The sequence below is a fragment of the Sporosarcina sp. P37 genome (assembly GCF_002109365.1).
In the GTDB taxonomy this organism is placed as follows: Bacteria; Bacillota; Bacilli; order Bacillales_A; family Planococcaceae; genus Sporosarcina.
The window spans coordinates 2,347,443-2,405,113 of sequence record NZ_CP015349.1 but is presented as its reverse complement, the minus strand read 5'-3'; the positions used below and the strand labels follow the sequence as shown (position 1 = coordinate 2,405,113).

Genomic DNA, 57,671 nt, shown 5'->3' with positions numbered 1-57,671 from the left:
ACCCTGCCATCCACCAGGTATATGATCGTTGGCATTTCATCCGGAATGCGAAGAAACAGGTCGACGTGCATCTTGCCACCCTTGTGCCTACTTCCATCACTTGGATGGAACCGGCTGCCGAGCAGACAGCCATCCCTTTGACCGCCCGGGAAAGGGCAGCATCCGAGAGACAGAAGAGGAAATGGTCGCTTATCCAGGAGATTCAAAAGCAGCACGCAGACGGCAAGAACATCTCCCGACTCTCCCGGGAGTACCAATTGGATCGTCGGACCATCCAGAAGTACCTGGATCTGCAAACTCCCCCTATGGATCGAAGGCCAAGGGCCAAGCCTATCGATGGCTATTCGGAGGAAGTGACACGGCTTGAGCAGGCAGGACATACGATTCGATTCATCCACCAAACCATACAAGGGAAGGGATATGAAGGGACCTATTCGGCGGTCCGCGCCTTGGTCGAATCAAGACGGAAAGAGCGGAAGTATGGAGCAGTTCGGACGGACTCCATCCCGCGAAGAAGATTCGCCGCTGTGATCTGGAAGCAGAAAAGGGAGCTCAATGCAGAGGATGCCATCATCCTACATCGCGGTCTCTCCCTGTATCCCTGCGTGGGTCCATTCTACGAATCCGTCCAGGCATTGCGCGCATCCATTACGGCAAGGGACTACCCCGGCTTCCTGGAATGGCTTGCCGCTCAGCTCTCTGACCGGGCTTCACCGTTCCTTCATTACGCGCGACGCCTGCGGAGTGACCTGCAAGCTGTCCGGAACGCCTTTACCCATTCCTACAGTAACGGTTTACTAGAGGGCCAGATCAACCGATTGAAAACAATCAAGCGGATTACCTATGGTCGAGCAAGTCTGAAGTTGTTGGAAAAAAGGGTGCTCTATCGACATAATGATATTCTAAAAAAATAATTATCACATTTAAAGCTACTGGCCATGCCTATTCCCCAAGTTCGCGTAAGAGCCATCAAATTCCACAACTAGTTTGTTGCCGTTAAGCTCGAATGCTTTACCAGAAACATAACCAGGTGCTGCAGCCCCTGACACGTAGAAACGGAAGTCTGCTGGATCAATAGTATTTTCTGCTAGAGTTTCAGAGAAAGTAAATGTTGCAGTGTCAAATCCATTTACGCCATCTGTATCAGTAACAATTACATCGCCAACTTGTACTGGCGCAACTGCATCAGTAATTGTCGCACTAACAGCTTTTTCTCCGCCCAATACTGTTGCAGAAGCTGCATCGACAGTAAGAGTTGCGTTAGCAAGAGCTGCTGTGTTTGTAGTTGGGTTAGACAACTTGAATGTTACTGTACCATCAGCATTCAAAGTTGGGGATTGTAGGTTATAGCCATTAACAGTTACGCCTGAAAGGATTGGAGATCCTACAGTTGTTGCTAGTCTGTTCAACTGTGCTTGTGTAACATCTTTGTTGAACTTAACTACAACTTCCTCAACTTTATCAGTGCCGTTAGTTTTCGCAGATGTGATAGTAAATGCGCTAACTTCTGGTGCAGCACCGTTACCTACAGCTTGTTTCTTGTTGCTGTTGTCAGTGTTCGCAAGAAGTAGTGTTCCTGCTACACCGGAAGTAACATTTTGTAATTGAAGACGATCGTCTAGGCTCAATGCATTTTCAATTTGGTCATATGTTGCTGCAGTGAACGCCGCACCATTATTAGCAAATTGTCCATCTGTACCAAGCTTAGTAGTCTCGCCTGCTTTACCATAGTGGTAAACTTTATAATCATTTGTTCCGTCAGCTTTGATTACGATACGGCCGTAGTTTGTTCCACCGTCGATGTTATCTTTAACTTCAAAACCAACTACAGTACCAGTGACTGGAACAGTAACTTTCTGTACATCAGCCAAGAAGTCTGCTTCCTCAACTTTGTAGTCATACGTATTATTGTCGTTACAAGTATCTCCGTTTGCCTTGTTTTTAACTGTAGATACTTGTGAGCTAACTTCTAGGCTACCAGATTTAGCAGGTACGCCAACATTCAATTTCGCGTCCTTCGTAACAGAAGTAACGTTAGTTGAATTGTAAGTGCGTGCTACACCGTGGATTGTTACAGTAGTTCCTGGCTCCATTGTTACTTCCTGGCCGTTTACAAACTCTGCAGTTTGTGTAGAACCGTTGTAAGTGATTGTCTTGTCATCATATGCAAGACCAGTTTCATCAACCAAGCTTGGGTTGATCTTCTGGATTACATCAGATGTATTCTTCACTGTGAATGTTGCGTAACGGATACCTGCAGTCTCAGAAACGTTACCGCTCTGGTTCAATAGTGAAGATGTCCATGTCATTGTGTCTCCAGTGATGAACGGACCAGCGAATGGTTTGTTCAACGCATACTCAGGAGCTACTACAACAGACTTAAGGAATGTAACTGTTGGTGCAACTGCGAATGGCTCGCCATCTTCCAATTTGTCATTTCCAACATTATCGACGTTACCCGCAGAGTTCAAATCGATCCATGCGATTGGAGTCGCTTTTGAGTTATCTACAGCTGACTTAACGTAGAACGTTGCTTCACCTTTATCGTTTGTTACTACTGAAACAACCTGATCAGCATTATAAACGCCGTCTTTTGTTGCAGCGATCTTAGCTGGTGTATTGTTTGTTAGAGAAGCATCGTGGTTTTGCTGGATGCCCACTTTAACTGTACCGCCTTTGTATGGCTGGCCGTTTTCAGTCAATACTTTCACAGTGTATTTAACTGGGTTTTGTGTACCGTGCTCATCGCTAAGCGCAGCAACGAAGTTTTCAGAACGGTCGAATGAAAGCGTGTATGGAGATTGAACGCCTTTGAATTCAACTGCTCCAGCTGTTGCATGAAGTTCTGTTTGCTCGAAACGGTTGTTTTTGTTTTCATCAACAAATACTACCGGAGTCGCTTTCGTGTTCTTACCTGTTACAGTAAATGTAGCTTCACCTTGAGAGTTTGTTTTGATTTGGAATGCTTCCTCACGGTTTGAACCAGCCTGGCTAGCTGAATCCTGGTAAGGAGTTACATAGCTTCCGTTGTTTTTACGCAAGCTTGCATTTGTGTCGTTTGTAATTGAACCGTCAATGTCATTCAAGTTTTCTTTGAATGTAACATTTAGATCCGCATTCGCAACTGGCTGGCCAGCGCCAGCGGACCCACTTACTTCTCAGAAATCGCAAAAGGCAAATATGAACCGCTTCATTTGTATACGTTGAATTGGACAGGAGATGTCCTGGACCGCGGCGGGTTGAATATTACGAATGGAAAAGTTACAGCAGACCCGTCAAAAGCCGATCTAGTGATCAATCAATACGGCAGTATCGGGGCAAATGCCATCATCGATATAGGGACTAACGCGAAGATGGATGCACCCATTAGTGCCGCCGACTATGCAGGGAAATGGCAGAACTCCCTCACTTTGAAGCTGACAACATATCTCATCAAGACGCATGATAATCAGTTCGCAAAGATACGGATCACCGATATACAGCCGACGAAGGTATTTTTCGATTATGTGATCGAAACGGAGTACATTCCGGAACCAGAGCCAAAGCCGGAGCCTAAACCTGAACCGAAACCGGAACCGGAACCAGATCCCTCAGAACAATGGAAGGTGTTAGCTCCCCAAACGGACGTAGTGCCGAATAAGACCTGGAAAGTAACTTTCACCAAGGCGTTTGATTTCTCCACTATGAATAATGAGAATGTGTATGTCGAATCGGGAACCGGCGAGAAAATAACGACTACCATCACTTCAGGCGAATCCGATAAGATCCTGTTGATCAAACCGCCAGCAGCAGGATATGAATATGGAAAGTCTTATACGATCTACGTCAAGAACACGGTGAAGGAAAAGCTTACCGGAAAACCCCTGAAAGAAAGCGTGAAGATGCGCTTCACCGTCCAGCAAGCACCGGTTACCAACCCAAGCTTGGAGGCTCCGAAAGAACTGACAGCAGTCGCTTCCGACAGTAAAGTGGCACTGGATTGGTATAGCCTATATCACACCGACTTCCTCGGCTATTACGTCTATGTAAGTGAAGGAAATGAGCAAAACTTCAAAAGATACAAAGATGAGCAAGGTATCGAACTCGTCACGGAAGATTCAGCACTTGAAATCACCGGCCTGAAAAATGATACAAACTATTACTTCCATGTGACGGCCCGGTATAAAGGAGGCGAATCTCTTCCTTCCGCGACCGTATCTGCCACGCCAACAGCAACAGCCCAAGTGGATTGGACGGGAACTTGGTCCGCAAAATACGGACCAATCCGATTTGTCCAATCGGGTAATACCGTTACCGGATCATACGCTTATGGCACGTTCAACGGCACCGTCGCCGGCAGAACATTATCGGGATGGTTCACTGAACCGGCCAATGATGGTGAGTTTAGATTCACGATGTCTAGCGACGGCAAGAGCTTTATCGGTTCTTATCGTAATTCTTTCCAGACCATCTAGGCTTCGTGGAATGGCAACCGAATCGATTAACATGCTATTTGTGAGGGTCTGCCCCAAAGCAAAAAGGAGTCTTCCACCTGGTTTTCCCTGGTGGAAGACTCCTTTTCTTTTGCACGCTTAGTTATACCTATATTTCACTTCCCGACCTTCGCCTTCACCACGATCAAATCCGCATCCTCGACAGCCTGCAGGCTATGATTCTCATAAGGCTCCATGGAAAGCACGACGCCATTCGTCAACTCTACGGTTTCCTCTTCAACCGTGAATGAAATCGTCCCCTTCCTGACAACGACCAATACATTACAATCGGCATGATGCGTCGGGATCTCTTCCCCTGCCTTCAATTGGATATTCATCACATCCATAGATTCACTGCCCAATAACTTGTCGACTTGTTTTGGATTACTTTCTTCTTTGAACTTTGTCTGCAATAATTTCATGATGCTTCCTCCTTTTGGTCCCATTTCATTACAAATCTCTTCAACGGGTGAATCACTGAATAATCGATCAGCAGAATGGTCAGTACACTGATGAGCGTCCAGGCAAATACGATGTCCGTATTGATATTGATGCGTGCCAATGAAATAGCCGACCCCATCCCGCTGCTTGTACCGAGCAGTTCTGCCATGATCGTGACACGGACGGCCCCGCCGGATGCCAGCGAGACCGCAGTGAAGAGCGGAATCGCAAGCCCTGGCAGGATGATATGCTTCAGCACCTCAAAAGGGGTCTTCCGGTAAATCGACGCCATTTCTAGAAGCTGTGTATCGATGCTGCGGCAACCGTTCGCCGTGTGCAGGTAGAATGTCGGGAAGGCCAGTATGGCAACGACGGAGATCGGGATGAGCGGGCTCGTGCCGAACCACACCATCGCGATCACAACTAGGATGATCGGCGGAATGCCGAGCAGAAAGGAAATAACCGGCTTCATCGCTTCATATCCTGTCTGGAATCTTCCGCCGATCAATCCGACTCCGACGCCCGCCAGCATGCCGATTGCAAATCCGCTGATCATCCTGGTCATCGACAGGAAGAACTGCTCCAACAATTCGCCGGTCACTGCGAGATGTACCATTGCTTTGAATGTTTCAAACGGCGACGGAATCAAAATACTTGGATACTGCGTCGACAGCACATACCATAGTGCCAGCAAAGCGAGACAACTGGCAACTTGGATGCTAAGACTCTTATTTTTGCTGATAGTAGAAGCCTTCATCAGGCAACTGTCCTCCGATGATGTCTGGCGACAAGGATGCGAGTTCCTCGAAGAAAAACTCCAGTTCTTCCTTTGCATCCTGCGCTGTCACGAATTCGATGTTCAATGACGGCAGCAAGTTCTCGATAAATTGCGGCTCAAGTCCATCCTGATACTGGGCGATCAAGTCACCCGCAGCTGCTGGCTCCTCTTTCAGAAACTTAATAGACTCCTGGATCTTCGCCTGCAATTCCTCCACCGTTTCAGGATGCTCCTCGATCAGCTGCTTGCTGACGATGATGCCGGCTTGCGGGATACGCGCAGGTTTTCCCGTTGCTTCCGCCCACTCATCCTGTAGACTCATCACTTTCTGCAGCATGACCCCTTCCTTCTTCGCTTTGTCTACAGCGAGGGATGCCGTATGTTCCGGCAGCACTGCGTATTGCGCCCTGCCTGCAGCTAACAGCTGTACGACTTCCTGTGGTGTCGAGACATACTCGATCTTGATATCTTTTTCCGTATCTAAACCGTTCTTAGCCAATAGATATTGGAATACGAGATCCGGCATATCTCCTTTGAACGGTACATGGATGGTCTGTCCCTTCAATTCTTCCCAGCTGACAGGCTCGCCTTCCGGTCCGACGACGTAGAGGATTCCCCATATCAACGTGTTGATCAGTTCTACTTCAACGCCTTTATTGTAGAGGTTTGCCCCCACATATGTAGGGACTGCCGATACATCGACCTGACCGCTGCTGATACGTGAACGCATTTCGTCAGGCGTCTTCCAAGTCAGATATTCCGTTTCCTCCACCGCATCCACCAGCAAGTCGTCGTGGACAATCTTGTATAACGGCGCAGCGATCGATACGCCGGCTGGTGCCTGGATCGACAGTTTTTCCAGCTTTTCAGATTTAGCGGGCTCCTCTCCCGGCGAATCCTTTCCGTCTTGCTTGTTACCCGCAGATGAATTGCACCCTGCCAGCAACAGTACGATACTTAGTATAAAAACCGTACATATAGTAAAGCCCCTAGTCTGAAACAATTTAACAGCCCCCGATTTTCTCCTAGATTTCATTGATTTTTTCTTGTTTATAGCCATCATATCTCCTGAAACGCGGCACTTCCAGATGCATTTCTGCTCCGCTTCCTTTTCCAGCGCAGTCCAGCAGGATGATCCGGTCGGCCATCGTGACTGCCTCCCAGTAATCGTGCGTCACATACAGCACGCCAGTCCGGAAGTCCTCGATAATCCTGATGACATCATTTTGCAGTCCCCTTTTGATCTGTGGGTCGAGTGCCGAAAAAGGCTCGTCCATCAAAATCAGTTCGGGATTCGCGGCTAGCGCCCTTGCGATCGATACCCGCTGCTTCATGCCGCCCGACAATTGCCTCGGAAACGAATTGCCCGCATGCGTTAGACCGACTTTCTTCAGGAAGGATTGCGCCATTTCGTCAGAAGGTTCCGCCATGCCGAAACGGATATTGGCGAGTGCCGTCTTCCATGGCAGCAGCCGCGGTTCTTGGAATACATAGCCGAGCCGACGTGTATTCATATCGACTTTACCTGCCGTAGCACTCGTTACGCCGGTAGCGATATTCAGCACCGTCGTCTTGCCGCAGCCGGAAGGGCCCAGGAATACCACCACTTCCCCTTGCCGCAATGTGAACGACAAGTTTTCCAGCACCGGCTGACCGCCGTACGATTTTGATACCCCATGGAATTCAACTAGCGTGTTCATCTGCTCACGCCTGCTTTTTTGCCACGACCGTAATATGTCCGTATAAGTCGGAATTCGCATCGAAGTTCCGGATCAACGAGAGGAAATAGTCTTCATCTTCTTTATTCTTTCTAGCCATCTCGATCATCCCGATCAAACCATCCCATCCCTCGTCTTCCACGAGACCTTTCAAGGAAAGCAGGTTCAACCTCCCGACTGCACAATCAACCGATGTGAACTGGGCTTCCTCAAATAACTGCCGCCAGCCTTCTTCCTTCATCGGCTGGGCATTCACTAGGATCAACTGTCGCAGATCCTGTAATTTCTCCCCTAGTTCCTGTCCCGGGAGTTCACGTGTGATCAATAGATCGTGCGTCGCGAGCAGACCGCCGGGCTTCAAGACGCGCCGGTACTCGGCAAGCGCTTTTTGCTTCAGTTCATGCGGCAGCATCGTCAACATCGCTTCATTGATGACCACGTCGAAACTTTCATCTTCAAACGGCAATGCGGTTGCGTTGCCGTGCTGGATGGAGATCAGCTCTTCCAGCCCTTCCTTTTTGATATTCTCTTGTGCTTTCCGGACACTTTCAGGATTGATGTCGACCCCCGTAATCCGGCAGCCGAATGTCTTTGCCAAGTGGATCGCCGTCGTCCCCATGTTCGGCGCCACTTCCAGGACACGAGTATCTTTCGTCAGACCGCATGCATGGATGATTCGGTCCGTCCCTTCCCTCCCGCCTGGTCTCAGCTTCGTCTTCCCGAGCTTCGCCAGGAACAGATGAGTAGGCAATCGCTTCGCTTCTGTATTCAATATGATCTCCCCTTCTCCACAATCAGTTGCTTTTCTAATTGATAACTATTATCATTTTAATTGATAATAGTTATCAGTAGCTGTGATGCAAATCACGTTTATCATTCTTTTTCAAGGAGTTGAGACAAATTGAATGCAGAAGAGCAAAAAGGTCTGCTATTGCAGTTTCCCGTTTTCGCCAAAATGACAACGGATGAATTCGATGAGATTTTTCCGTTCTTTCATTACATCAGGGCCAAGAAGAATACCTATCTATTCAAACAGCACGAACCGCTGGATGGTCTATATTTCCTCATCCACGGCAAGATCAAAATCTTCAAGACGAACAGCCAAGGCAAGGAACAGCTAGTCAATCTCTACTATGGAAAAGATATATTCCCTCACATCGGCCATTACTTCCATACAAAAACCTATCCAGCAAACGCCCTAACTCTCCAGGATGCCGATATTTTCGCCATATCTGCAGAACACATCGAACAGCTGCTGCTGAAGACACCGGCTTTGACGATGTACTTCCTGCAAGTGATGGGCGAGAAAGTAGTAGACCTGCAGAATCGATTGGAAGAGAAACTGCTCGGTACAACCGCCGAACAAGTCACCGGCCTGCTCATCCGCCTCGCTGACAGACACGGACACCCGGTCTCCGATCAAAAGATCCGCCTGAATGAAACATTCCAGAATACCGACTTGGCAAACATGATCGGCATCACGCGGGAAACCGTCAGCCGCACGATGACTGCACTGTACGCCGAAGAAGTCTTGACGAAGGATGAGAAGGGACGATTGATTATCGACATGCCTAGGATGAAGAAACTCACTGGCGGCGAATGATCGCGAAGTGGCATACTCTTAGAAGATAAATAGTTCTCAAACAAAAAAAGGACATAAAATAAACCGTGTATATTGTATTACATCGCCTTGCTAAATGTTACATATAGTACAGCGGGGAAGTGAGGTTTAAGTCAAAATGCATTGGATCAAACACTTTGTGGCTATTCTTCTTCGGGATTTTAGCCGTATATGCATGGTTTGGCCTGTTTCTCATCGTGCATGCTATGCTTTTCCTTGTCATTGGTAACTTGCTGCTGACGGTAGTGGTTATCGTTTTAGTGGTAGTTGCCGTGTTGTTCGCCCTTGCAATTATTTTGAGGGGGCTTTCACGGTTGTTCCGTCTTTGGAGATGCTGACATTGTGATTTAGGTGGAGGGCACAAAAAGAAGTGGGCAGGATAAATCAACCGGACTACTTCCTACAGAAGGAAGCAGTCCGGTTTTTATATATGTGTTTAGTAAAAAGGACCGGAACATTGGGGAAAAGAAGAAATATGCACTGTGTATTCACGATCCTCAGATGCACATTCATAAACTACAGCTACAGCTACACATCTTTACCTCAACACTTCAAGCAGATCGTAGTTTTTATATTTTCGATTCCGCTTCTCATTGGGATTTGTGTACAGCAATCCTTTTTCTGCTAATGTGTTCAATGCTGAACGGGCCGTGTTGGGATTCAGTCGGGTAAACTTTGCCGCCCCGGCAGCTGAGCAGTTCGGATTGAAGAAAGTATACATCCACACCTTTTTCTCCGAGTCTTTGCCGCACTTTTCCAACCCCGATATCGCCAGTGACTCTGCCCGTTCCAGTTTTAAAAGAAGCTTTTCCGCCATACGGTCGCAGGCTTTCAAGAAGAATAGTAACCAGCTTAACCAGTCCGGCTTATCGCCGCGTACGCCATTAAGCATGTCGTAGTATCTTGCACGCTCTCTCTCGAGTTCTTCACTCACAAAAAAAATCGGCTTTGCTATGATTTTCGATTGCAGTAAATATAAAACAATCAGGATTCTCCCTAACCTGCCGTTCCCATCTAGGAATGGATGAATCGATTCGAATTGTGCATGGACAATGGCTGTCTTCAGAAGCGGATTGCTTTGCTCATTCAACACTTCATCTTCAGGCGGTAAATGGTCCGTTTGCATCTCTTTCCCGTATGGATGCTGGTTCATATAAGTTTCCCAGTTCTGCATATATTGATCAATTTCATTCGCTGGAATCGGGATATACGAAGCATCCTCAATGCGGTTCGTGGGTCCGATGAAATTCTGGATTTTCCGAAACTGTCCGCTCGCTTCCTTTGTCCCTCGTCCACCTTCCATTAACGTCGAATGAAGCTTTTGAATCATTCGGGTAGTAATGGGATAACCGTTGCGGATGTAATCAATACCTTCCATTAATGCCTTTTGATAGTTCAGTACCTCAATGACTTCCCACCTTGGATGGGGATCATCCTGCTCTTCCATAATATCGGTGAACGTGACCTGAGTTCCTTCAATACGAGTAGATTGAACGGACTCTTGCTGTGCCAGGATACTGATTAGATTATCTCCGACCATTGAGCCGTTAAATCTTTCATCCAATCTGCTGATTTTGTTGCTGACTTCAGATAGTTTTTTGTAAATCGATAAAGCCTCTTCCACTTTCACACTCGGCGGAAGCAGTTGAAGTCCCTGGATAGCCATATAAAATCATTCTCCTTTGTTACAGTATACCCCCGCTAACGTAAAAAAGTCACTATTTCACGTTAACTTTTTGTATAACAAAAAATAAAAGAAGGAGAGTCATCCGATCAAATTCCCGATTGGATGACTCTCCTTATAGTAAACAACCGCTCACAGATCCCCATACAACTCCAGAAACTCCTCGCCCTTCTGCGAAATCGTACTACCTGCCCGTCCTTTCCGGACAATCAATAACCCCAGCCGATTCAACACTTCCATGCGCAAGCGCAGCTGCTGGTCAGTCAACGATGTATCTTTCTCTGCCAGCATCTCTTTCAGCGTCCGTCTGCCGAAGGACTTCTGCTGCTCTTTTCCTTCTTTGAATATGCGCAGCAGTTCTATGCTATCATCCAAGAATCCGTGATTTTCGATTTGGCCGATAATATAATCCACATCTAAATCCGATGCTGCTGCTTGATATTGGTTCCCTTTAAAAAAGAGCGGCAAGGATTCGATATCCACTACATTGTTGTTGAGACAAGCGCAATAGGAGACGACATTATATAACTCTCTCACATTGCCTGGCCAATCATAATTTGTGAAAGCATCTATTACATCCGAGGAAAAGACAAGCGATTCTTGTTTCAGATGTGTTTTGAAATTATTGATCAGTATCGGAATATCTTCTTTCCTCTCACGCAAAGGCGGTATTTGCACCCGATACGTGGAAATGTAGGAGTAGACATCCATGCGGATCTGTTCCCTTTTCACTAATTCAGACAAATTCGTCGCAGTGGACGTAATAATGCGCAAATCCGGCGTCTGGTTTTCAAACAGGCCTGCCAATCTTCCCTGCAGGCTATAAGGCAGCTGGTCGATATTCTTGATGAACAACGTGCCTCTTTCGATTTGTTCCAAACCTTCTTCAAACAGTTCCCTCCTGATCGATTCAGGCTCTTTATGGGAGCAGTTATATGTAAAAATCGGGAATGCGGAAAAAATCGACTCATTGTGGATCATCTCCGCCCACATTTGCTTACCCGTCCCCACTTCCCCGTCTATATGGATATAGTGGTTCGTTTTCGCCATCCGTCTCGCCAGTTCTTTCATTAAATTGACGGTTGCCGAATGTGTATCGAGTTCTTCGAATGTCCGACCGAAATTTTGATCATCCATGACCCCGTTGCGGATTTCCGGTTGACGTTCCGATAAATATACGAGCGCTTTAATATACAACTGCATCAGGAGCGAATCATTGATTGCCAGCTCAAATTTCCTGCTGATCGCAAGCAGCGTATCGATGGATATGACCCGCGGCCCGATATCCATCACAATCGGGAAGCCCTGTGGCACCAATTTCTGTTCGCCGGGCGTAACCACCAAATGAATATCTTCAGGAATCTTCTTATCTGTCAGAAACGGAAAATACTGATGCTGGGGCACGATTTGCCTCATGGACTCGACCGTCTGCAACGTGTCATCGTCGTTGTCATTGATCACCAATATATTCCGGTTGTCATCGAGTGCCAGAATCTCTTTCAGATTCACGATATTGATCATTCGTTCAGCAATGATGCACATGCAGGAAGCAGGCACAAATGGGCGGACCAACTCTTGGATGGCCGCCCCTGATAATAAAACCGTATCTGTAGGATGTATAGATGCTGAATGCAATTCCTTTAACGAAATAACCCGTATGTCGACCAACTCGTTAAATATATAAAGTAATTGTTTATGCATGTACGAAAGGTTTTCTTCTTGGATTCCAATTAATACTAATCTGTTCATCATACGTTCATTCACGTCCTGCCATCTAATTTCCTACATCCCAAACTCTCTTACAATATAGCATAATTCATGTTTCTATCCAATATGACCCTTTAATTCCTTGACTTGATCTACGGCTTTTTCAGTCTGTCTGACGGCTTCCAACAAGGAGTAGTTCATGCGGTTCACTCTTCTTTGCAGTTCGTTCTTCAGCAGGAAATATTCCGGTGTGTCGGGCTCACTATCAGCCAGCTCGTTCATCTTCTGCAGACTCGGGATCACGACTGGATTCACCGCCATATCATGATCGAAGATATCGCCCTTCACGTAATTCAACGGGACCAACGTATGTGACAGATCTTGGATAGCCGTATTGATCACTGACGCTTGTTCTTCACTAAGCGTCTCAGCTGTTGCTTTATATAAAGCTTCCACCGCAACTGATAACTTCTCCACGCGCTCCAATGACTGTGTTAAGGAAACGACATGTCCGGCCTTGCTTTCGTATTGCTGCAGGGCACCTTTTATCTCCTCGACCGCTTTCTGCTGGTTGATCGGGATGATGGTGTCCGTAGCAAACTTATACACTAAATCAACGTAGATCTCACAATCCCGTTTCAAGTTATCGGGGTCGATCTTATCCATCTTGTCCTCTGTACTGTGCCACCACCAGCCGTAGCCGCCGGAATTGCCTCCGCCGAACATCTCGCCGAATGCTTTGGCGGCAGGCGTAGTGCCTGGAGGTTGTTCGGATAATCCCATCAAAAGGGATGGCATGCCAGTGCCCCAGAATGACTGGTCTCCTGCGCGGCTGTAACGCGTCCCGACGAACTTCTGGCCAGCCACTTTCATGACTGAATCCTGGACAGCTTCTTTCGTTTCCTCCATGCAGTTTGCTTCCGTCAGGACAGTAGCGCCGATCGCACCGACCGAGTCGATGTTGATGTGCACCATCCCATTCTCATGCAGATCCTCCCAATGACGGTCCGCATAATACGTCGATGCGGCATATCTGCCATGCGAGTGGCCAGACCAAAAGGCAAACCGGACGGAACGCTTCAGTTCGTCGCGGTGTTTCGCCATGATCCTTGCCACTTCTACCATCGTCGCGTTGGCCGTCCCGTTGTCCATCGCGCCATAATGCCAAGAATCGATATGGCCGCTGAACAATACGAATTTATCGGTATCCGCCTTGAGTTCCGCTGTGAGATACGGAATTTTCTTCCATCCTGTATCCACTGTCGTCTTCAATTGAACCTGCTTATCGCCCTGTGACGCAGCGATGGCTTTCAGCTGCTCCCCGACGGTGTTCGTGACGGATGCTACGGGAAGTTTCGGCAAAAGCGACACCGTTTCCGTCGTAGGACTTCCCCAGACGGATGAAACGATCATTTCGTGAGTATAATCCGCATTGATGAAGATGGCTGCTTTTGCGCCATTCTTCTCCGCCCACTCAACGGATGGCCCTGTTGCCAGTCCATCCAAGAGCACGACCTTCGATTGGATATCTGCATCGGGATTCGCTTTCCTATCCACATACACCAATTCCCCGCTGCATCCATCCTCTCCAGTGGAACTTCCCATGGAGTGAGTGATGCAAGTGAACTCTTCAGTGCCGTGCGTCAATTCCGCATGGACAGGTAAACTGATGAAGGCATCGCAAAATTCAAGAACAGGCTCCAAACCGAATTCCTTCAACTTCTTCTCGACGTATTGGAACGCACGCAGTTCTTCTTCCGATCCGGACAACCGAACCTCTTTTGCGATATTTCTCGTATATTCCATTAGTAAATCGGCATCTACTTCTTGTAATAATTCAGGACGACTCAAAATCATCCACTCCTTCCTTGTTTACTTTCCTGCTTCCATCAACATGAGCGCCAGAAGAGCACTTCGTACCGGCATCTTCGAGATGATCAGATGCTCGTTCGCAGCGTGTGCCCCGTCCCCGACCGGACCCATTCCATCCAAGGTCGGCGCGAATCGGGAGGCAAAGCTGCCATCACTGCCGCCACCGCTCAACTGCTCTTTCAAATCGAAGTCCAAATACTCCGCAGCCAGATGCTTGGCCGTTTCAAATAACCGGCCTACCTCTTCCGTCTTCTCCATCACCGGGCGGTTGATATCGCCGGTCACTTCAACCTGAATACCTTCTTTGCTTGGCTGGATATTCTTGATCAAAGGAATGACCCGGTCGAACTCGGAATCCATTTCCACACGCAGATCCACTTCCGCAGACGCGCTGGCTGCCACGACGTTCGATGATGAACCACCATTGATGACGCCCACATTCACGGTCGTGCCCTTTGCCAAGTCCGTCAAGCTATGCAGATACAAGACGATTTTCGAAAGTTCCTCGATGGCGCTGATTCCTTTTTCCGGCTCGATCCCGGCATGGGCCGCCTTCCCTTTCACCGCTACGTCAAAGATCCCGACGCCTTTACGGGCAGTTTTATACATTCCTTCAAGGGCTCCGGAAGATTCCAGAACGAACACACAGCTGCTCTTCGCCGCTTCCTCCTCGATCAAGTGACGGGAGGAATCGCTGCCGATTTCCTCGTCCGAAACCAATAGGAAGACAATCTTCTTAGTCAATACCACTTCATATTTCTGCAAAGCATGAAGAGCGAAAATCCCTTGCACGAGGCCGCCCTTCATATCGAATGTCCCCGGTCCGTATGCTTCGTCCCCTACTACTTTGAACGGCATATTCGCAAGCGTTCCTTCAGGCCAGACGGTATCCATGTGGCCGAGCAGCAAAATCTGCTCGTCGCCTTCACCGATCTCGATCCGTACTTGATTTCCGAATTCCTCATTATGGATCGAATCCACTTTCGCTTGTACATATGGCTGAATCAATTCGACGACTTTCTCGCCGAATATGTCGACCAATCTCTTATTGTCTGACGGCGTCTCCATCTCGACCATCGTCTTCAACATATCCAGCATTTCATCCTGCTTGCCAAGTAAATATTCTGCAACTTTCTCCATACGTTTCACCTTCAATTCAAGTATTGCGTTGATTTATTTCATATCATCGAAAAACGGTCTAAGCGAATCTTCCGGCACTGGTTTCGTGAAGAAACTGATGATGATCAATAAAATAGTGGACACGAGAACACCCGGAATGACTTCATTCAAACCAAATGGCTTGTCCAGTAGGAACCAGATCAACACAGTGACGACCCCGCCACCCATCGACCACAGAGCGGCTGTCCCGGTGGCCCGTTTCCAATTCAGCCCGATAACGACGGATGCGAAGAAGAAGCTCGCGACCATGGATGCCTGTACCAACACGATGAACTGTACCATGTCGAACGGCTTCAAAGCGAAACCGAGCGGAATCAACGAAAGCACGACAATCGCAATCTTATGAATGAACATCTTCTGCTGATCCGTCGCCTGCCGGTTGATTGTACCGTAAATATCATGCGAAATCGCAGAAGCCGAAACGATCATGATGCCTGACACCGTGCTCATGATCGACGCCAGAATCGCTACCATGAACAAAGCACCTATTACAGGCGGCAGCAAATCGAGCGCCATGATGGATGATGCCGTATCGGGATTTCCAATTACCGGGTAAATCGTGCGGATACCCATCGCGACCAAACCGATACAAACTGCGATCACAGCCTGGAAGACGAATGAAAAACCGATTGCCAAGCGAACCGTCTTTTCATTCTTCAGCGTATACATACGCGCCAACTCGTATGGCGCAATGGCCATGGACAACCCGAATGCCAAACCGAACCCAAGCAAATCCTTGAAGCTCCAGTACCATCCAGTCAAATCAGGATTGAATTCCGTGATGAACTCCCCGACGTTAATGAAGCCGCCCGCCTGCATGTACAGGATCGGAAGGGCCACCAAGAAACATCCGCCCATGATGACGGCCTGGAAAAAGTCGCTATACGCCGTAGCTTTCATACCGCCCTTTAACGTATAGACCATCGTGATGCCGATCGTGATGACCGCACCCCAAACCATCGGCAAGCCAAATAAGGTGTTCATCAAGATTCCGCCCGCTACATACTGGGCGATCAAATACACACTATACGCCACAACGATCAGAACAGCGGAAACGATTTTCGCCGCCTTGCTGTTATAACGCTTTTCTATATAATCCGGTACCGTGACGCCATTGAACTTCTGGAACTTAGGCGCCACCCAAATGGCGGACACGATCCATCCCGCCCAAAGGCCCGGCCAATACCATAAATAACTGAAACCCGTTAAATAGAGGACACCGATCGTCCCGATGAACGTACCTGCACTCAACTGAGTAGCCGCTAAAGCTGCTCCCCCGATGACAGGTCCGATTGAGCGACCCGCAACCAAATGATCCTCACTCGTCTTATTGCCCCTGCCGGCTAAAAATCCGATCGTTAATGTGACTATAAAATACCCAGCAACTACATAGTAGAAAACACTGCTAATCTCGCCCATCTATTTCCCCCCATTTCTATACTTTTGCAACAACCAAAGAAAATATGCTGAAACGAAAACGATCGAGTAAATAACAATCCCCCAAAAACTAGTTCCCATCAGCGATCCCTCCCCTTTGACTTTCTAACTTCCACAGCGCCCCAGGAAACGAGAAGAATAAGCAAAGCGAATAGTGCGATAAACGAAACGATATTGTACGAATGGAAATAGATCGTCTTGTCAGCAAACACATAGGAAACTTTTGACGGTATATTCGTCATATGCTTCTCCGCTGTCTGCTGGCCGCCCTTCACGATATTAGGAAATGAATTCTTCTGTATCTCCATACCTTCCGGCGCCTCGAACTGAAGATGGACATTACGTTCGGCATCCACCGCAGCAATATCGGGAACGAACAACGGGATATCAAAATGCTGATCCGATCTCGGGACTGTATACTCGATCGTATAATCGGCAGTTCCCTGCTCGGTGCGCGGGAGTTCCAACATATACTTATCCAATAAATCCCCGTTTTCAATCGTCGGCTGTATGTCCTTCCCATCGGATGTGAACGATATATCAGACAACCCATTATCCGCCAACTTGGATAACGTATGGCCCACTTCGATATGATTCTCCTGAATATCACCCAGTTGGATTTGTTCTATGACCGTATAATGATCGTCATTTGTCACGATCTGAATCTCTGCTTTACTCAACACAGGAACGACTTCCTCAGCATGCGCCCGGTGATGGATAGGCATCATCATCAACAGGATAACCGCCGAGCATAGTAATCTTTTCATTGCTTTCCCCCTCATTCGAATTATTTGAAAAATAATAATTTAAATTATATTACGGGTTTTAAACAATTACAACCCATTTCAACCAATTAATTTTTGGAATTTTTATTATCAAGGCAACAGATGGATTCTCTTCCATGATGCCCAATAAGCGTCGGTAGATGCATGCGGCTGATATCGTTATTGACGTATGAAAGTAAAACGATCGAGTAGGAGGCTAATCATTAATTGATTAGCCGACCTCTCACACCACCGTACGTACCGTTCGGTATACGGCGGTTCAACCTTTTAAGTATCTTTGCTCATAAAGTTGGGGTATATCTTTCAGTCCCCACTTTATGAGTTTTTCGTTTGTTATTGCACGATGGAAGGTCATGGTTCTCGATACACGCCAATATCCCTTTCGGGAATTTGCCAGTCTCATGGCATCCTCATGATCGATGCCATATTTGCGAAGCATAGCGTACCTCGTACGAACTTTCTTCCATCGCTTCCAGATGATTTGTCGTAAACGATGGTTTAGCCAGTGTTGGATTTCTAGAATGAATGTTTTCATTCTGCTTACGCCATAGTAGTTAATCCACCCAACCGTCACTTGATTGATTTCCTTGACGATATCCACAAATGTTCCGGGGCGCTTTCGACTAGTCAGTTTTCGTAGTTTGTCTTTGAACCGTTGTTTTGCCGACCCACTGGGCCGGCAACCGACTTTCCCATGAGATTTTGGATATTGAAGCCGAGGAATGTAGCGGATGTGGCGCCGCAGATTTTACTTTTCTTCTGGTTGATGAGAAGTTATAAATCTTTTTCAATAAACTGCGTAACACTTTCCATCACACGTTCTCCGGCACGTTGGCTTTTGACATAAATGACGAAGTCATCCGCGTACCGAATAAAGCGATGTCCTCTTCTCTCCAATTCTCTATCTAGTTTATTAAGGTAGACATTTGCCAATATCGGTGATAATGGTCCGCCTTGCGGCGCTCCCTCTGTTGTTTCGATATAGATATCTTTGTCCAGAATACCAGACCGGAGAAATTTCCATATCAGTTTCAGTACCATTCTATCTGATATGAACTCCTCTAAGTACGCGTGTACCCTTTGGTGATGTATCGTATCGAAATAACTCTTGAGGTCACAATCAACAACTACTCGATAACCCTCTTCGTAGTAGTGTTCTGCCAATTTTATGGCTTGATGCGCACTCCTGCCTTTTCGGAATCCAAAACTATGTTCCGAGAATTTCGGATCAATAATTGGATTTATGACCTGTAAGATGGCCTGTTGTACGACTCTATCCAACACAGTCGGAATTCCTAAATATCTTTTCGATCCATCCGGCTTAGGTATGGCTACTCGTTTAACTGGCTGAGGTTTGTAGGTGCCATCTTTCAGCTTCATCTTTAATGGCTGAAAGTATTTCACCATATGTCCTTTTAATTGATCGACGGTAATCCCATCAACGCCAGGGGCCCCTTTATTGCTTTTCACTTTTGCATAGGCATTCCAAAGGTTATCATCTGTAATAACTTTATCGATTAAGTCGATACCATCTTGTTCTTTCATCTCCATGTTGACATCCCTTGCGCGCTCCTATCTACCCTTCGGTTTCCAACCTATCTCTCCATAGGCAGCCATCTTTTGGCATTGCCGTGATGTTTTCTGCGCTTCGGCGGTGATGTCTACACCTCCCTGTTTTCCAAGATTTAAGATTGTTCAGTCCTTCATTTCCGCTAGGAAACTACTATGACGTCTGCTGACTTCTCACGATAAATCTTGTTTCAACCGAGTTTCCTCGTCCGTGAGACCTACCCGGGTAAGTGCTACAACCTTCCTCCCATGTAACTGTTGTATCTACTGTATGGAATTCGGGCAGTATCGGACTTCGTTAGGTTTCGCAAACTCGTCCGTTCCAATTCAGCCTTATATACAATTTCTGTTCGTCAGTTCGGGATTTTGCCGTAGGCTTCCTTCAGATTCCATCTCACAATGGACACCCTTGCCCTTAGCTAACAGTTCCTACTGCCAAGCCTGTAGTGGACTTTCACCACCAAGTTATAGCACATGCCGGGCACACAAAAATAAACCGTCTTGCTTCTTAGAGAAGCAAGACGGTTTAAGCGTTAGCTTGGGGACTCTATAATAATCCTCCTATGCAAAACAGTAGCTAGATTCCTGATTGAAGATTTTGATGATCTTTCACTTTGTCACAGGTAACCCTGCATCATATAGCGGCCTACAGTTCTTCTATCTGTTTTCCCTGCTCTAAAGGTACTTTACATTCAAATTTAACTTGTAACCACCAATGCGGATGAGAACTCTCATTCATATTGACAACTTTAACAATAGGAGTTAAGCCATTTTCAATTAAAGAAAAAATAGCATTACTGTAAAAGGATGGAACGTATCCAAGGTGGTTGCCTCCCTTTGTGAAAACAGCTACCGCATGACGATCATATTTAGTTTTTGGTTCTGGTACTAAATGCAATTCACCATGTTCCTTAATCCATGAAGGCCACTCATTAGGCAAATGCCGATGACGCATGCCGTTTATAAAGAAGCTAGAACTCAACGTGCTGTTCTCATCTAATCTTAACGGCTGTTCAAATGAATACGTATCACTTGCTAATCGGCCTCGAGTGGCTTGAAGTATATCCATTTTACTCGCATTTTTTTCAAGCCTAAGTCAGACAGTATTTCATTGAAATCTTTTCGATCAATGGATGGAATACGCTGATCAAATGCCGGAAATAGTTTCCCGGAACGATACGTTTTAGTTGTGTCGGGAAATGCCGGATGAATCATATAGCCTTTCTTTAAAGCATCACCCAATTGCTTCTTACGACTTTTCGAGGTATAGATAAACTCATATACACCGTTGTAATGAGAAAGCGTGCCAATGTGATAGTAAGAACGGCTTTGTTCATCTTGCCAAACTACAAGCAATGTTTCAACGTTATTCATGATGATCCGCCTCCTTTTCAATCCACTCTAATATTTTCTTTCGTCTATACGGTATAATAAGCTCTCAAATCCATTTCACAATATATCACGTAAGCTGCCCGTGTTTTCTCAAATGAAGGAGGAAGACAACGAGGAATGGAGGAGGTATCTACATAGGAGGGTAGCTGATCCGGCTGTGTTTTGTAAAAAGGAAAGGAGCTGAAGGGATAGTCCGCCTGCTGGCTGACCATAGGTACGATGGTTTCAATAGGGCTTCGGTAAATGTAGCGGCTGACGGCGAGGAGCGCCTGCGGAGTGACTATTAATTTAGCAAAGTAGCGGCGCTGTTAGATCCGTCCGACGTGATGATAGCGTTTAACGTAGTAGTCGCTGTATCGCCGGTTGATCTGCTGCATAATCTTTGACAGGTCATCCTCCGAGCGGATGAGCAGGTGGAAGTGATTGGTCATGATACAGAATGCCGGGATGGTAAATCGATATATTTCAGCCGCGTGCGCGATACAGCGCATGAGGTGGTACATGTCCTCTTCAGCAGCAAAGATGTTCTGCCGATTGTTTCCTCTCATGACGACATGATAGTAGGCGTTCGGCTGCCAGTTCCGCTTACGTCGGGCCAAGGTGCTCACCTCCTTGCAGTACATTCGGCAGCTTGCGCCATTCGATCGCTTCTTGGATGGCCGAGTCAGTCATAGTTTCGCTGCCTTGCAGGTCGGCAATCGTCCGGGCAAGCCGGAGCAGCTTGACTTGTGTGCGGTTGCTCCATTTCTGCTCGAAGCAGACTATACCGATCCGTTGCAGCTGGACTTCAGAAAAGCCTGCTGTACGTTCCAGCTGTTGATAAGAAACTGTAGCGTTCAGTGAATGGCTTCCATAACGTTCATGCTGGAGACTGCGTACGCAACCGATACGGTGGCGAATTTCAGCAGACGTTTCGCTCGCTGCCTTTTCCTGCAAGCCGCTGCTCTTCAGTGACAGAACAAAATCAAGACGATCCAGGATGGGACCGGAAACTTTTAACTGATAGTCTGTCACCTGTCGCGGTGTGCAGGTACAATACCGTTCTCTGGAACCGTAATAGCCGCATGGACAGGGATTGGTGGCCGCGATCAAGGTGAAGGAAGATGGATAAGTAACCGTCTGTTTCACCCGGCTGATGGTCACTTCTCCCGACTCCATCGGCTGCCGAAGCATATCGAGTGTTTTCCTTGAGAACTCACCCAGTTCATCGAGGAACAACACTCCGCGGTGAGCCAGCGAAATCTCTCCCGGCTTTGGATACGTTCCGCCGCCGATCAATGAAATAGCAGACGCTAAATGATGCGGTTGGCGATAGGGCGGGCGCAGCGACATACCTTTCTTTTCCCGTGCGAGATGATACAGGCTGTAGACTTCCAATGCATCTTCTTTCCGCAGGTCAGGCATGATCGACGAAAAGGCGCTGGCCAGCAGACTTTTACCGCAACCCGGCGGACCGACGAGCAATGTATGATGCCCGCCCGCCGCTGAGATTTCAAGTGCGCGTTTTGCCTGCGATTGTCCTCGTACGGCCGAGAAGTCCGTTTGAAATACTTCTGCATCTTCTACGGCTGTAGAAATCACGGAAGTCAATATACCTTCGAACAGTAGGGAAGATTGCCCGCGCAAATGCTCGACCAGCGCTTCAACGGTCGGCAATGGAACAAGTTCGGCTTTTGCCGTGTCATGTAAGAAAGAGACATCGACCGGCGGCAGATAAATTCGTTTGAAGCCGAGCGACAGTGCCTGCTGCACAGCAGGCAGCATGCCATGGAACGGCAAGAGTTCACCGCTCAGCGAGAGGGAGGTAATGACACAGATTGAATCATCAATCGGAAGCGGCGAATCGGTCAGCTCCTGATAGGCAGCCAGCAGCATCGCTCCATCAAATCCTGTACCGCTTTTACGTAGATCCGCCGGCGATAAATGAATCGTCAGCTTCTTCATCGACAGATCAAAATCCAGCCGATGCAGGCAGCTAAGCACTCGCTCCTTTGACTCTTTTATACTCGCATCCGGCAATCCGATAATCACACATTGTTCTTTATCAATCCGCACATTCGCCTCTACCCGGATCCGTTCTCCTTTCATGCCCTGAAGCCCTACGCTCATCACAGCAGAAGACATGCTCACTCACCTTCTTTTCTACTATTTATATAGTTAAAGTATAAGCGCATGCAGGAAACTCGTCAAAACAGCAAAATTGAATTTTGCAGAAAAGAAAATGCATAGGTATCGCCTTTTGATTTTCAAAAATTCAATTTTGATGCGAAATTCGAGGGTAAAATTGAATTCTTGCTGTTTTACATAATGGGTATTTCAGTACATTTCCGACTGACCATTCCAAACTCCGTATTGTTCTCTATTCTTAAAAATAAGTGATTTGCCAAAATAAAAGGCCTTCATCTAACAATAATACGGCACACAACCAACACAAAAGCCCTCTAACCGATCATTCGATTAGAGAGCATCCCTATTCACACTCTAAATTATTTGAATTGTGTCTGAATTGTGTGGTGCACAGGCACCGGTCACTAGGTGTTAGAAGAATAGCAATGATTGCATAGCTTTGCTTCTTGTATCGGCGTCAAATAAGCTGCAAATAGAAAAGCCTCCTGACTGAATAATAGAGGCTGATTTAGTTAGTTGAATTGCGTCAGAATTGTGTGATGCACAGGCACTGGTTTTTGACTGGGTTGTTTGATGTATGGCGATATCCTATTTTCCATCGTGGAGGGGAACGTAGGATCCTTTTTTCTAAAATATTCCTGACATTTTCTTATCAATATGGTATAGTCTTATTAACGCATAACATTAGTTATAGGAGGAAATTCATGATGAAAATACTCAAAAAATTTTTTTTGGCTTCTGCATTGTTGATGCTTGTCTTTGTAAGCACAACTAAAACTGAAGCAGCAACGGATATACCAGATGGCGTCTTTTTCTCAAAAACCGGTGAATATTATAATCCACAACAATTAAACAGTCTATCTACACAAAAAATAGGGAAACTTTTTTCTGAGAATTCTTTATTAGAAATATATATTCATTATAAAGGTATTGGTGCAGCTTCCCTTGCACAATCAAATGCCTCTGATTTTATTACAGCAGCTAATAAAAATGGTAATAAAGATAATCCCGGAATTATAATTCCAAATAGAACTTACATTGATCCCAGTGGTAATAACGTTGAAGTGATTGACACTGGTGAACAGGTAACTAATTTCGAAGTTCTTAGTATTGATTAAGAACTATATACGACGCTAGATAATAATTATTTTATAGTAAGTAATTTAACAATAACTTTATGTATTATAAAAACATTTCACCCCCTTGTTTGTTAACGTCTAACAATCGAGGGGGTTTTTCAGGCTATTTTACACTATAAAATTTTCAAGTAAACTTGTTTGGTTTATTTCACTTTTTGATTGATGACACGACAGTACATTGGAAGTAGGTAATGACTTTTACGATGCTAGATTGGTATAATAAAGAGAAAGGAGTGTTTGAAGATGGATACTCTATCCTGGATTCCTCCTGATCCTTTTTTAGAATTGCTTCATGTCAATCTTGCTCCTGAAAAATTCATTTTAATTGCTCAAAGTACCCGATTATCCTCTTATTGCCCTTCTTGTGCTCGTTTGAATACTCGTTCTCATAGCCGCTTTGTCTAACCGCCGAAAAAATTGCTACAGCCATTCATATGCCGATGAGCCACGATGCCTTGTTATCGCTGATTTACCGGACAGAAATAGCGCCAGAGGTATCACCCTTTCCTAGGAATTGATGATTTTGCTTTTCGTAAAGGGCACACATAGGGGACGCTGATTTGCGATCATCAATAGGGTGTGCAAGTCGTTCTTTTACCAAATCGGTTTCCTGAAACCGTCACGGCTTGGCTGAGGAATTATCCGTCTACCCAGATTGTTAGCAGAGATGGCTTTCCAGCTATTCGAAATGCAACTACAGAAGCTGATTCTTCAATCAAGCAAGTATACGACCGCTGACACTTTATACGAGCTGCGAAAAAACAGGTAGATGCCTATCTGGGTATTCTCGTACCTGCTACAATCACCTAGACAGAATCAGCAGACGAGGGGCCGATGATTCATTTGACGAAGCAGGAAAGAATTGCAGCTGAAAGACAACAGAATAAATGACTGTTGATTCAAGAAGTACAAAAGCTTATCTGCAGGACAAGAATATTACAGAGCTCTCTAAGCAGTATCAATTAGATTGGCGTATCATCAAGAAATATATAGATTTAAAATCGCCACCCTTTAATCAGCGTATCATAGCTAAACCGATTGACCAGTATACGGACGAAGTGATCCGCTCGGAGCCTGCAGGTCAAACGGTCAAATCTATTTACCACTCTATTCATAAAAAGGGCCATCAGGGAACCTATTCATCCATTCGAACCTTAGCCCAAATAAAACGTAAAGAGCGAAAACATGATACTAAACCGACCACTTTACTGTCGAGAAGAAAATTGTCTGCGATTATTTGAAAAAAAGTGGAATTGAGTGATGTGGGAGTAAATCTCCTTCAGCGCTGTATGCCCATGTTTCCTGATATGAATACGTTCTATAATTCCATCCAAACATTCCGAAAACAAAAAGGCCAGTCCTTTAACCGATCACCATAAACTATTAAGTCGTATCTTATTGCTATCCAAATGTTTAACATCCAATACAGCTGCAGGATAGTCTTTCATGATCTCCAGTTCATCCTGTTCTTCTGCCGCACTTAGTTTGGCATCCAATTGATGAATTAGGCGGCTCAATGAAGCTAACCCTTTCCACTGTCTGCTTTGTATCAACTGCTCGACAACCATCTGTTTACGCTCTGTAGATAGACCTGCATAGCTGGGCAACGGGAGAGTTTCCAGTTGTTTCTGCAATGTCTTTGCATCTTCAATTTCAGCAAGACGGGCAACTTGGTCTTCTAGTGCAGAGACTGCTTTTTGGATGGAAGCCACTGACACATCCTCACCAAATTTCCTTAGTACTTTCTTAACTATGTGCTCTCTTCCTGCCTTGCCAAGATTGATAAAGTCATCTACAGCGTGCTCAATCGCGAATTCCATTACTCGTTCATTTGCGCTTAAAGAAGCAAATTCAGGTTCAGCAGGAATAGAGTCAGCTAAACGATCCAATGCCTTGAGCAATTCAGACTTTAATGGACACGTCTGAACGGGGTTTAACATCGTGCGTATGCGCTTAGCTTCCGTCGATGTTGAAACAGATGGCAGCGAACCTTTCACATCATAAAGACGCTTAAGCCAATCAATGCGAAGTCGTACCTCTTCTTTGGCTTCAACGTTGATGATTAAATCAGCAGAAGCCTGCTCAATCGCTTTCAATTCATCTTCGTGCAAGTCTGTACTCGTCTCCAACTGTGTTAATCGTTGGTTCAGATCTTGGTAAATCGGTGTTTCATCCTTGCCAGCTGTTACCGTATAATAAAATCCTTCCGACACTGCTAAATCTAATTCAGGTGTAGCAATACTGCCGGGAAGGACGGAATAATCAATCATGTTAGTCCCTCCTATGAACATACCTTACTTCTATTATAATAGATGACAGCTCAAATAAAAAGAAAGAACCAACCCGAAGGCCAGTCCTTTCTTGTGATCTACTCAAATGGTTGAGTGGATTATTATTTTACTTATCCAATTTACTCCACTGGTGGAGCTAGGATTGTAAATGTATACGTAATCGGATTTCCAGTAGGTTTTCCTGTAGTTTCTCCAGTTTGCTGTTTCGGCTGAATCGTAATTGTGTAAGTGCCTTCAGCTAACCCGTCCTTTGGTGAGAATGTAAGATTTACATCTCGTTTTTCACCTGCGTTAAAACCAACAGTAGCTACGCCGTTTGTATTGTTTTGACGTACGCCATAAAATACAGCATTGCTGCCTGATTCTTTCAACCTTGTCGCAAAGCTTGGATTTGCAGTTGATTTGCCCCAGTCAGCTGGCTGACGACCATCCGTTTTTGCTCCACCGCTAATATCGTCAGTTGTTCCGCCGTTTGTTTGAAGAGTAAGCTGAGAAAGTACATCATCAAACTTAGCATTCGACTGTTCCCCATCCTTCTTAACAGTGATATCTAAATATGCACCATTACCGAAGTAGTTGTAACCACCTGGAGAAGTATGAGCTGACTTCTCACCAGATCCGACTCCGTTGATTGAACCCCATTTGAATGAAGATTCATAACGATCTTGGTTCAAAGTTAGATCTCCACTTTTTGTTAGGTAAGCATCCTGGTTGCTTTCGTTTACAACAGGGTTGCTATTCGTTACTTCTTCTACTGTACCTGTACCAGTTAGTGTTACGGGTGCAGTTCCAGAGACTTCTGCTACGGTTGCGTTGTTAATTAATTTTACTTCACTATCTGCTTTGAAGTTTTGAATGCTAGCATTATTAGTGATAGTAGGAATATTAACGGTACCATCACCAGTTACAGTTACATCTCCAAGTGACCCTTCCAAAGTAACATTTCCTGCTGTAGCTACTTCAACAGCACCAATAGTGGCACCAGTTGCATTAACAAAACGAGTTCCATCTGCGTCAGTAATTTTTACCGCGCCAAGCGTACCTTTGTTTGTGAATGTGCCCGGAGCAACGTTAACAATTGTAGTTGTTCCTTGTACTGTAGCTCCATCATTTACGAAACTTGCATTCACTGTATCGATTGTTAGCGTTCCAGTAACAGTACCATTTGAAAGAGTAATCGTTCCGCTTTGAGTCGTGTTAAATTCAAGGTTACCTGTTAATGTATGGCCACCAAGATCAACGTTCACTACACGGTCTGCTGTTACATTTCCAGTAAAGTTAGCACCAAGTTTAATTGTCTTAATTGCAGTATTCTTAACAGCTGCATCAAACTGAGCTTTGTTCGTTACCACTTTCGTAGCTGAAGGTGGTGTTGGCAATGGTTTACCATTCCGTGTCTATCCTGCCAGGGATTTCGACCGGTCTACACCGTACGTGCGGCTTTCACCGCATACGGCGTGCTATCGATAGATTTACTACCGACTAGGTTCCTTCGCTCCTGCCAGTTTTCCCCTCTCCGTATGTTGCCATACAGATACAGACGGCTGGCGATCGACACTACTACGAACCCGCTGACTTCCCTGATGCCTCATTGGAATTACTCTTCCTATTCACCAAGGACCTCAAACGTTCCATACCTGTCATCCCTTGTTTTTATTACCGTAGGTCCCCACTATGCACCATCAGAAAATCCAATTTAATAGCCTGAATTGTATTGGATTCTACTCTGCCATTTCAAACAGAGAGATGAATGTACAGCCGAAGGTTCTTTGTAGAACATTCATTAGCTGATGTAGCGTTAGTCCATGGGTTCATCTGCTTAACCATAGTAACCTTTTAAGGAGCCCCGCATACGACTCTCACGTATTACGACTTCACCTGGCTTCATGCATAACGACGAGTAAGTCATATAGCATGCAGGAGGATTAGGCTCTATGTATATTAGGCTATTCCATAGGTCAGGGAATTCTCCCGACATTTGACAGTGTATAGTTAAAGAAAAGCCTCCTTACTAAAAACTTAATTCTAGTGAGGAGGCATCCTTCACTCATTTCATTCATATTTCGATGAATTTATAGAGTAACGTTTCGCAATTTTGTTATTCGGCTACTGCTGTGATTGCTTTGTCGATGTCTGCTTTGATGTTTGTAAGAGTAGAGTAAGCTACCTTATCTCCATCTTTGTCAGTTGGGAAGTTCGCAAGGAAAGCTTCTGCAACTGCTACTTTTTGTGAAGCAGAAAGATCATTGTACGCTTTGTAGTCAAGCGCTGACAATGCCGTGTTCATAGCATTGATAGTTGTAGCACCGTTCACATTTGTAAGCAATGTACCACGAGCTGTGTCTTGTGTAGTAATTTCAGAAGTAACGTCAGCGTTATCGGCATAACCGTTAGCTGGCTTTTCAGCTAATACTAATCCAGCTACTTCTAATTTAGCAGTAGAAGAAAGATTGATATAAGTTGTATTGCTAGTTGCAATCGCAAACTTAGTCAATGCTGTTTTAGCAGCTGTATCAGTAGTGGCAGCATTTAGAGCTACACGTGCGTTTGTAGCATTAACAACATCCTTAACTGCAGCTTCTTCACCTGCAACAGAATTAGTATCTGTGATTGCAGCGTCGAAGTCAGCCACGTCAGCAAGGTAAGCTAATGCATTAGCTTCTACAAGATTATCTAATTTTAATGATGGATTTTGAAGAAGTGCAAGCAAAGCAGCGCCAGTTGCATCAGAAGGAGTTTTAACTTCTAAATCAACTGCATCAAGTGCGTCTGTTGGGCTATTTACTCCATCAATAATTCCTTGAATTAATGCCGCTGTATTTTTATTAGTTGGTGTAGTTTCTGCTACCAATGCATCAATATAATCTTGCAAAGAAGCTTCTACAACTGTTGTGTTGTCAAATGCATCAGTGCCAAATGCTGCTCTGTCAGACAAAGTAGCTAAAAGTTCTTTAAGCTGAGCTGGAGTTGTTGCAGCTGTTACGTCTCTTACTGCTTCAGCAGCAGCCGTTTCTGCATCGTCGTTAGCATCGCCAATGATTGTTTGAATCTCGGCTGCTGTATCTTTATTAGCTGCTACAGCTGTTGTAATATCCGTTCTGTAGCGAGTCAACTCTTTAGAGTTTACAGTAGCAATATCAAAGTCATCAGATAGTTTGTCCAATGCGTTCAAAGCAGCAGATAGTTTAGCATTTGTATTAGCAACAGTTACATTAACTACAGCTTCATGTACAGCTAAACGGTCAAGAAGGTCTTTCTTAGTCGTTACACCTTCTGCGTCAGCTGGTACATACTTGTTTACAAGAGCTTTTGCGTCTGTGATGTCTGATTGAGAGAGAGTTCCTTCTGCAGCTGTTACTGCATTGCCTGCTTTAGTAAGATTTTGCGCATCTATTGCATTTTGAATCCCTTCAATAGTTGCTCCTGGAGTCTCACCAAAGTAGTAAGTTGAATCTAAAGCTAGTAGACCTACTGTAGTAGAGTCGTCATCTAAAGTAACATTCTCTGTAGAGTAATCTGTAATCCAGTCAGCATTTACATTTGAGAATGCAGGATCTTTAAGTGCATTTAACAACTGAAGAACGTTTGTAGCATCTGCTACCTTCTTAACTGTCGCAGCTTCCGCTTCAGCATCCATGTCAGCTTGATTTACTTCATCAATAATTGCTTGTACTTCAGCAACTGTAGTTTGAGTTCCATCAAGAAGAGTGTCATACTTTTCAATATTAGCTTCTACCGCACCAGTGAAGTACTTAGATTGTAGTGCAGTCCAAAGTTCTACAACATTAGTAGCTTCGTTTACTTTTACTACAGCGTCAACTGCTGCTGTATCGAAGTCTTTACCCTGAACTACAAAAGTACCTAGTGGAAGCTCTTCATAAGCTGTTACGAAATCGAACGTAGCTGATGTGTCGCCAACCTCTAGGTTAACAGGTGTTACTTCAACAGTTTTACCAGATGGATCTACAACAGTGATTGTAGCGCCTTCTTTAGCTTCTGTAAGAGCTGTGAATGATACAGTAACGCCAGTCTCGTCAATCGCACTTACTGATTCAACAGAAAGTTCTGGAGCAACTACATCACCAATAACTATATCGTTGCCATCTTTCCCTACATACGAACCTTCAGGAATGATTTTTTCTGGCTCATTTTTAAATCCATTTTCATTTGCAGCACTGATAAAGTCAGAAGCATTTGCTTGTGCTAATGTAGCAGTTCCTATTCCTTCTGTGTAAATGAATACCTGATCAGTAGAATTCTCATCAAAAAGCTTACCAATCTTTTGTGTTGATAAATCCCCTAGTTGCTCTACTGTGAAAAATTCATTTGTAGCAGAAAAGTATACGCCCTCTTTAACTGGAGTAGCTGCAGACGCTACACTGCTTATCGGTGCAATAATTGCTGAAGAAGCCAATGCTGCTATTAACAACTTTGAAGTGCTTTTTTTCATTATAGTTTTTCCCTCCATTGCTATATTTAAGGACATCTGAGATTCATATATATGAATCTCAGATGTTTAATCAATAACTGATAATCAGTTAATTAGTATTTAAACTCAATAGCCTTTGAAGCAAGTTCTTTACCAGTAGCATCATATGCTTTTAATGTAGCTTTAGCTGCTTTTGCAGAAGAAGTAATATATTCGAAGCTACGGTTTTCTTTATTATAAGTTACATTCAACTCATCTGTAGATGAACCTGATTCTGCAGTTAAGACGATTTTCACACTATTTACATCGCCAACAGTAGTAGCGATAGTACCTGCAATATTGTAGTCAGCCAAAACTGGTAGAGTAGCATTTACTTTTGCAGTTTGTGATGTAAGAACAAAGTCCTCAGCTGGAGTTGCTTCTTCTAGTTTAGCAATTTTAGCTTCAGCTGCTTCAAGAGCAGCTACTGTAGCAGGAGTTACTAAACCTTTTTGTGCTGTAGTCAATGCATCGTATGCAGCACGTGCAGCTTCCACGGCAGCTTTATCAGCAATTTTAAGGTCTCCAACGGCAGGAAGTGCAGTCACTTTTGCAGTTGCAGCATCAGCGGCAGCTTTATCAGCAGCGTTTGTTGTAGCTGTATCAGTAGGGCCTGCTTTAGTAGTATCTTGCTCAATGATATAGAACGAAGTTGTGCTTCCTTTTACTTCGCGAGTGACAGTAACTTCACCTTTTTTCAACTCTTTGATGAAGTCATCAGCAGTTGCGATTGGTGTATTACCAAGACCTTTGTATTCGTAAGTTACATCTTTTTCACCAGCATATTTAACTGCATCTTTTCCGCTGAAAGTAAGTTCTTTCTTTTCGGAGTTGAAAGATACAACATCGCCAGTGTAAAGATCAGATACCGCTCTTGTAGCTGTGAATGAAGCAGTAGCTTCTTTCGCAGTGAACGCATAATCCTTACCGTCTGTATCAACAGCAATTCCAGTAGCTACTACGCGTACTGAAGTGTTTTTATCCATAGTTGGTGCTACTTTAAGATCTGTATTGCCTGTTTCCTTAGTAACTGTATAGCTACGGTTAGGAGAAACGATTTGACCTTCAACTGTCACATCGTTAGCACCTGTATTAAATACAGTATAGGATGCCTTCTTAACAGAAGTGGATGCAACTTTTTTGTTTGATTGGTTAACTAGTTCTGCTTTAAACGTTGCAGTTTCGCTACCTTTGAATTCTTTTGTTTCTTTACCAGCAGCGTTGTAAACTTTCAATGCTGCGCCGTCTAGGTATGCAGCCTGGAAGTAAGAGATTTGACCAATTGCATATGGCTCGCCTTGATCAAAGTTACCTTCCACAGCGTTTGGATTGTTTACATCGATCCAAGCGATTGGAGTTGCATAGTCATTCACTTTATCAGAACCAATAACGAATGTCGCTTGACCTTTGCTGTCTGTTTTCACAGAGATTTTTTTAGCTTTGTCTCCAGTGAAGTACTGTTGTGTACCATCGTTGTTAACTTCAATGAATTTAGCATCTGTGTTAGTAGAGATTACACGGTCTAAGTCTTCATTGAATGCAACGTTAACGATTTCGTTCACTGCAATGTTGCCGTCTTTGTTTTTAACAGTCAACGTGTACTTACGGCCATTAGTTCCGCCAGTTGCTGCAACATCACCGTTGTCGCGAACCATTTCAAGAGTATACTCTGCTTGGTTAGCTGAGAACGTTACTTTTGAAGCTGTTGCTTGTAAATCAGATGCATCATATTTGTAATCATTAGTTGTTGGAGTATTGTTAGCAACAAATACTACAGGAGTTACTGATGTATTTTTACCGGAAACAGTGAATGTAGCTTCACCTTTTGAGTCTGTAGTGATTTGTGCAGCTTTAGTAACTGTACCGTTTGACAATTGAGCAACTTCAACGCCGTTAACTGTAGCGTCTTTCAATTGATCAGGTGTTACTTCGATGTTCTCTTTGAATGAAACATTCAAAGTTTGGTTTGCTACTGGCTTACCAGTTGTAGCATCCTTATGAGTTACTTTGTATGTTTTATTAGCGCCATTGCTGATTGTTGATCCAGCAGTTACGTCTTCTACTCCTAGGATTGTGTCAACGCCCCAGAATACATAACCGATGCTGCGTACTGTTGGCGCACCTGTTGGGTATGCTGTTACTTGATCTTGACCTGCGGAGTATTGAGTGTAAGAGAATGTCGCAATTCCATCTTCGTTAGTCATTACTTCGAAGACTTGGTCTTTGTTAGTTGTGCCGATAGTGTTAGCTTTCACGTTGAAAGTAACAGGGATACCAGCTTTTTTCACGCCAGTGTCAGCTGAAAGGATAACCTGTTGTCCAGTTTTACCTTGTACTGATTGGTTAGTGATTTTGATAGAAGTTGGAACTGTAGCTTCGATACCAGTGAATGTACCGATTGCTTTGCCGTCCAAGTTCACTGTGTACTTTTCTCCGCCCTTTTGAACAGCAGTTGTCAATACAACAGTTTTGTTATCAGTTTGCTTAACTGCTGCGTTAGAAACAGTTAAACCATCGATAGAGAATTTCAAAGAGTCAATGTTTTTCACTTCGTCTTTGAATGTTACTTCAACTGTAGTAGCATTGATGCCTTTAACAGTTGCAACTCCAGGAGCTACTACTCCGCCGCCAACTTTATCGAAGTCTACTAGAGTAGTCTTGTAAAGGAATGAAGCGAATTGTCCACGAGTTGTTGTGTTTTTAGGGTTGAATTCTGGTGCAGCTGGGTTTGTGATGTCGAAGAAGTCTAGAACGTCGATAGCAGGACGAGCTTCAGCTTTCGCTTTGCCTAGGTCTGTAACGTCTTTCTTGAAATCTTGATCTTTCACGTATGATACTAGGTCAACGTCATGTACGCGGTCGAATGCACGAACAAGAACGATTGCCATGTTTTCACGAGTGATATCGCTTGATGGGTCAAGTGAACCATCTGGTTTACCAACGAATACACCGTTGTCGTAAACTAGTGCAGACATTTTTAGAAGCTCATCGTTAGATGTAGTCTTCAAGTCTGAGAAGCGTGGCTTCGTTTTGTAGTCTTTAGGTACGTCATAACCTTCTGAGATCAACCATTTACCCATCAATTTTACTACGTCAGAACGTGTAAGTGTTTTGTTAGGTTTGAATGATCCGTCTTCGTAACCGGAGATAACACCTGCATCAGAAAGAGCGTTGATTGCCTCTTCGTGTGTGTTTCCCTTTGTGTCGTTAAAAGTTGCAGCGAATGCTACTGGTGCTACTGCAGATGCTACTAGTGCAGCTGATGCAGCCCCTACTACAAACTTGCGATATTTCGTTGGTTGGTTAGCCATTGAATAATTTCCTCCTCTAAGATATCTCTTTGTTTTTGCCAGTAACTACCTATGTATGAAAGTAGTAGGCATTACACATTAAAGTATAGATAAGAACATGCTGAAAGTCAATTGAATCTTGGAATATTTACTAGTCTAATAGCATAGAATGACAAAATATTTTTGCCGCATCTTCTATTGTATAGAAAGATTAATATAATACAAGTATTTTCCATACCGTTTAAAAAATAGAGTATTTTGTGCATGCAAGGAAATTTTGCAAACAAAAAGGCTAGAACAGATGGGAACTGTTCTAGCCTTTTTGTTTGCGGTCAACCAACCGTAACGCTTTGCACGAGCTGTGCTATATTCTAAGAGAAAATTATCCTTACACCTACGTATTCTATCACCTAGTTAGCTAGATTACAAGATAGTTCTGCTAGGGTCATTAGTAAAAGTTGTTATTTTCTGTTAGTGGGCTGAATCTACTTGTACTATCGGAGACAACCCCGACTCTACTTTGTCATTTCTTGCGGTACACTTCTACTAGAAACTTTGGTAGATTCATCTGTCTTTTTATGCGGCTTGGCTCAAGCAGCAATCGGTACAGCCATTCCGCTCCAGCTTTTTGAAACGCAGCCGGTGCTCTTTTAATATTTCCCGCCAATACGTCGAATGATCCGCCTACTCCCTGGAATAGAATCGGATGCAGCTCATTGCGGTGTTTTTCAATCCACTGTTCCTGCTTCGGTGAACCCATGGCAACGAACAGAATATCCGGCTGCGCCTCATTGATCGTATCAAGCACCACTTGTACATCTTTTTCATAACCATGCTGCACGCCTGCGATTTGGAGATTGGGATACAGTTCCTGCAATTTTGCAGCTGCCGCTTCAGCAACGCCAGGTTTAGCGCCGTAGAGGAAAATTCGTTTTCCTCTGACGGCTGCTTCCTGTACGACCCGGTCCATCATATCGATGCCGGTGACGCGCGAGCGAATTTGGCCCTTTTTCAGCTTGGATGCCAGAATAACGCCGATGCCATCCGGGATTTGAAATTCCGCCCGGTTGAGCAATGCTTTCAGTTCGGGATCTTCTTTTGCTTTCATCAGCTTTTCAGGATTGATGGCTACGATCAGTGATTTCTTTCCTTCTTCTATATTTGCGAAGACTTTTGGAATCAGTTCATCGTAGTTTTCCGTATTGACCGAAACGCCTAGTATCTCTTCTTTCATTTATAAAGCTGCCCCTCTTTTTTGCCGTCTCCAAGTTTGAAGAAGCGATATTCTTCCTGTTCCCATTTATCTGCGTTCAGTGCGTTTTTCGTATCAAGCAGAATCGGTCTCGGCTGTTTCGTCTGCACGTTTGCCGGATTCAGCTGTTTGAACTCGTCATGATCCGTTGTTAATAGAAGCAGATCCGCATCTGCCGTTGCTTCTTCTAGTGTTGCCACTTGAGTCGGGTGCTGCAGTTCTTTAATATGCGGATCAAAGGAGACAACTTCCAATCCGAGCTCTTGCAGGGATTCTGCTACTTTTGTAGCCGGGCTTTCTCGCATGTCGTCGACGTTGCCTTTGAACGCCAGTCCGAGAACCGCCACTTTGCCGTTTTCAATACCATATTCCTGCAACAGACGCTGTGCGCGTTTCGCTGTATACATCGGCATGCCGTCATTTGTCAGGCGGGATTTTTTGATAATGTCCGCTTTCTCCGGTGCGAGTTCCACTAAGAACCATGGATCGACGGCGATACAGTGACCGCCGACGCCAGGGCCTGGTGTATGGATATTAACGCGCGGATGGAAGTTTGCGAATTTAATGGCTTCCCAAATGTCCACATCAATGCCTTCTGCGATTTTCGCAAGTTCGTTGGCAAATGCGATGTTGACGTCGCGGTACGTGTTTTCCATCACTTTGACGAGTTCTGCTGTTGTTGCGTCCGTCAGATGGATCGTTCCTTGTACGAACGCCTGGTAGAGATCCTTTGTCATTTCTGCTGACTTCGCGTTGATGCCGCCTACGATGCGGTCGTTGTTAACGAGTTCTTCAAAGATTTTGCCGGGAATGACGCGCTCCGGTGAGTGAGAAACGAATAGCTCTTCTCCGATGATCAAGTCAGTTTTGCGCAGTTCAGGCAGCATGATGTTTTCTACTGTCTTTGGTGGGACAGTCGATTCCAGAATAACGAGTGCACCTTTTTTGACGTATGGCACGATCGATGCTGTGGCCGCACGGATGAACTCCAGGTTTGCTGTGTTGTCCGGGTTGATCGGTGACGGTACGGCGATGATGTAGACGTCTGCTTCCACCGGTGCCGTGGACGCTTGGAAGTGGCCTTCGTCTACTGCCTGCTCCAATCGTTCCTGGAGACCGTTTTCTTCTATATGTAGTTGTTTATTGTTGATGAGTTGTACGACGCGTTCGTTACGGTCGACGCCGTGTACTTGCAGGCCGCTGTTCGCGAACATGACGGCGGTTGGAAGGCCGATGTAACCAAGGCCTACTACGCATAATTTCTTTTTCATAGTGTATGATACCTTCGCTTTCTAATTTGGGTGCCGTCGCTGCCTGGTAAGGCTAGACGGTGGGTTGGGTATTGGATCTGCACTGCAGGCGGACGCTTTCCGCGGGCACGGCTTCAATCTCCTCGTCACTGCGTTCCTGCGGGGCTTTCAGCTCGTGCTGTTCCCGCAGGAGTCGCCGCCTCATATACGTCAACTTAAGGTGTATTTCTTCTTTTTATTCGTTCTGTGACCAGCTATTTCTTGATTGGAACGGTTTGGATTTGCTGGAATACGGGAATGTCTCTAGTAACCTTCACTTTACAGATTTGAAGGCACAGTAAATAACCCCCAGTATGTTCTTTTTTAAAAATAGTGTGCTTATGTTAGCCAGCTAATGGGTCCGGATCCCCTCACATTCTTCCGGCCATTGCTGGCTAATATGTGGAGTAGTTCATCCATCAGTTCCTTCCACTTAGGAGAAGCACGCGCCTGCACCAGTTTCCACACTCGTTCACTCACTTCCCGGATCGCAATCCGCTCACTCAGTATCAGTTGTTTCTCTCGCCAAAAGTAATGACGCACTTGATACGTAAGCAGCACACTCAATAAGAAAATAATTAACTCCGCATACAAATGACACATCCATCTCTCCAGTTTCATATTTCGATGAGGAGCGACCCCTAAGTCGGATTTCCATGACTTGAAGAGGAGCTCAATTTGCCACCTGTATCGATAGAGTGTACAGATTTCCGATGCCGGAATGTCTGTGGGCAGATTGGTCACATATAGAGACAGGCTAGACAAGTCCTTTACTTTTTGTTTAATGATTCCGGGCTTCGTCTGTTTGCGTCGTTTGATACGAAATTCCTGGCGCTTCTGTTCCTCGGCTGTCATCCGGTAGATCACTAAGCGGGCTGGCATCCGTTCATGTTTTCCTATATACACTCGCGGAAACTCTTTGCTTTCTCCCGGTTTCATGGTCTGTACTTCTTCTTCCAGATACAACCGGATATGCGCGTACTTTTTCATGAGTTCTCCGTTTTTATGATAACGCGGGTGTGACGAATTCACATAAAACATGGTGTCGGCACGTGCGCGTGATACATAGAATGCTTCTTTCTTTTCAATCTTCCTGAACAGATCACATTTGAAATAGCCTAGATCCTGAAGAAGCAGATCATCTTTCTGCACGCTCTCTAACCGGCTGAGCCCTGAAGGGGAATCTCCTGCTTTTCCAGGCTGGAGTTCCACATAATAGAACTTTCCTGTCAGATAATCAAATTCCAATTGGCATTTAACGCCACCCCCCGTGGTTCCGGGGAACATGGTGTGAAGTGCGTCAGGCAATTTAATGGAGCTGCCATCCAAAATTCTCATGCTTCTAAATGGATGAGTGGTAGCGATGGGAAGCTTAGAGAATGCCATCTGGAATTGGCTGTCAAATAACCGGAGAAAAATCTGTTCCAAAAACTGTACGGCATTTTTGTTGAACCGCTTATCCAGCGCCTGCTTGGATAGCGTCCGATTCCGTTTGGCCAGCTTCGCACACAGATGGGTTAACGAACAGCCCGCAACCGCCCCCGGCTGGTCAAACAGAAGATGAAGGAATGTATTCATATCCAGCTTGCGTTCCCGTTGAATAAACTTAGTCTCTCTAGCGATAGCGGTAAGTTCTTTTGGGTGACAGAAGAGTAAACAATCGACGCTGCTGATAAAAAGGATGTTTAGGCTTCATGAGGTATCCCTCCTTCTATTTGTCGTGGTAAGGATTTATACCAACAAATAAAGGAGATCAATCATAAATTACTAAATTTTTCTTAAGTTGACGTATATGGTCGCCGCCTTCCGTTCCGATCCTACTTATAGTGTAGTGGCAGATGGTGACTACCGTTTCGTTTTGTTGGGATTTTACGTTCAAGAGATTTGATTCCAACAAGTTTTAGTTCAAAGTAAAAGGATGAATTTCTTCATCCTTTTAGAAATTTAATTCAAGAAGAGCAAGCCAGTTGATCGTAAGTGGAAGGCGGCGACTCCCGATGGATCAGCCCGTCAGGCTAGACAACCAAAGGGAACTTGCGACCTGGTTGGCTCACCGCGGGCCCATGGGAAAGCGTCCGCCTGGAACGTCGATCAACGCTGCCATCCCGTTTACTCCATCTTCTCATTATACCAACATCTCTTCATTACAACCAGTTTATTTAGCTTGTGCCTGTACTGTATAAGGTGTGTACGTACCCTGGACTACTTTCAGCCCGTTGGCTCCTGTTATGCCCGGGTGGACGACGAGCATGTATTCTGCCCCGAGTGCCATTGGTCTGGCTGGCTGAATCGTCATAGTTTTGTCGTCGCTTGCTTTTTTCACCGTTTGTATAGAGACGCTGCCGAATTTAATAAGTTCCATCTTGTTGAAATCCTTTGCCGGTCCGAAGTTCATTTTTTGTGTGAATTCGACGTTGAAAACTTTGGACTGCGGTACGCCGGATGGTCCTTTGACTGGTTTATAACCTTTTGCGGCCAGGTCAGCTATGATGAGGCGTTTGTGCATGCCTGCCTGCTCCGTGCCCGGCTTCATTTTAATATTCGGTTCGACGCCTTTGTGCTGGACGGGTGTTCCCTTTGGCCCTGTGTAGTGACCTGTCGTCAGCTTCAGCGCGCCGCCGTTTTCTAATTCAAATAATGACTGGACGCTTCCTTTGCCTTTCGTTCTCTCCCCTACTATGTTCGCCGCCGTCTGATCTTTGAGGCTGACTGCAACGATTTCAGACGCCGATGCAGAATAGCGGTTGACGAGTACATACGTGTTTGCCGGGAATTTATTTTTCGCAGGGATGGCTTTCGCTGACTGTGTGCCCATGCGTGTCTGCAGTTTATAGGCTTCTTTCGTCTTCGGGAAGAATCCAAGCAATTGCTCCGCGCTTTCCACGTAGCCGCCGCCGTTAAAGCGCAAATCAAGAATCAGCTTCTCCGCTCCCTGATTTTTCAGGCGCGCCCAGTGCGTGTTGACGTCTTCCAGCAAATGCGCAGAGAACGTTTTGATTTTCATATAACCGACATTACCGTACATCATATTGGACTGCACATTATCTTGATTATACGGCGCGGCCACACTCGCAACTTGCGCAGGGGCTTTGGCGCTCGCGTATTGATTGAGATAGTCATTGTATTCCGCAGGTGACATATAGACCGAGTATTCGTCGAGCTCCCGGACAATTTCCGTGACGTTTCTCGCACTGTGAAGATTAGCGGGCTGTTCGCCGTAGTAATACAGTTCGACAATTTCTTTCACTTCGTCGAGCGTTGAAGCTTCAGTGGCAGGCGTCAGGCACAGCCAGGCCAAAACAGCCGCTGCTGCAAATAAAGTTTGTTTCATGGCGCTTCCTCCTTTATTTCGGTATAAGGATTGGTATGTATCTTTTCATTATACCCTTATACACAGACGATTAAGCGGACAGGATGCACTATTTTTTCGAATACAATGTGACCCAATAGATTTTACCGTCTTTATCCGGCGCGGTTCCTGCACCCATATGCGTAAATTTCGAACTTAACAGATTTTCCTTATGCGACGGAGATCCAAGCCATGCATTCGTGATTTCAAGCGCATCATCAAAGCCCGCCCCAATATTCTCCCCAAATGAAATCCATTTGTATTCGAATGTATCGAACATTTCCTGCACCGTGCCGTATGTCGGCGTCGTATGTGACAATTCCCCAAGCTTCGCCATGTCTTCTGCCCTCATGCTGGCCATCCGGTTTAGTGCCGGATCTGCCTGCAGGCCGGATATGTTGGCATCCTTTCGCTTGGCGTTGACTGCGATGATTGCCTGTGCCGCAAGTGACGGCTGTTCCGGTTCTGGCTTAGGCGGCTCTGGTTTTGGTTTTGGCGGCGTTGGTTTAGGCGGCTCCGGTTTCGGCTTCGGAGGAACAGGTTTAGGTGCCTCAGGTTTTGGCTTGATTAAGTTTTTATCCTGATCGACATACCCCACCTTCTTTTTATCATACGTGATCAGACCTTTTTTGCGATTGTTATCGAATTCTATCGTCCGGTACAAAAACGCCGCCAGCTGCCCGCGTGTGACAGGATCATTCATATTGAATTTTCCGCCCGGACGCGTCGTGGTGATGTTCAGTTCAGCGATTGTGATGATGTATTTGTAGTAGCCGCTGCTTTTATTGACGTCATCAAAGATAATAAAATCGTTGTCGTCGGTAATAATGTTGTAGCCAATGACCAGCAGCTTAGCCATCTGCCCCCGGGTTAATGGTTTATTCGGATTAAATTTCTTTTGATTGGCAAATAGACCGCGCTGTGTCAGTGCCCGGATATGATCATAGGACCCGTTATCCGGTGTGACGTCCGTAAAATCCATGCGATAGGCATGACTCGGCTCCGCACCGATGGCAAGCGCTATCATTTTCGCCGCCTGCGCGCGCGTAACAGGTTTATTCAGGCGATATGTATTGTCCGCATACCCTTTAATAATCTCGTTGGCCGCCAAATACATGACTGCATCGTAGGCATAATGCTTTTCAGGAACGTCCTTGAAATTGACAGGCTTCGCGGCCTCCACCGGCGCAGCAACAGAACCAGTTGCCGCCGACGCCGCGATTGCAATGGCAGTAGTACTTAAGAATAATTTCTTCTTGCGGGATAGATTCATATAAACGTCCTCCTTTTCCTATGAGTATACTGGATTACTATGATATTTTGATAGGGTCTTTGGCATATTTGATAGAGTTATTGGATTTTTTGTTGAATTGAGGTGAGGATAGATGATTTTTGGGAAATTTTGTTTAGGCAGATAGGCTGTGGGATTGAGCGGTTGGACGTGGGTTATGAGCGGTTGATGGGGCGGATAGAGCGGTGGAGCGAGGTTTATGAGCGGATGAAGAGTGACTATGAGCGGATAGGACGTTGCATAGAGCGCTTTGGCACGGGGTATGAGCGCTTACATGTCTTTTAGATGCGTGGAGCGTGGTGTATGAGCGGTAGAACTAGGTCTATGAGCGCTTGCTGGGGCGCATAGAGCGGTGGAACAAGGCCTATGAGCGCTTGACTAGTCTCATTGAGCGGTGGAACAAGGCCTATGAGCGCTTGAAGAGCAGCTATGAGCGGATAGGGCGCTGCATAGAGCGCTTCGACCTTGGGTATGAGCGCTTGCTGAGGCGCATAGAGCGGCGGAGCGTGGCGTATGAGCGCATGAGGAGCAATTATGCGAGGATAGCCTTTGGCATAGAGCAAATAAGGGAAGCTTTAAACAAAAATTTACCCCGTGTAAGCGAATATCGTGATAAAGAGACAAGCGCATGGGATGCCCGTGCGCTTGTTTGATTGTAATAGATTTAAAAAGACAAACCGTGAGGTTGGAGGAGTTTTGGGGAGAGGTGGTAGACGGCGTTGCGTTTTTTGCCGCAAAGTTCAGTAAAAGGGTTGGCCAGCATGCGCTTTGCTGCGTGGCGTGAGCCGATGTCGGTGAACTGGCGGAAGTTTTGATTGGTCAGTTGGGGACCGCTTATGCAGTACCATTCGGAAAGTGCATTGATGTGCGCCGCTTTATCATGATGACCGCACGCTCTGCAACGCCAGCTTTTTGACCGCCACTGCATCGTTAATTGCTGGCAGTGGGTGCACGTCACCCCCGCGGCTATGTCCTGTACGGCCAGCGAGTACTTCTCTATCAAAGGCAATGGGTCATATTCGCGGTGCGAACGTGTGATTTCATTTGCCAGGCGCTTGATTTGATCAGCTGTCAATAGAGTTTCTTTCATTTCGAGGGATCTGAGTCTGTTTGGAATTTCGTAAGAGAATGCGAGCCGGTGGGATGATGTTTTTTCGATGGCGAGTTCATTTTGGTAGGCAAAGACGATGTAGTCCATGAGGGGGATTTCGATGTTTCGTTCGCGCAGCCAATCCGTGAAGTAATGTTTTTTGCGTTCCATTTCTTCGATAGGACTTTTCAAAACGGTGCGTTCCCCGCTGCCAGATTCCCGAATGAATTGTGTGGGGTTTTGTTTGATTTACAGTCTGCCTGCGATGTTTTTGATTTCAAAGAGAATGATTGTGCTAGGTGTGATGATGACGGAGTCGATTTGAAAGTAGGCGTGCCCATGTTTCAGGAAGATATCGTGGAGAATTGCGTGCGGATAGGCTGGGATGAAATCTCGTAATTGATAATCAAATTCCCTCTCCCCTCCGAAGCCGGCTTTGCCGTTGTAGAGATCGTTGCGGACTTTTTCGTATTTTTCATGATTGATCGGCAGTCGTTTCAGCAATGCATCTTGGCCAATGATCAATTTCGGGATGCTGCGTGTTTTGTAGAGTATGATTTTTCCCTCCTTGTAGTGGATGTGTTCTGAGTTTATTGTAGCAAGCTGGAAGGTTATTGGGAAGTTTTAGGAGGGAATTCATTTTTGGGACGGATTTCGGGCGTGAAATTGGATTTTGCAGTTGATTTTAGGGGAGGAATTTGATTTTCAGGGGTTGTCGGGGTGGATTTTGTGGTGGTTTTATAGAAAATGCGTCTTTTGGCTTACTGCAGAGGGATGGCGATTGAGCGGTTGCCGAAGAGTTATGAGCGGATAGGCGGAGTGATTGAGCGCTCGCGGAGGGTCAATGAGCGCGTGGACACTGGGTATGAGCGCTTGACGGGATCTATGAGCGGTTAAGCAGCAAGTATGAGCGCTCCGGCGGAAAAGGCTGGATGGACCCACTGAAATACGGGGATTGAGCGGTTGCCGAAGAAGTATGAGCGGATAGGCCTAGTGATTGAGCGCTTGCGGAGGGTGAATGAGCGCGTGGACGGCAGCTATGATCGCACGACGGGATCTATGAGCGGTTAAGCAGCAAGTATGAGCGCTCGGGCGGGAAAGGTTGGCTGGACCCACTGAAATACGGGGATTGAGCGGTTGCCGAAGAAGTATGAGCGGATAGGCCGAGTGATTGAGCGCTTGCGGAGGGTGAATGAGCGCGTGGACGGCAGCTATGATCGCACGACGGGATCTATGAGCGGTTGAGAAGCAATTATGAGCGCTCCGGCGGGAGAAGTTAGCTGGACCCACTAAAATACGGGGATTGAGCGGTTACCAACGAGTTATGAGCGGATAGGCGGAGTGATTGATCGCTTGCGGGGAGCGAATGAGCGCGTAGACACTAGGTATGAGCGCTTGAGGGAATCTATGATCGGTTAAACAGCAAGTATGAGCGCACCGCTCCGCCCCCTCGCACCCGCTCGCCCACCGTCACACCGCCACCCCAATCCGCCAAAACAAAAAAACTGCCCGAGGGCAGTTTTTTATTGTTTGATCAGATAGCGGACGTAGGTTCTCCAAGGTGTGGTTTTCCATTGTTCCCATTCCGGCAGATAGAGCGGAAGCGGGTGGAAGATTTGTTGGTGTTCTAGGCTGCTGTCCAGATCTTCGTTATGCAATGCGACCATTCCCGGTTCGGCTCCGCTTGTTATGACGGATCGGTCGAGTGAGGTGAATGGTGCTGTGACGGTTGTTTGGATCGCCCGGCCGTTGTTGTCGAGTGTCCAAATTTTTGCGTCATCTTGGTATTTGTCTGTGAGCCAGTTTGTCTTGACGCTGACTGCCTGGTTCGCTTCATTTGTTTGAATGAAGGTGTTGACGTTCGTGCCGAATGGCAAGTCCATTTGCTCGTCGTATGGTGCGACGCGTACTTCGTAATAAGCCAATGGATTGTCTTTTTGCGTGTTGCCGAGTGATTTGTATGCTTCCAGCCACTCGTCTTCTTTTGCAGGCACTTTAGATACGGATACGACGACACCGTTGATAGTAGAGATGTCATTCGGGTAATCCGGTGCGATGCGCTCTTGGATTTCCGCGAGTTTCTTCTCCTGTTTCGTCAGCTCTGGTTCGCCTTCTCGTGTCTCACCGGTTTCGGGGTCCGTAATCGTTCCGTCCGGATTAGTGACCGTGCCGTCAGGGTTGCTTGTGCTTCCGTCAGGATATGTGACCGTTCCGTCTTCATTCGTGACTGTGCCGTCGGAATTTGTTGTTCCGTCAGTGTCGTTTGAATTCGGTGTGTCTTCATTACTCGGCGGTGTTCCCTGTGCAGGAGCAGTTGTATCTGGATTCTTATCGTTTGAACTGTCGATGCTAGTGTCCGGTGAAGATGCCGGTGCTTCCGGTTTATCTTGCGTGCCGTCCGGATTGCCGGATGTGCCGTCGAAGTTCTCTTCAGGGCTGGTTGTGCTGTCGTTTGATTTCACAGCTGGCGGTTCTGAACCGTCAATTTCTGTTTTCGGGTCATCGTACGGCACGCCGTCTGCAGATGCAGTCAGCGAAGCGACCGATTTGCCTTTTGCACTGCCGACACCGTCTTCGGTTTCTTCCGGTTCTTGATTCGGATCGACTTTCGGTGTAAATGGTGTATGAATCGATTCGTGCTGGATCGTTACCGGCGCGCCCGTTTCAATCGTCGGCCATTCATTGTCGAGAACGTAAGTGACAATCGTCTGGTCATTGCTGTAAATATCAATAGAAGGTGACTCGCTGTCGCGTTTGATCGCCACGACATAGCCGCTGACTGGGCTTGTCAGTGCGGATTCATTCGGCAGTTCTGCGAGTTGCGCTTCTACCGTGGCAGTTTTCTTCTGCACTTCCGCTAGGTCACGCTCGGCTTCCGCAATGGCCTGCGCAAACGTTCCGTCTCCCGTGACATCGATGCCGACGTTCAAGTTGACACGGACTTTCTTCTCGTCGTTCGTGTCATAGTAGTCACTGTCATTGCGTGAACCGCCCGATCTTGTCTGTTCATACTTCAAATTACTGATTGTTTGCGAGATGGATGATGACTGGTCCTGCAGCGCGCTCAGTTCTGAGTTTAATTTGCTGCGCTGCGAATCAATCTGATCCACTTTTAATGAAGCAAGCTCCGTTCCGAAATCTACCGCGTCCCCTTCCTGAACGAGCCAGGATTCAATTGTCTGGTCGTCTTTCAGGTAGATGGTGTGCAGATCTTTTGGCGAAATGAAGCCTTCTTTGTCGAGTTCTTTCTTATAATCATCCGCAGCCAGCCGTTCATATTCGCTGACGTACTGGGCTTTTGGAATGACACTTTTTTCAGCGAACACCAAATACGTGTTCAATGCAAGAAACGCTGTCACGAGGACCGTCACGATGAGATTTTGAATTTTCATCTGTTATAGTCCTCCAATCATTAACAGATTCAGCAGTTTTTCGACTGGCACGAAGCCAACTGCCGCTGTAATTAAGGCAAAGACCACCTGCAGAGCGATCAGCATCCAAAGTGCGTTTTTGCGGATGCCTGTATGCTCCACGACCTCTTCGCCGACAAGCGACGTCTCTATTTCAGAGAAGCTGATGAAGCGGTACTGAACCGCGACAATGAGCGCAGAGAAGATCGTCAGTTGATTGACAAATAAAATGATGTACCAATTTTCCAAGAATGTCAGTGCCAGCGGTCCGAATGAAAGAATCGAAACTGCCGCTGTTTTTCCAGCAATTGCAAAGACGAGGAAATTGATGAGTTTTTCAAATAACAATAATCCGGTAACCACCAGCTGCAGTTTCAGCAATGGTTTGAACGGGATTTTCGTCAGCAAGCTTAAAATCCATGCGACGCCCCAGAAATGGAACGACAGGTACACGAGGGCCCAGATTATGGTGCCGGCGAGTGCGGCGTAGCGGCCGATGGTGTAGTCATCGATCGTACCGTTTGCTATAATATACGTCATCGTTTCCGAGTTCATGCCCCACATTTCGCGGAGGACGAACAGGATGATGCCCAAAATGAATACACTAAACACACGGCGCTTGAATCCGGTGACGGTGCCCTGCCCGATTTCAGTAGCAAGACGGTCTGGATACAGTAGTGAACGCCAATAACCGTAAGTAGAATACATATGTACTTCTCCTTTGCCTCCAACTTGTTCGACTGATTATATCAGTTTCTATCTCTCTTACTTTATCAAAAAATGACGATTTTGCAACGAATGTCTCGTATTGTTGCGGAATTTGATAGAAGGGGGTGGAGTTTTTAACGCGGAATTAGGGAAACGGAGCAGAAATTAGGGAGGCGAGTTAGTGAGCGGTTCGGGATTGAAGCTCCAGCTGGGGACGCGTTCCGGTGGGCGGGCGGTGAACCACACCCCTTCGCTTCGCTTCGCTTCGCTCGGGTGTTTCACCTGTCAATGCAAAGATGTGCTCCTTCCCGCTACGCTTCACTCGCAAAAGCGAAGCGTTAGGAACATATCTTTGCACTTCAGGCAGCCACTCCAGAACGCGTCCGCCTGGAACTCCGTGTAACGATGCTTTCCCGTTTCCATTTCAATCCCGCACGCAGAGGATTAACGGGGAATATCTTGAATAGGTGCATTAAATAACTTCATCCTACTCTCTAACTCTCTAGCAAACCTAAAACTAGGCAAGAAAATAAGGCCGAATGAGCGGATGAGAGGCAAGTATGAGCGCTTACACGGATCCATTGAGCGCCTGACGAAAATTATGAGCGGTTACCAGTATGCATAGAGCGCTCGCACCCTTACTATGAGCGCTTATCCAGATTAATGAGCGGCTGATGAATTTATTGATCACTGCACAGCCAGTCACCACTCCAGAAACCAACACAAGTGAAACGGAGTGGAAGTCGGCCCCACCCTCACCGCCAGCCTATCTAATTCATTTAATTTCAAGATACTTGAAGACTAGGGGAAATAAAGTTAATGCACTTAAAACATTCACTGACGCTAGAGCGTGATTTATTGTTGTCTCTGCACTAATTTTAATTCAAAGGCAGATCAAGTTCACTTACCTGTTAATCTATCAAATCGATTACACCTCTAACTTCAATGCACAACAATAGGTATCCCCCGTTTACATTGCAGGGATTGGAGCGGCAGGCGGCCCCTCCCGAACGCGTCCGCCTAGAGCGCAAATCCCCACCCCTATCCCGACGCCAGCCTCTCCAATTCATTTACCCTCACAATGTTTGAACACCACTAAAACCGGCAATAACAGGAACTATCACAGGGCATTGGATAGCCCTGAATATACAAAGGAGTGACGAGCGATGAATTTGGATAAGACGATTGAGTTTACATGGCAGGACTTTGCACTCGGCCTTGGCGGATCAGGACTATTCGTACTGGCGCTCCATTTTCTGACACTATGACAAACACACGATTTCCGCCCACATAAAAACACCTCGGCTCCGACGCACAATAAAGTGCTTCCAACTGAGGTGTTTTTTAACGTGTTATGAAGATGATCAAATCAGCCGCAGTCCCTCCATCAACTCCTTAAACAAGAGCTGGTTTTTCGTTTCGAGTGCGTAATCAACCATACGTTCCCAATTGTCCCGCTCTAATTTCTCCACCAAGCCGTCAGCCTCACGCATGTACTCTTCCTGTAGATGGCCTTCCAATCCCATCGCTCCTTCGAGTATAGTCGACAAATGCAAATGTAAATCGGAAACTAGCAACAATTGATAAAGTGGGATCCTGATAAACCGGTTGCCTCTCTGAAAGACAAATACCTCTCCTAAGTTCTCTACCTGCAAACTTTTCGTGTTAATCACAATCTCTTTGCCTTCTGCGGGAATGAATTGGAACACTTCTTCATTACGTTTAATTGAGAAGTATTGATAGGCGAATACAAGTCGGAGGTTGAATTCTTCTTTCCTGGTGAAAAATGGCTTGATTCGCTGTATGAGCAACATAACCTCTCCCTCCTCTTCAGTAATTTGAATTTTCCGATTATTATTAATATATCACACCGAAGAGGATTTTGTGCATAATATGAGTCGGAAACCTCCTAATATACCAAGAGAATTTTTCAGTTACTTGTCATAGCGGGCGAACCTCACCGTTTTTCACGCAGCAGATCAGGGCCGCAGCGTAAATGACGTGGACAGCGGCAAGAAGTGAATATTTTCTCTGTTCAGCTGCCGCATTAAACTTCCGCACGTGTCGCTGCCGGATTCTTTGTAGGAGAAGCTGATCTGACTGTTTGCATAATAAATAATGACTTGCTCGAAGATCATTTCTCCGCACGCCACGCCGTATAAATAAGAGACATTCCGCCGCGTGTCGTGCACGGATTTTTCCGAGAACTGTTCGAGTGATTTGAAGAAGCACAGATGACTGGGTATGACAGGTTCGGGGTGTTGTAACCGGTACTGCAATTGAGGGATATGTAAAATCAATTGCACTCGTTCTATCGCGTTCTCCTCCATTCTGCCTTTTACCATAATTTTCTCATATCTTTGCTTAAAAGTTCATTAAATGCCATTTCAGCATCCCTATTGTCTAATTGGCAAGTTTTATGATTGCGCCGCCCCTTTCTTATACGATGGCGAGAAAAACGGGTGATGAAAATGAGTTTTGGTTCGCAGTTGCGGGAATACCGCGATGAGTATTTGCATACCTCACAAAAGCAGATGGCGCAGGATTTGGGAATTGATCCGGCTACGATTTCACGGTACGAATCAAATAGACGGGGCTTTCCGATCGAACAGCTGCCTCTGATTAAAAAGCTGTATAAGATTCCGGATGATATACTGCTTGCGATGATCTTGGGGCGGCCGCTGAAGAAAGTGCGCTCTTTTTCTTCTCAGACGCTCGACAGTACGGCGGCTTATGAAAAAGGATTTCTTGCGCAGTACGGATCACTGATTGAAAGTGAACCCTTGCTGAAAGAATTCATTGTGCGGGCGGATTCGCTGGATGAAGAAGACCGTCATCTGCTGCTGTCAGGCCTGCTGAATTTCATACAGCTGTACGAAAATCAGCAGCGGAAATGAAAATAGTATCTTCTTACGTTCCTCAAGTTGTGGTAAAAAGCCGGTAAAAACGGTATAATAGGAGGAATGCTTTAAGTAAGGAGTGGATTCGGTGGCCATCACAATTGAACGAATCGCAAATATGCACGAATCAGAAATTGAAGAATTCATGAATCATATTAAACATACATTTCAGCCGTCTGTTCCCGAACAGGCGGAAATCGTACGCAAGGCGGCGTCTCTCGTCCGGATGAACGCAATCGGCGCGTACCGCTATACAGAAGTCGAGCAGGCTTTGATGGCAAATATATCAGGTACAGAGTCGGAGTTCGCACGTCTTTCTTTCATGACGATGGAACCGTACTGCACTTGCGCAGGCGGTGACTGGTGCGCGCATCAGATCGCGGTCGTTTTTCATTTGTATTCGCAATTTCATTCGCTGTCGGATTGGCTGAATACATGGCGGCAGTCAGGCACGGTGCAGACGCAGCTGTCGATAACAGAGCGTACGCCGGAAGCCTGGCTTACTGCGCTTGGCACATTAGTTAAGCCGCTTGCTGAATTAAGCCCGAAAGACGGACCGACCGGCTTCTTGCATTATATCTCGAAAATTGAACACCAGAAGACGCGGCTTTCTCCTTTTGAATGGGAATGGAAGCCGCTCTTTTCGCTGTATTATCAGCTGACGCTTTTACGGGCGGCATGGCCTTTCCTGTCTGGCGAACTTGCGCTCAATGATTCCTATCATTACGGCAAATGGCAGCTGACGATCTGGCTTAATGAACAAATGTCCGAAATGAAGGCGGGCATTAAACAGCTGAGCTCGAAGTCGCGGCTGTTTGAGACAGACGCATTCCACGCGAAGCTGAAGGATCTCATCCATGCATTTGCAGTGGAGGAAGAAGGATTGTTCTCGAAACGTTTTGAAGCATTCCGACTCGTCTATACTGAGCTTTATTCGGATGAAGCGGAGCTGACAGAGGAGATTGAACGCCTCGAGAACGAAACGTCAGAAGATGCACCGCTGCTCCGTGCATTCCTTTATTTGACGTCAGGCCGCTTTGATGAACTGGACCGAGAGTTGGATTCGCTCGATGCCACCGCGGTGCCGCAGTGGCTGGCGTTTGCGTTGTACGCTAAAGAAGATGAAGATTTTGATATTGTGCAGACGATCATGCTGAAGCTGCTGCCTCATCTGGCTGATTATTATCAGCAGCTGGCGTCGCGCAATCGTGCGGCATTTGCTGAAGATATCGATGAGCTGCTCGCGCTGTCTGACGTGCCGGAAGAGCAGCGTGATCTGCTGTTTCAATCGTATGGAGCGGAGGCAGGCCGGGCATACGGCAAGTTTCTGTTTGAGCGCAACCGCTACGAAGAGTGGGCTGCGCTCATGCATTTGACGCGCGGATCGATCGATTTGATTGACGGTTCGCTGCTGAAGACGGCGCTCGCGGAAGATTCGCAGGCAGTCTTTCCTCTCATGCATGCAGAAGCGCTGAAATTGGTGAAAGAGAAAAACCGTGACAGCTATCGCCGCGCCGTGCGCCTGTGGAAACAGATGAAGACCGCCGCTAAACGTGACGGCCGCAATGAATTTTGGAACCGCTATGTCCATACAGTCCGCCAGCAGTTTCCGCGTCTGCGTGCGCTGATGGAAGAGATGGAGAAAGGAAATCTGCTGTTATGACTGAGTCGAACATCTTGCAACTTTCATTAGAATTAACGTTAAAAGAAGGACAGGACGGGGCATTTTTGGTGTCCGCGAATGTCGGGGGCGAAACGCGGACGATTGACGCGGATATGCTTGTGTCGTATTTATTTTATTCGGATGAGCAGACGATGTACGGCATGATGGTCAATCAGCGGGACAACTGGCTCGATGTGTCGATTGATATGCTGCTGCGCCTGTTCTCTTCGGGCAGTCATCCGTACGTTCACTACTCCGGTGCTTCTGCAAGTGATCAGCAGGTGCTCGACAGCATCCAGGAAGCAGCTGTGCTGTGGAAAGATCCTGCACTGTTTTCTTACGTGGAGGCAACGGAAACAGGAATGACGTTCAATTTAGAGAAAACGGGCTTGTCCGAGCAGGCAGGGCGCTATATTTCGCTTGCTATGCGCGGACAGCTTGCAACGCTCGGCGTGTCGATGGCTGACTTTCCTGCGCTGCTCCCCCACTTCCAGCAATACGGCTGGCCGCATGCCGAGTCGGTCAAGCTGCCGTTCCGTGTGGCATTGCGCTTAACGGAGCCCGATGTCGACGAGACAGACTGGCTGCTTGAAACGGTGCTCATCAGCGAGCGCGGTGTACAGTGGTCGCCAGCTGTCAGGAAAGTGTCGGCTTCGATTGAGAGTGCGCTGCCCGCAAAGCGAAAGCCGTTTGCGAAAGATATTGAAGATCGTCAGGCTGAAATGGTCGGGATTTTCCGTTCGATTGAATGGCTGGAGACTGGGAAGTTTATGCATGTGCCGCTGAATGATGCGCAAGTCCGTGTGTTTATACAGGAAGACTTGCCGCTTTGTCAGGCCTTTGATTATCCCGTGATTTTGCCGGCGTGGCTGAAATCTGTGACGGAGACGAAGCTGAAGATCCGGACGTCTGCGGGGATGCAGTCGTACCGTTCGTCAGCTAGCCTCGATCAGGTATTGTCATTTGACTGGCAGTTTTCACTTGCCGGCGAGCAGATTGACCGGGAACAGTTCCAGAAGATGGTCGACGAAAACCGTGAGTATATCCGCGCGGGAGACGAGTGGTTCCATCTCGATCCGGCGTGGCTCAAGCGCATCCGCGAACTGATGGAACAGGTCGACGACGGCGAGTGGACGGTGAAAGATCTGCTGTTCAATGAAGTGCCGGAGGAAATTGTGCCGGTCTACGATGAAGAGGAAGAAGACGATCCGTTGGTGGCGTTTTCGATGCAGCAGTCACTGCGTAAAGTGATGAATATGCTGCACGATAAAAAAGGCCTGCCGGAAGTGCCGGTTCCTGCGAATTTGCATGCAGAATTGCGCCCGTATCAGCAGGAAGGTTTCGAGTGGCTTCATTTCATGCGGGATAACCGTTTTGGCGCGGTGCTTGCAGACGATATGGGACTTGGAAAAACGGTGCAGCTCATCACGTATTTGCTGTATGTGCACGATCTTCCGGAAACCGACTCCCCTTCGCTCATCATTTGTCCGACGAGTGTCATGGGCAACTGGCAGAAAGAGCTTCAGCGGTTTGCGCCGTCACTGCGTGTACATGTGCATTACGGGACAAACCGTGCGCGCGAGGAGCAGTTCGCAGACATAATGAGTCAGCGTCAGGCAGATATTATTCTGACGACGTACGGCACCGCCACGCAGGACAGTGAGATTCTGTCACTGTATGAGTTTGCCAATGTGACGATCGATGAAGCGCAAAATATCAAAAACCTGCAGACGAAGCAGTCGCGGGCGATCCGTAAACTGCGCGGTGTGCATCACATTGCGCTGACGGGCACGCCGATCGAGAACCGTCTGTCGGAGCTGTGGGCAATTTTTGATTTCATTCATAAAGGATATCTTGGCAGTTTCCGCAAGTTCAACGAAGAGTTCATCGTGCCGATTGAGCGCGATGATCTGGAGAGCGAGAAGAAGAAACTGCGGGCGCGAATCCAGCCGTTCATGATGCGCCGGACGAAGAATGATCCGGAACTGCGCCTGAACTTGCCGGAGAAGCTAGAGCAAAATGAATATGTGCCGCTTACTACGGAGCAGGCGGCATTGTACGAAAGTTTTGTCGCGGAGACGAAGTTTAAGCTCGAGACGCTCACAGGATTTGAGCGCAAAGGCTTGATTTTGAAAATGCTGAGCCGGCTGAAGCAGCTGTGCAATCATCCGGCATTATTCCTGAAAGAACCGCCCGCTCCTGCTGCTGAGCTGACGAAGCGTTCCAATAAAATGGCGCGGATCGTTTCGATGGCGGCGGAGATTGCGGCGAACGGTGAACAATGTCTGATCTTCACGCAGTATATCGGCATGGGGCAGATGCTTCGCCAGTGTTTATCGGAATTGCACGGAATCGACGTGCCATTCCTGACGGGCAGTATGCCGAAGGGGCAGCGTGACGCATTGGTCGAGGCGTTCCAAAACGGGGAATTCCCGATATTCATCCTGTCGCTGAAAGCTGGGGGAACCGGCTTGAATCTGACGCAGGCGAATCACGTGCTGCACGCGGACCGCTGGTGGAATCCGGCTGTAGAGAACCAGGCGACCGACCGTGCGTACCGTATCGGGCAGACCAAATTTGTGCATGTGCATAAATTTGTGACTGTCGGGACGATCGAGGAGAAGATTGACGAGATGCTTGTCGAAAAGGCTGCATTGTCAGCTGATTTGATTCATTCGAGTCAGTGGTTGACAGAGCTCAATGATCGAGAGCTCGAGGAGTTGCTGACATTTAATTGACGGATGGGGCAGCTGTGCGAAATCCTGTCGCAGGGACCTGTATCGAACGCTGATGCAGGTCCTTTTTGCGTTCACTTTCTGTCGCTTGGCAGAAGAAAAGGGTTCGTTTTGATTGTTTCCAGGTAATTCAGGCGCTCGTTCAGGTTGGCGATGATGCGGGTAAGCTGGCCGACTTGGTTTTCGAGGCGCTGGATGTCTTGCTGATGAGGCCCTTCGGTTTTCTGATGGATCATTCGGCGTCTTCCTTTCTGTGAGCGGGTATGTATCCCGCCTGCCCGTAATGGGAAGTGGTCTCCGCATTCGGGCGGCGGATGAATTGGCGTAAATTGATTCAGTTCCTATGCTGAATGTACTCCCGGCAGCGCAGCGGATCGGGTCCCCACCCGTTCATGCATCTGCTGGTATGGTCTAACAGTTGGCGAATATGCTTGTAGTGTCATATAGTATTCTCTTTTTTCATTTCTCTTCAATTGTGTGCATCCAACGGCCCTTCAGGAATTGATCAGCAGTGGATGTGTGACGGCGTATGTGCCCGCTCTCTCCTCTCCTTTCATTTGAATTGTTTCAGTCAGAAAATGGGCAGTGCGTCTGCCGCAGTTTTCGCTTCTTTAAAACGCGCGGGCTCAGCAGGTGTATGCGTTTTCATTTCTGTGTCCTGGTATTTGGATGATTTGGACAGAAAACGGATGTCGCTGCACATGACTTCTGTGATGTACACTTTTGTCCGGTCTTCCCGCTCGTAGTTCCGTGTCTGAATGCTGCCGCTGACACCTACGAGTGATCCTTTGCCGCAGTGGCGGACCAGGTTTTCGGCCGATCTTCCCCAGACGGAGCACAGTACGAAATCGGTTGCGAGTTCTCCGTTGGCGTTCTTGAAGCTGCGGTTAACTGCGAGGACGAATGAGGCGTTGACACGTCCTGATGAATGTTCTTTAAGTGCGAGGTCTTTGGTGATGCGTCCTACTAGAGCCACTTGATTCACGGTGTTTGTCCCTCCCTTCTTTGTGCTGACTTTATAATAATTCATGCGCGGTCATTCTGGCAAAACGGCAAAATTGAATTTTGATGCGGTTTTCGGCAGGGTTTTTCATTTTTCATTCGACACGGTTTTTGGGATTTCGCGGTGCGATGCGTTTTGGCGGTGTTGCGTGATCCGGTGTTTTTGAATTTTCGGGTATTGTGGGTTTTTTATGCTATACTGAGGAAAATTGTACCGAGGTGATGGGATTGAAGACGTTTAAAATGCTTTCGGTGGAAGTGCTGCAGGACGATGGAGTGCTCGCTTTTCCATTGTATGACGGCATTATTATCAACCAGGAGAACAGCCACCGTTTATGGGTGCTCGAGCTGTTCATCGACGCTAGATATAAGGAAATTATGGAGAAATGGAAAGTCGAGGAAGCCTTGCTGGAGGTGCGCGTCGTCATTTCGTACCCGGGCAATGAGCCGGCTTCTTTCATTGTCGCTGTAGAGGACTGGCGCGAGATCGGTGAGCGTATTTCGGTGCTGATGAAGGGCCGGTTGAAGCGCGCGCGTTCAAAGTATGCCGAGCATTTGCTGGAGGAGCTGCTGGATGAAGGCTTGGAAGGCGATGCGCTGCTGGAGCGGTTTGAGACCGGAATGTGGGATCGGCCGAAGCTGAAGCGCGATGAGATTTCGGATGATAAGACGAAGTTGTGAGCTGCCCTGTTGGGTGGCTTTTTTTCGTTGGGTGAGGAGGGGTTTTGAGGGCGTTTGGTGTGGGGTTATGAGCGGTGAGCGTGGGGCATTGAGCGGTTTGCAAGACACTACGAGCGGCGAGCGTGGCACATTGAGCGGTTTGCAAGGCACTATGAGCGGTTGGCGGGGGGCATTGAGCGCTTGGCGTGGGACATTGAGCGCTTGGCCAGGCACTATGAGCGGTGAACACGGAACATAGAGCGCTTGGCAAGGCACTATGAGCGGTGAGCATGGCACATAGAGCGCTTGGCAAGGCGCTATGAGCGGAGAGCATGGCACTAGCAGCGAGCATGGGGCATTGAGCGCTTGGACTGGCACTAGGAGCGCTGAACACGGAACATAGAGCGCTCGGCAAGGCACTATGAGCGGTGAACACAGAACATAGAGCGCTTGGCAAGGCACTATGAGCGCTCACGCCCCCGCATTGAGCGGCAGACTCGCCAGGCCATTCATTAATTCAGCCAACACACAAAAAAACAGCCCATGCATTCACTATGCATGGGCCGTTTTGACAGTTGCGGGAATCATCGAACTTTACGATCTTCGCCGCGGATGACGCCGTCAGGAGCGGCGTCGTTGCCGTTCATCCCGCCTTCGATGGTGTTATCATCGCGTGCGCCGCGGTTTTCGTTGTTGTCATCGAGGAGACCGTCGCGTTGTTTGTTGATGCCTTCGCGATCGTTTTCCTCCAAGACCCTGTCGCGGTCGCGGTTCATGATCCCGTTGTCGTTGTTATCGTCGAGATCGTTCATGATGCCGCCGCGGTTGTTATCCTCGAGACCGTCCAGATTGGGTCCAAGGCGCTTGTTGCCGTTTGGCGTGTTGTCGCGTTCCATATCTTGCATTGGCGTTTCATTGTTGTCTGGAAGCGCGCCGTTGTTCGTATTACAAGCGGTCAGGACGAGTGCGGAAGCAAAGACTACAGGCAGTGCTTTTCTGATCATAAAAAAATTCCCTCCTCTTTTTACAAGCTGTCAACCATACGTATCGGTATGATCTTCGTTAGCTTGTGTCAAAAGGAGAGAACTATTCGCATTAGTTATTCATGTGCTCCGCGGTTGCCTCCAACACGTTTTGAACGTATACAGCTTCCGCTTTGCAGCCATAATCATAATGAGTGTTAAGTTTTTCTTGAAGAATTTCAATTTGTGCGATCTGCTCTTCAGTCGGCGGATCATTTAAGATGCGGATCAGGACTTCTTCTACACGCTCTGCCAATTCTTTATGGAATTCCGGATCTGCTTTGATCGCATTAGGAATTTTGTCGTACCAAAGTGCTTTGGTCGTTATGTATTCCCGCCAGTTTGCATAAAATTGTTCAATATTATATTTGTCTGCTGACCAGCCGATTTCACCCATATATTGTTCAAACGATTGCGAAATGGAGCGGGTGATGCTGCTCTTTATATTTGGAGAAAGCTTTTTTAACATGCTCTAATGTAACCTCCCACTGTCAATGCCGCAATGGGCATTCCAATGCTTATTATATCAATTGATTCCGATTATGCAAAATGTAGTTACTGTTCCTGGACCGGTCCCAGCGCGAATGTGATTTCTGTTTCACATGCGACTTCCCCGTCAACTGTTGCGATTGCTTTCCCTTTACCGATCGAACCGCGTAAACGGACGATTTCAACTTCCAGGCGGAGCGTGTCTCCCGGTGTGACCTGACGTTTGAAGCGGCAATTATCGATGCCTGCAAAAAATGCCAGGCGTCCTTTGTTTGATTCCAGCTTGAGTAAAGCGACTGCGCCCACCTGCGCCAGTGCTTCGACGATGAGAACGCCCGGCATTACAGGATAGCCAGGGAAATGGCCGTTAAAAAATTCTTCATTGATCGTTACGTTTTTCAGTCCGACTGCACGCTTGCCTTCTTCCAATTCTTCGATGCGGTCGACGAGCAGGAACGGATAGCGGTGCGGGATGATTTCTTGGATTTGTTGCGCGTTCAGCATGAAATGAGTCTCCTTTATTCCAGAGGATCTGATAGTTTCAGATGTTTCTGTGTTTATTTGCCATTCATAATATCAAAAATATGCTGCCATGTCTCTTTTTTAAAGACATCGCCTGCTGAACCGTCGCCGATGACACTGAATCCGATCATTGCGCCAGCCATTGCGGCGAGGAGCATCAGCACGAGTAAAATCACTACCCGCAGCCAGATGGGAATGAGGCGGACTTGTACCCAGCGCAATTCACTGACCGGTTTTACAGGCTTTTCAGCGCGTTCTCTGCGCGGCCATTTATTTTTGATGCGAGCCCAGAATGTTGCGTCTGTTTCTTCCGGTTCAG

General features: G+C 46.7%; 49 protein-coding genes and 1 pseudogene (2 of these 50 cut by a window edge). 11 read left to right on the top strand and 39 right to left on the bottom strand.

Going from position 1 to position 57,671, the window contains the following annotated elements; all coding sequences use genetic code 11:
* Window positions 1–914, top strand: partial view of a transposase gene (locus SporoP37_RS12250; RefSeq protein ID WP_232329758.1) — the 3' portion only. The gene continues 151 nt to the left of window position 1, outside the view; only the last 914 of its 1,065 coding nucleotides appear in the window; its start codon lies beyond the left edge, outside the window; it ends in the stop codon at window positions 912–914.
* A gap of 15 nt (window positions 915–929) precedes the next feature.
* Here SporoP37_RS12250 and SporoP37_RS12245 read toward each other — a convergent pair whose 3' ends face one another.
* Window positions 930–3,086, bottom strand: coding sequence for a hypothetical protein (locus SporoP37_RS12245; RefSeq protein ID WP_085431084.1), 2,157 nt, complete (start codon window positions 3,084–3,086; stop codon window positions 930–932).
* Window positions 3,087–3,203: 117 nt separating this feature from the next.
* Between SporoP37_RS12245 and SporoP37_RS12240 the strand changes: the two genes are divergently transcribed.
* A complete protein-coding gene (locus tag SporoP37_RS12240) occupies window positions 3,204–4,454 on the top strand; it encodes a fibronectin type III domain-containing protein (RefSeq protein WP_085431083.1) in 1,251 nt (416 codons plus the stop codon).
* 134 nt (window positions 4,455–4,588) lie between these two features.
* Here the strand turns inward: SporoP37_RS12240 and SporoP37_RS12235 are convergent, their stop codons facing one another.
* The 5 genes and pseudogenes from SporoP37_RS12235 to SporoP37_RS12215 all read right to left on the bottom strand — a co-directional run bounded on the left by SporoP37_RS12235 (window position 4,589) and on the right by SporoP37_RS12215 (window position 8,181).
* Window positions 4,589–4,894, bottom strand: a complete 306-nt coding sequence (locus SporoP37_RS12235; protein ID WP_085431082.1) for a cupin domain-containing protein — start codon at window positions 4,892–4,894, stop codon at window positions 4,589–4,591.
* Window positions 4,891–5,670, bottom strand: coding sequence for an ABC transporter permease (locus tag SporoP37_RS12230; RefSeq protein WP_158233666.1), 780 nt, complete (start codon window positions 5,668–5,670; stop codon window positions 4,891–4,893). The genes SporoP37_RS12235 and SporoP37_RS12230 overlap by 4 nt, the downstream gene beginning before the upstream one ends.
* Window positions 5,642–6,694, bottom strand: coding sequence for an ABC transporter substrate-binding protein (locus tag SporoP37_RS12225; protein WP_158233665.1), 1,053 nt, complete (start codon window positions 6,692–6,694; stop codon window positions 5,642–5,644). The genes SporoP37_RS12230 and SporoP37_RS12225 overlap by 29 nt, the downstream gene beginning before the upstream one ends.
* A gap of 243 nt (window positions 6,695–6,937) precedes the next feature.
* A pseudogene (locus SporoP37_RS12220) lies at window positions 6,938–7,391 on the bottom strand (ABC transporter ATP-binding protein); the annotation flags it as partial.
* A gap of 4 nt (window positions 7,392–7,395) precedes the next feature.
* Window positions 7,396–8,181, bottom strand: coding sequence for a class I SAM-dependent methyltransferase (locus SporoP37_RS12215; protein ID WP_085431078.1), 786 nt, complete (start codon window positions 8,179–8,181; stop codon window positions 7,396–7,398).
* 129 nt (window positions 8,182–8,310) lie between these two features.
* Between SporoP37_RS12215 and SporoP37_RS12210 the strand changes: the two genes are divergently transcribed.
* Entirely contained in the window at window positions 8,311–9,012 is a 702-nt protein-coding gene (locus SporoP37_RS12210; RefSeq protein ID WP_085431077.1) for a Crp/Fnr family transcriptional regulator, read from the top strand.
* A 556-nt stretch (window positions 9,013–9,568) separates the two neighbouring features.
* Here SporoP37_RS12210 and SporoP37_RS12200 read toward each other — a convergent pair.
* The 12 genes from SporoP37_RS12200 to SporoP37_RS12155 form a co-directional block, all read right to left on the bottom strand.
* Window positions 9,569–10,696, bottom strand: coding sequence for a Fic family protein (locus tag SporoP37_RS12200; RefSeq protein WP_085431075.1), 1,128 nt, complete (start codon window positions 10,694–10,696; stop codon window positions 9,569–9,571).
* Between the two features lie 150 nt (window positions 10,697–10,846).
* Window positions 10,847–12,466 (bottom strand): AAA-type ATPase lid domain-containing protein, encoded by a 1,620-nt coding sequence (locus SporoP37_RS12195; RefSeq protein ID WP_085431074.1) that lies wholly within the window; start codon window positions 12,464–12,466, stop codon window positions 10,847–10,849.
* A 72-nt stretch (window positions 12,467–12,538) separates the two neighbouring features.
* Entirely contained in the window at window positions 12,539–14,272 is a 1,734-nt protein-coding gene (locus SporoP37_RS12190; RefSeq protein ID WP_232329757.1) for a M28 family peptidase, read from the bottom strand.
* A 21-nt stretch (window positions 14,273–14,293) separates the two neighbouring features.
* Window positions 14,294–15,433 (bottom strand): M20 family metallopeptidase, encoded by a 1,140-nt coding sequence (locus tag SporoP37_RS12185; protein WP_085431072.1) that lies wholly within the window; start codon window positions 15,431–15,433, stop codon window positions 14,294–14,296.
* Window positions 15,434–15,466: 33 nt separating this feature from the next.
* Complete coding sequence (locus SporoP37_RS12180; protein WP_085431071.1) at window positions 15,467–16,891, bottom strand: sodium:solute symporter family protein; 1,425 nt, start codon at window positions 16,889–16,891, stop codon at window positions 15,467–15,469.
* Window positions 16,892–16,989: 98 nt separating this feature from the next.
* Window positions 16,990–17,676, bottom strand: a complete 687-nt coding sequence (locus tag SporoP37_RS12175) for a hypothetical protein (protein WP_085431070.1) — start codon at window positions 17,674–17,676, stop codon at window positions 16,990–16,992.
* Window positions 17,677–17,953: 277 nt separating this feature from the next.
* The gene (locus SporoP37_RS17470; protein WP_231293245.1) at window positions 17,954–18,295 is read right to left on the bottom strand and encodes a group II intron maturase-specific domain-containing protein; all 342 of its coding nucleotides are present in this window, start codon (window positions 18,293–18,295) and stop codon (window positions 17,954–17,956) included.
* A gap of 173 nt (window positions 18,296–18,468) precedes the next feature.
* Window positions 18,469–19,245 (bottom strand): group II intron reverse transcriptase/maturase, encoded by a 777-nt coding sequence (ltrA, locus tag SporoP37_RS17465; RefSeq protein ID WP_232329756.1) that lies wholly within the window; start codon window positions 19,243–19,245, stop codon window positions 18,469–18,471.
* 664 nt (window positions 19,246–19,909) lie between these two features.
* On the bottom strand, window positions 19,910–20,332 hold the full coding sequence (locus SporoP37_RS17460; RefSeq protein WP_232329755.1) for an HIRAN domain-containing protein: 423 nt from the start codon (window positions 20,330–20,332) through the stop codon (window positions 19,910–19,912).
* Window positions 20,299–20,637, bottom strand: coding sequence for a hypothetical protein (locus SporoP37_RS17455; RefSeq protein ID WP_232329754.1), 339 nt, complete (start codon window positions 20,635–20,637; stop codon window positions 20,299–20,301). The genes SporoP37_RS17460 and SporoP37_RS17455 overlap by 34 nt, the downstream gene beginning before the upstream one ends.
* A gap of 326 nt (window positions 20,638–20,963) precedes the next feature.
* Window positions 20,964–21,254 carry a transposase gene (locus SporoP37_RS17450; protein ID WP_232329753.1) on the bottom strand — a complete coding sequence of 97 codons (291 nt, stop codon included), beginning with the start codon at window positions 21,252–21,254 and terminating at the stop codon, window positions 20,964–20,966.
* Window positions 21,241–22,779: a YifB family Mg chelatase-like AAA ATPase gene (locus tag SporoP37_RS12155; RefSeq protein WP_085431069.1), complete on the bottom strand. Its 1,539-nt coding sequence runs from the start codon at window positions 22,777–22,779 to the stop codon at window positions 21,241–21,243. The genes SporoP37_RS17450 and SporoP37_RS12155 overlap by 14 nt, the downstream gene beginning before the upstream one ends.
* A 707-nt stretch (window positions 22,780–23,486) precedes the next feature.
* Between SporoP37_RS12155 and SporoP37_RS12150 the strand changes: the two genes are divergently transcribed.
* Both SporoP37_RS12150 and SporoP37_RS12145 read left to right on the top strand, forming a co-directional pair.
* Window positions 23,487–23,900, top strand: coding sequence for a hypothetical protein (locus SporoP37_RS12150; protein WP_085431068.1), 414 nt, complete (start codon window positions 23,487–23,489; stop codon window positions 23,898–23,900).
* A gap of 908 nt (window positions 23,901–24,808) precedes the next feature.
* Entirely contained in the window at window positions 24,809–25,162 is a 354-nt protein-coding gene (locus SporoP37_RS12145; protein WP_081243916.1) for a hypothetical protein, read from the top strand.
* 129 nt (window positions 25,163–25,291) lie between these two features.
* Here SporoP37_RS12145 and SporoP37_RS12140 read toward each other — a convergent pair whose 3' ends face one another.
* From SporoP37_RS12140 to SporoP37_RS12100, 9 genes are all read right to left on the bottom strand, one after another.
* Window positions 25,292–26,191 (bottom strand): hypothetical protein, encoded by a 900-nt coding sequence (locus tag SporoP37_RS12140; protein WP_085431067.1) that lies wholly within the window; start codon window positions 26,189–26,191, stop codon window positions 25,292–25,294.
* A 140-nt stretch (window positions 26,192–26,331) separates the two neighbouring features.
* The gene (locus SporoP37_RS12135; RefSeq protein ID WP_085431066.1) at window positions 26,332–27,591 is read right to left on the bottom strand and encodes a hypothetical protein; all 1,260 of its coding nucleotides are present in this window, start codon (window positions 27,589–27,591) and stop codon (window positions 26,332–26,334) included.
* A 719-nt stretch (window positions 27,592–28,310) separates the two neighbouring features.
* Complete coding sequence (locus tag SporoP37_RS12130) at window positions 28,311–30,662, bottom strand: hypothetical protein (protein WP_085431065.1); 2,352 nt, start codon at window positions 30,660–30,662, stop codon at window positions 28,311–28,313.
* A 92-nt stretch (window positions 30,663–30,754) separates the two neighbouring features.
* Window positions 30,755–33,991: an S-layer homology domain-containing protein gene (locus SporoP37_RS12125; protein WP_085431064.1), complete on the bottom strand. Its 3,237-nt coding sequence runs from the start codon at window positions 33,989–33,991 to the stop codon at window positions 30,755–30,757.
* Between the two features lie 502 nt (window positions 33,992–34,493).
* The gene (locus SporoP37_RS12120) at window positions 34,494–35,204 is read right to left on the bottom strand and encodes a WecB/TagA/CpsF family glycosyltransferase (RefSeq protein ID WP_085431063.1); all 711 of its coding nucleotides are present in this window, start codon (window positions 35,202–35,204) and stop codon (window positions 34,494–34,496) included.
* Window positions 35,201–36,493 carry a nucleotide sugar dehydrogenase gene (locus SporoP37_RS12115; protein WP_085431062.1) on the bottom strand — a complete coding sequence of 431 codons (1,293 nt, stop codon included), beginning with the start codon at window positions 36,491–36,493 and terminating at the stop codon, window positions 35,201–35,203. Before SporoP37_RS12115 ends, SporoP37_RS12120 begins: the two co-directional genes overlap by 4 nt.
* Before the next feature lie 357 nt (window positions 36,494–36,850).
* Entirely contained in the window at window positions 36,851–38,185 is a 1,335-nt protein-coding gene (locus tag SporoP37_RS12110) for an IS4 family transposase (RefSeq protein ID WP_255414209.1), read from the bottom strand.
* 481 nt (window positions 38,186–38,666) lie between these two features.
* Entirely contained in the window at window positions 38,667–39,842 is a 1,176-nt protein-coding gene (locus SporoP37_RS12105) for a S41 family peptidase (protein ID WP_085431061.1), read from the bottom strand.
* A gap of 88 nt (window positions 39,843–39,930) precedes the next feature.
* A complete protein-coding gene (locus tag SporoP37_RS12100; protein ID WP_085431060.1) occupies window positions 39,931–41,133 on the bottom strand; it encodes a CAP and S-layer homology domain-containing protein in 1,203 nt (400 codons plus the stop codon).
* A 129-nt stretch (window positions 41,134–41,262) separates the two neighbouring features.
* Here SporoP37_RS12100 and SporoP37_RS17045 point away from each other — a divergent pair, with 129 nt between their 5' ends.
* A complete protein-coding gene (locus SporoP37_RS17045; protein WP_157118641.1) occupies window positions 41,263–41,436 on the top strand; it encodes a hypothetical protein in 174 nt (57 codons plus the stop codon).
* Between the two features lie 379 nt (window positions 41,437–41,815).
* Here SporoP37_RS17045 and SporoP37_RS12090 read toward each other — a convergent pair whose 3' ends face one another.
* Together SporoP37_RS12090 and SporoP37_RS12085 are read right to left on the bottom strand one after the other, a co-directional pair.
* Window positions 41,816–42,412 carry a hypothetical protein gene (locus SporoP37_RS12090; protein WP_157118640.1) on the bottom strand — a complete coding sequence of 199 codons (597 nt, stop codon included), beginning with the start codon at window positions 42,410–42,412 and terminating at the stop codon, window positions 41,816–41,818.
* A gap of 78 nt (window positions 42,413–42,490) precedes the next feature.
* Entirely contained in the window at window positions 42,491–42,766 is a 276-nt protein-coding gene (locus SporoP37_RS12085; protein WP_158233675.1) for a nuclease-related domain-containing protein, read from the bottom strand.
* Between the two features lie 231 nt (window positions 42,767–42,997).
* On the opposite strand from SporoP37_RS12085, the gene SporoP37_RS17040 reads away from it, so the two are divergent.
* Window positions 42,998–43,138, top strand: coding sequence for a hypothetical protein (locus tag SporoP37_RS17040; protein ID WP_157118639.1), 141 nt, complete (start codon window positions 42,998–43,000; stop codon window positions 43,136–43,138).
* A 626-nt stretch (window positions 43,139–43,764) separates the two neighbouring features.
* Here the strand turns inward: SporoP37_RS17040 and SporoP37_RS12080 are convergent.
* The 4 genes from SporoP37_RS12080 to SporoP37_RS12065 all read right to left on the bottom strand — a co-directional run bounded on the left by SporoP37_RS12080 (window position 43,765) and on the right by SporoP37_RS12065 (window position 48,704).
* Window positions 43,765–45,633 carry a hypothetical protein gene (locus tag SporoP37_RS12080; protein ID WP_085431056.1) on the bottom strand — a complete coding sequence of 623 codons (1,869 nt, stop codon included), beginning with the start codon at window positions 45,631–45,633 and terminating at the stop codon, window positions 43,765–43,767.
* A gap of 3 nt (window positions 45,634–45,636) precedes the next feature.
* Window positions 45,637–46,359: a hypothetical protein gene (locus SporoP37_RS12075; protein ID WP_085431055.1), complete on the bottom strand. Its 723-nt coding sequence runs from the start codon at window positions 46,357–46,359 to the stop codon at window positions 45,637–45,639.
* Between the two features lie 1,364 nt (window positions 46,360–47,723).
* Window positions 47,724–48,173: a transcriptional regulator gene (locus SporoP37_RS12070; RefSeq protein ID WP_081243884.1), complete on the bottom strand. Its 450-nt coding sequence runs from the start codon at window positions 48,171–48,173 to the stop codon at window positions 47,724–47,726.
* 165 nt (window positions 48,174–48,338) lie between these two features.
* Complete coding sequence (locus SporoP37_RS12065; protein WP_085431054.1) at window positions 48,339–48,704, bottom strand: hypothetical protein; 366 nt, start codon at window positions 48,702–48,704, stop codon at window positions 48,339–48,341.
* Between the two features lie 120 nt (window positions 48,705–48,824).
* Here SporoP37_RS12065 and SporoP37_RS12060 point away from each other — a divergent pair, with 120 nt between their 5' ends.
* From SporoP37_RS12060 to SporoP37_RS12050, 3 genes are all read left to right on the top strand, one after another.
* Window positions 48,825–49,256, top strand: a complete 432-nt coding sequence (locus tag SporoP37_RS12060) for a helix-turn-helix domain-containing protein (RefSeq protein ID WP_085431053.1) — start codon at window positions 48,825–48,827, stop codon at window positions 49,254–49,256.
* Between the two features lie 82 nt (window positions 49,257–49,338).
* A complete protein-coding gene (locus SporoP37_RS12055) occupies window positions 49,339–50,922 on the top strand; it encodes a hypothetical protein (protein WP_157118638.1) in 1,584 nt (527 codons plus the stop codon).
* 14 nt (window positions 50,923–50,936) lie between these two features.
* Entirely contained in the window at window positions 50,937–53,660 is a 2,724-nt protein-coding gene (locus SporoP37_RS12050) for a DEAD/DEAH box helicase (protein ID WP_232329752.1), read from the top strand.
* 71 nt (window positions 53,661–53,731) lie between these two features.
* Here the strand turns inward: SporoP37_RS12050 and SporoP37_RS17035 are convergent, their stop codons facing one another.
* Window positions 53,732–53,893, bottom strand: coding sequence for a hypothetical protein (locus tag SporoP37_RS17035; protein ID WP_157118637.1), 162 nt, complete (start codon window positions 53,891–53,893; stop codon window positions 53,732–53,734).
* A gap of 335 nt (window positions 53,894–54,228) precedes the next feature.
* Window positions 54,229–54,642: a single-stranded DNA-binding protein gene (locus tag SporoP37_RS12045; RefSeq protein ID WP_085431050.1), complete on the bottom strand. Its 414-nt coding sequence runs from the start codon at window positions 54,640–54,642 to the stop codon at window positions 54,229–54,231.
* 245 nt (window positions 54,643–54,887) lie between these two features.
* On the opposite strand from SporoP37_RS12045, the gene SporoP37_RS12040 reads away from it, so the two are divergent.
* Window positions 54,888–55,340 (top strand): YwpF family protein, encoded by a 453-nt coding sequence (locus SporoP37_RS12040; RefSeq protein ID WP_081244850.1) that lies wholly within the window; start codon window positions 54,888–54,890, stop codon window positions 55,338–55,340.
* Between the two features lie 563 nt (window positions 55,341–55,903).
* On the opposite strand, the gene SporoP37_RS12030 is transcribed toward SporoP37_RS12040, so the two are convergent.
* The 4 genes from SporoP37_RS12030 to SporoP37_RS17690 form a co-directional block, all read right to left on the bottom strand.
* Window positions 55,904–56,323: a hypothetical protein gene (locus SporoP37_RS12030; RefSeq protein WP_085431049.1), complete on the bottom strand. Its 420-nt coding sequence runs from the start codon at window positions 56,321–56,323 to the stop codon at window positions 55,904–55,906.
* Between the two features lie 91 nt (window positions 56,324–56,414).
* Complete coding sequence (locus SporoP37_RS12025; RefSeq protein WP_085431048.1) at window positions 56,415–56,810, bottom strand: hypothetical protein; 396 nt, start codon at window positions 56,808–56,810, stop codon at window positions 56,415–56,417.
* A gap of 86 nt (window positions 56,811–56,896) precedes the next feature.
* A complete protein-coding gene (fabZ, locus tag SporoP37_RS12020; RefSeq protein WP_085431047.1) occupies window positions 56,897–57,334 on the bottom strand; it encodes a 3-hydroxyacyl-ACP dehydratase FabZ in 438 nt (145 codons plus the stop codon).
* A gap of 53 nt (window positions 57,335–57,387) precedes the next feature.
* Window positions 57,388–57,671: the 3' portion of a DNA-directed RNA polymerase subunit beta gene (locus SporoP37_RS17690; RefSeq protein ID WP_335696958.1), read on the bottom strand. Its footprint extends 478 nt past the window's final position; the window shows 284 of its 762 coding nt (coding positions 479–762); the start codon falls outside the window, past its right edge; its stop codon occupies window positions 57,388–57,390.

Excerpts from the sequence above, each read along its gene's own strand:
- SporoP37_RS12200 (WP_085431075.1), bottom strand. The coding sequence starts at position 10,696 with ATGGCTATCCAGGGACTTCAACTGCTTCCGCCGAGTGTGAAAGTGGAA.
- SporoP37_RS12030 (WP_085431049.1), bottom strand. The coding sequence starts at position 56,323 with ATGATCAGAAAAGCACTGCCTGTAGTCTTTGCTTCCGCACTCGTCCTG.
- SporoP37_RS12070 (WP_081243884.1), bottom strand. The coding sequence starts at position 48,173 with ATGTTGCTCATACAGCGAATCAAGCCATTTTTCACCAGGAAAGAAGAA.
- SporoP37_RS12230 (WP_158233666.1), bottom strand. The coding sequence starts at position 5,670 with ATGAAGGCTTCTACTATCAGCAAAAATAAGAGTCTTAGCATCCAAGTT.
- SporoP37_RS12150 (WP_085431068.1), top strand. The coding sequence starts at position 23,487 with ATGATGAAAATACTCAAAAAATTTTTTTTGGCTTCTGCATTGTTGATG.
- fabZ (WP_085431047.1), bottom strand. The coding sequence starts at position 57,334 with ATGCTGAACGCGCAACAAATCCAAGAAATCATCCCGCACCGCTATCCG.
- SporoP37_RS12175 (WP_085431070.1), bottom strand. The coding sequence starts at position 17,676 with ATGAAAAGATTACTATGCTCGGCGGTTATCCTGTTGATGATGATGCCT.
- SporoP37_RS12155 (WP_085431069.1), bottom strand. The coding sequence starts at position 22,779 with ATGTCTTCTGCTGTGATGAGCGTAGGGCTTCAGGGCATGAAAGGAGAA.
- SporoP37_RS12080 (WP_085431056.1), bottom strand. The coding sequence starts at position 45,633 with ATGAAAATTCAAAATCTCATCGTGACGGTCCTCGTGACAGCGTTTCTT.
- SporoP37_RS12065 (WP_085431054.1), bottom strand. The coding sequence starts at position 48,704 with ATGGTAAAAGGCAGAATGGAGGAGAACGCGATAGAACGAGTGCAATTG.
- SporoP37_RS17035 (WP_157118637.1), bottom strand. The coding sequence starts at position 53,893 with ATGATCCATCAGAAAACCGAAGGGCCTCATCAGCAAGACATCCAGCGC.
- SporoP37_RS12090 (WP_157118640.1), bottom strand. The coding sequence starts at position 42,412 with ATGGAACGCAAAAAACATTACTTCACGGATTGGCTGCGCGAACGAAAC.
- SporoP37_RS12185 (WP_085431072.1), bottom strand. The coding sequence starts at position 15,433 with ATGGAGAAAGTTGCAGAATATTTACTTGGCAAGCAGGATGAAATGCTG.
- SporoP37_RS12025 (WP_085431048.1), bottom strand. The coding sequence starts at position 56,810 with ATGTTAAAAAAGCTTTCTCCAAATATAAAGAGCAGCATCACCCGCTCC.
- SporoP37_RS12140 (WP_085431067.1), bottom strand. The coding sequence starts at position 26,191 with ATGATTGATTATTCCGTCCTTCCCGGCAGTATTGCTACACCTGAATTA.
- SporoP37_RS12105 (WP_085431061.1), bottom strand. The coding sequence starts at position 39,842 with ATGAAACAAACTTTATTTGCAGCAGCGGCTGTTTTGGCCTGGCTGTGC.
- SporoP37_RS12060 (WP_085431053.1), top strand. The coding sequence starts at position 48,825 with ATGAAAATGAGTTTTGGTTCGCAGTTGCGGGAATACCGCGATGAGTAT.
- ltrA (WP_232329756.1), bottom strand. The coding sequence starts at position 19,245 with ATGGAGATGAAAGAACAAGATGGTATCGACTTAATCGATAAAGTTATT.
- SporoP37_RS12180 (WP_085431071.1), bottom strand. The coding sequence starts at position 16,891 with ATGGGCGAGATTAGCAGTGTTTTCTACTATGTAGTTGCTGGGTATTTT.
- SporoP37_RS12145 (WP_081243916.1), top strand. The coding sequence starts at position 24,809 with ATGACTGTTGATTCAAGAAGTACAAAAGCTTATCTGCAGGACAAGAAT.
- SporoP37_RS12130 (WP_085431065.1), bottom strand. The coding sequence starts at position 30,662 with ATGAAAAAAAGCACTTCAAAGTTGTTAATAGCAGCATTGGCTTCTTCA.
- SporoP37_RS12100 (WP_085431060.1), bottom strand. The coding sequence starts at position 41,133 with ATGAATCTATCCCGCAAGAAGAAATTATTCTTAAGTACTACTGCCATT.
- SporoP37_RS12235 (WP_085431082.1), bottom strand. The coding sequence starts at position 4,894 with ATGAAATTATTGCAGACAAAGTTCAAAGAAGAAAGTAATCCAAAACAA.
- SporoP37_RS12120 (WP_085431063.1), bottom strand. The coding sequence starts at position 35,204 with ATGAAAGAAGAGATACTAGGCGTTTCGGTCAATACGGAAAACTACGAT.
- SporoP37_RS17455 (WP_232329754.1), bottom strand. The coding sequence starts at position 20,637 with ATGAATAACGTTGAAACATTGCTTGTAGTTTGGCAAGATGAACAAAGC.
- SporoP37_RS12125 (WP_085431064.1), bottom strand. The coding sequence starts at position 33,991 with ATGGCTAACCAACCAACGAAATATCGCAAGTTTGTAGTAGGGGCTGCA.
- SporoP37_RS12195 (WP_085431074.1), bottom strand. The coding sequence starts at position 12,466 with ATGATGAACAGATTAGTATTAATTGGAATCCAAGAAGAAAACCTTTCG.
- SporoP37_RS12115 (WP_085431062.1), bottom strand. The coding sequence starts at position 36,493 with ATGAAAAAGAAATTATGCGTAGTAGGCCTTGGTTACATCGGCCTTCCA.
- SporoP37_RS12075 (WP_085431055.1), bottom strand. The coding sequence starts at position 46,359 with ATGTATTCTACTTACGGTTATTGGCGTTCACTACTGTATCCAGACCGT.
- SporoP37_RS17460 (WP_232329755.1), bottom strand. The coding sequence starts at position 20,332 with ATGGATATACTTCAAGCCACTCGAGGCCGATTAGCAAGTGATACGTAT.